38 protein-coding genes and 11 pseudogenes (1 of these 49 cut by a window edge) are annotated in these 57,671 nt (G+C 58.8%); 29 read left to right on the forward strand and 20 right to left on the reverse strand.

The features are described from left to right. The 6 genes from A4R29_RS04840 to A4R29_RS04865 all read right to left on the reverse strand — a co-directional run. Positions 1 to 1,008, reverse strand: the 5' portion of a protein-coding gene (locus A4R29_RS04840) for an aminomethyl transferase family protein (protein ID WP_063171319.1). Its footprint begins 219 nt before the window's first position; only the first 1,008 of its 1,227 coding nucleotides appear in the window; the start codon lies at positions 1,006 to 1,008; the stop codon falls past the left edge of the window. After that, a complete protein-coding gene (locus A4R29_RS04845; protein WP_063171320.1) occupies positions 1,008 to 2,579 on the reverse strand; it encodes a phytoene desaturase family protein in 1,572 nt (523 codons plus the stop codon). Before A4R29_RS04845 ends, A4R29_RS04840 begins: the two co-directional genes overlap by 1 nt. Next, positions 2,566 to 4,188 (reverse strand): phytoene desaturase family protein, encoded by a 1,623-nt coding sequence (locus A4R29_RS04850; protein WP_063171321.1) that lies wholly within the window; start codon positions 4,186 to 4,188, stop codon positions 2,566 to 2,568. Before A4R29_RS04850 ends, A4R29_RS04845 begins: the two co-directional genes overlap by 14 nt. Beyond that, positions 4,185 to 5,237 carry a histone deacetylase family protein gene (locus A4R29_RS04855; RefSeq protein ID WP_063171322.1) on the reverse strand — a complete coding sequence of 351 codons (1,053 nt, stop codon included), beginning with the start codon at positions 5,235 to 5,237 and terminating at the stop codon, positions 4,185 to 4,187. The genes A4R29_RS04850 and A4R29_RS04855 overlap by 4 nt, the downstream gene beginning before the upstream one ends. Then, positions 5,234 to 5,701, reverse strand: a complete 468-nt coding sequence (locus A4R29_RS04860; RefSeq protein ID WP_063171323.1) for a GNAT family N-acetyltransferase — start codon at positions 5,699 to 5,701, stop codon at positions 5,234 to 5,236. Before A4R29_RS04860 ends, A4R29_RS04855 begins: the two co-directional genes overlap by 4 nt. A 177-nt stretch (positions 5,702 to 5,878) precedes the next feature. Next, positions 5,879 to 7,510: a class I adenylate-forming enzyme family protein gene (locus A4R29_RS04865; protein ID WP_063171324.1), complete on the reverse strand. Its 1,632-nt coding sequence runs from the start codon at positions 7,508 to 7,510 to the stop codon at positions 5,879 to 5,881. A 123-nt stretch (positions 7,511 to 7,633) separates the two neighbouring features. Between A4R29_RS04865 and A4R29_RS04870 the strand changes: the two genes are divergently transcribed. The 5 genes from A4R29_RS04870 (at position 7,634) to A4R29_RS04890 (ending at position 12,637) form a co-directional block, all read left to right on the forward strand. Continuing rightward, the gene (locus tag A4R29_RS04870; RefSeq protein ID WP_161491070.1) at positions 7,634 to 8,395 is read left to right on the forward strand and encodes a TetR/AcrR family transcriptional regulator; all 762 of its coding nucleotides are present in this window, start codon (positions 7,634 to 7,636) and stop codon (positions 8,393 to 8,395) included. Beyond that, positions 8,392 to 8,871: a MaoC family dehydratase gene (locus A4R29_RS04875; protein WP_063171326.1), complete on the forward strand. Its 480-nt coding sequence runs from the start codon at positions 8,392 to 8,394 to the stop codon at positions 8,869 to 8,871. Before A4R29_RS04870 ends, A4R29_RS04875 begins: the two co-directional genes overlap by 4 nt. Beyond that, positions 8,871 to 10,940, forward strand: a complete 2,070-nt coding sequence (locus A4R29_RS04880) for a 3-hydroxyacyl-CoA dehydrogenase NAD-binding domain-containing protein (protein ID WP_063171327.1) — start codon at positions 8,871 to 8,873, stop codon at positions 10,938 to 10,940. Before A4R29_RS04875 ends, A4R29_RS04880 begins: the two co-directional genes overlap by 1 nt. Then, on the forward strand, positions 10,937 to 12,118 hold the full coding sequence (locus tag A4R29_RS04885) for an acetyl-CoA C-acyltransferase (protein WP_063171328.1): 1,182 nt from the start codon (positions 10,937 to 10,939) through the stop codon (positions 12,116 to 12,118). The genes A4R29_RS04880 and A4R29_RS04885 overlap by 4 nt, the downstream gene beginning before the upstream one ends. Positions 12,119 to 12,199: 81 nt before the next feature. Continuing rightward, positions 12,200 to 12,637 (forward strand): acyl-CoA thioesterase, encoded by a 438-nt coding sequence (locus A4R29_RS04890; RefSeq protein WP_082827314.1) that lies wholly within the window; start codon positions 12,200 to 12,202, stop codon positions 12,635 to 12,637. A gap of 554 nt (positions 12,638 to 13,191) precedes the next feature. Here the strand turns inward: A4R29_RS04890 and A4R29_RS04900 are convergent. The 3 genes and pseudogenes from A4R29_RS04900 to A4R29_RS04910 all read right to left on the reverse strand — a co-directional run bounded on the left by A4R29_RS04900 (position 13,192) and on the right by A4R29_RS04910 (position 18,259). Further along, positions 13,192 to 14,852, reverse strand: a pseudogene (locus A4R29_RS04900) (MFS transporter). A gap of 318 nt (positions 14,853 to 15,170) precedes the next feature. Then, positions 15,171 to 16,814, reverse strand: a complete 1,644-nt coding sequence (locus tag A4R29_RS04905) for an MFS transporter (RefSeq protein WP_063171330.1) — start codon at positions 16,812 to 16,814, stop codon at positions 15,171 to 15,173. Between the two features lie 89 nt (positions 16,815 to 16,903). Next, a complete protein-coding gene (locus A4R29_RS04910) occupies positions 16,904 to 18,259 on the reverse strand; it encodes a Glu/Leu/Phe/Val family dehydrogenase (protein ID WP_145923795.1) in 1,356 nt (451 codons plus the stop codon). A gap of 418 nt (positions 18,260 to 18,677) precedes the next feature. Between A4R29_RS04910 and A4R29_RS04915 the strand changes: the two genes are divergently transcribed. Continuing rightward, positions 18,678 to 19,595, forward strand: a complete 918-nt coding sequence (locus A4R29_RS04915; protein WP_063171332.1) for a MurR/RpiR family transcriptional regulator — start codon at positions 18,678 to 18,680, stop codon at positions 19,593 to 19,595. 1,193 nt (positions 19,596 to 20,788) lie between these two features. Next, positions 20,789 to 20,995, forward strand: a pseudogene (locus A4R29_RS33995) (transposase); the annotation flags it as partial. Here A4R29_RS33995 and A4R29_RS32695 read toward each other — a convergent pair. Beyond that, a pseudogene (locus A4R29_RS32695) lies at positions 20,990 to 21,950 on the reverse strand (IS630 family transposase). The pseudogenes A4R29_RS33995 and A4R29_RS32695 sit on opposite strands and share 6 nt — an antisense overlap. Positions 21,951 to 22,049: 99 nt before the next feature. Between A4R29_RS32695 and A4R29_RS32700 the strand changes: the two are divergent. Further along, positions 22,050 to 22,565, forward strand: a pseudogene (locus tag A4R29_RS32700) (IS5 family transposase); the annotation flags it as partial. Between the two features lie 45 nt (positions 22,566 to 22,610). Here A4R29_RS32700 and A4R29_RS04940 read toward each other — a convergent pair. Next, a pseudogene (locus tag A4R29_RS04940) lies at positions 22,611 to 23,964 on the reverse strand (IS701 family transposase). A gap of 275 nt (positions 23,965 to 24,239) precedes the next feature. On the opposite strand from A4R29_RS04940, the gene A4R29_RS04945 reads away from it, so the two are divergent. The 7 genes from A4R29_RS04945 to A4R29_RS04970 all read left to right on the forward strand — a co-directional run bounded on the left by A4R29_RS04945 (position 24,240) and on the right by A4R29_RS04970 (position 31,107). Further along, positions 24,240 to 25,844, forward strand: a complete 1,605-nt coding sequence (locus A4R29_RS04945) for an ABC transporter substrate-binding protein (RefSeq protein ID WP_063173578.1) — start codon at positions 24,240 to 24,242, stop codon at positions 25,842 to 25,844. Beyond that, on the forward strand, positions 25,844 to 26,785 hold the full coding sequence (locus A4R29_RS04950; protein ID WP_063171337.1) for an ABC transporter permease: 942 nt from the start codon (positions 25,844 to 25,846) through the stop codon (positions 26,783 to 26,785). The genes A4R29_RS04945 and A4R29_RS04950 overlap by 1 nt, the downstream gene beginning before the upstream one ends. 2 nt (positions 26,786 to 26,787) lie before the next feature. Further along, on the forward strand, positions 26,788 to 27,669 hold the full coding sequence (locus tag A4R29_RS04955) for an ABC transporter permease (RefSeq protein WP_063171338.1): 882 nt from the start codon (positions 26,788 to 26,790) through the stop codon (positions 27,667 to 27,669). 1 nt (position 27,670) lies between these two features. Continuing rightward, positions 27,671 to 28,678 carry an ABC transporter ATP-binding protein gene (locus A4R29_RS04960; RefSeq protein WP_063171339.1) on the forward strand — a complete coding sequence of 336 codons (1,008 nt, stop codon included), beginning with the start codon at positions 27,671 to 27,673 and terminating at the stop codon, positions 28,676 to 28,678. Further along, entirely contained in the window at positions 28,675 to 29,748 is a 1,074-nt protein-coding gene (locus A4R29_RS04965; RefSeq protein WP_063171340.1) for an ABC transporter ATP-binding protein, read from the forward strand. Before A4R29_RS04960 ends, A4R29_RS04965 begins: the two co-directional genes overlap by 4 nt. Positions 29,749 to 30,058: 310 nt before the next feature. Then, positions 30,059 to 30,370, forward strand: a complete 312-nt coding sequence (locus A4R29_RS34885; RefSeq protein WP_244506896.1) for a C45 family peptidase — start codon at positions 30,059 to 30,061, stop codon at positions 30,368 to 30,370. Continuing rightward, positions 30,367 to 31,107, forward strand: a complete 741-nt coding sequence (locus tag A4R29_RS04970; protein WP_244506897.1) for a C45 family autoproteolytic acyltransferase/hydrolase — start codon at positions 30,367 to 30,369, stop codon at positions 31,105 to 31,107. The genes A4R29_RS34885 and A4R29_RS04970 overlap by 4 nt, the downstream gene beginning before the upstream one ends. A gap of 1,049 nt (positions 31,108 to 32,156) precedes the next feature. Here the strand turns inward: A4R29_RS04970 and A4R29_RS32705 are convergent. From A4R29_RS32705 to A4R29_RS04980, 3 genes and pseudogenes are all read right to left on the reverse strand, one after another. Continuing rightward, complete coding sequence (locus A4R29_RS32705; RefSeq protein WP_082827316.1) at positions 32,157 to 33,155, reverse strand: GlxA family transcriptional regulator; 999 nt, start codon at positions 33,153 to 33,155, stop codon at positions 32,157 to 32,159. A gap of 89 nt (positions 33,156 to 33,244) precedes the next feature. Continuing rightward, positions 33,245 to 33,417 (reverse strand): annotated as a pseudogene (locus tag A4R29_RS35555) (branched-chain amino acid transferase); the annotation flags it as partial. A gap of 316 nt (positions 33,418 to 33,733) precedes the next feature. Then, positions 33,734 to 35,272 (reverse strand): gamma-glutamyltransferase, encoded by a 1,539-nt coding sequence (locus tag A4R29_RS04980; RefSeq protein ID WP_082827317.1) that lies wholly within the window; start codon positions 35,270 to 35,272, stop codon positions 33,734 to 33,736. 737 nt (positions 35,273 to 36,009) lie between these two features. Between A4R29_RS04980 and A4R29_RS04985 the strand changes: the two genes are divergently transcribed. From A4R29_RS04985 to A4R29_RS32710, 4 genes and pseudogenes are all read left to right on the forward strand, one after another. Continuing rightward, complete coding sequence (locus A4R29_RS04985; RefSeq protein ID WP_063171343.1) at positions 36,010 to 37,806, forward strand: CocE/NonD family hydrolase; 1,797 nt, start codon at positions 36,010 to 36,012, stop codon at positions 37,804 to 37,806. A 595-nt stretch (positions 37,807 to 38,401) separates the two neighbouring features. Further along, a complete protein-coding gene (locus A4R29_RS04995; protein ID WP_063171345.1) occupies positions 38,402 to 39,727 on the forward strand; it encodes an aspartate aminotransferase family protein in 1,326 nt (441 codons plus the stop codon). A gap of 12 nt (positions 39,728 to 39,739) precedes the next feature. Further along, positions 39,740 to 40,291, forward strand: a complete 552-nt coding sequence (locus A4R29_RS05000) for a carboxymuconolactone decarboxylase family protein (RefSeq protein ID WP_063171346.1) — start codon at positions 39,740 to 39,742, stop codon at positions 40,289 to 40,291. A 456-nt stretch (positions 40,292 to 40,747) separates the two neighbouring features. Next, positions 40,748 to 40,908: pseudogene (locus tag A4R29_RS32710) on the forward strand (IS6 family transposase); the annotation flags it as partial. Between the two features lie 114 nt (positions 40,909 to 41,022). Here A4R29_RS32710 and A4R29_RS35560 read toward each other — a convergent pair. Continuing rightward, positions 41,023 to 41,292, reverse strand: a complete 270-nt coding sequence (locus tag A4R29_RS35560) for an acyl-CoA carboxylase biotin carboxyl carrier protein subunit (RefSeq protein WP_063171347.1) — start codon at positions 41,290 to 41,292, stop codon at positions 41,023 to 41,025. 734 nt (positions 41,293 to 42,026) lie between these two features. On the opposite strand from A4R29_RS35560, the pseudogene A4R29_RS35565 reads away from it, so the two are divergent. Then, positions 42,027 to 42,203: pseudogene (locus tag A4R29_RS35565) on the forward strand (phosphotriesterase family protein); the annotation flags it as partial. Positions 42,204 to 42,538: 335 nt separating this feature from the next. Here A4R29_RS35565 and A4R29_RS05010 read toward each other — a convergent pair. Beyond that, positions 42,539 to 43,444, reverse strand: coding sequence for a MurR/RpiR family transcriptional regulator (locus tag A4R29_RS05010; protein WP_244506966.1), 906 nt, complete (start codon positions 43,442 to 43,444; stop codon positions 42,539 to 42,541). Positions 43,445 to 43,555: 111 nt separating this feature from the next. Here A4R29_RS05010 and A4R29_RS05015 point away from each other — a divergent pair, with 111 nt between their 5' ends. Beyond that, a complete protein-coding gene (locus tag A4R29_RS05015; RefSeq protein WP_063173580.1) occupies positions 43,556 to 45,949 on the forward strand; it encodes a GcvT family protein in 2,394 nt (797 codons plus the stop codon). 724 nt (positions 45,950 to 46,673) lie between these two features. On the opposite strand, the gene A4R29_RS32715 is transcribed toward A4R29_RS05015, so the two are convergent. Together A4R29_RS32715 and A4R29_RS34895 are read right to left on the reverse strand one after the other, a co-directional pair. Next, positions 46,674 to 47,102 (reverse strand): recombinase zinc beta ribbon domain-containing protein, encoded by a 429-nt coding sequence (locus A4R29_RS32715; protein ID WP_244506898.1) that lies wholly within the window; start codon positions 47,100 to 47,102, stop codon positions 46,674 to 46,676. Positions 47,103 to 47,123: 21 nt separating this feature from the next. Next, on the reverse strand, positions 47,124 to 47,270 hold the full coding sequence (locus tag A4R29_RS34895) for a hypothetical protein (protein WP_244506899.1): 147 nt from the start codon (positions 47,268 to 47,270) through the stop codon (positions 47,124 to 47,126). 307 nt (positions 47,271 to 47,577) lie between these two features. Here A4R29_RS34895 and A4R29_RS05030 point away from each other — a divergent pair, with 307 nt between their 5' ends. Continuing rightward, complete coding sequence (locus A4R29_RS05030; RefSeq protein WP_063171350.1) at positions 47,578 to 48,336, forward strand: class I SAM-dependent methyltransferase; 759 nt, start codon at positions 47,578 to 47,580, stop codon at positions 48,334 to 48,336. Between the two features lie 387 nt (positions 48,337 to 48,723). Continuing rightward, positions 48,724 to 48,966: pseudogene (locus tag A4R29_RS34025) on the forward strand (IS110 family transposase); the annotation flags it as partial. A gap of 514 nt (positions 48,967 to 49,480) precedes the next feature. On the opposite strand, the gene A4R29_RS05035 reads toward A4R29_RS34025, so the two are convergent. Continuing rightward, positions 49,481 to 50,665 carry an IS256 family transposase gene (locus A4R29_RS05035; protein WP_063171351.1) on the reverse strand — a complete coding sequence of 395 codons (1,185 nt, stop codon included), beginning with the start codon at positions 50,663 to 50,665 and terminating at the stop codon, positions 49,481 to 49,483. Positions 50,666 to 51,203: 538 nt separating this feature from the next. Between A4R29_RS05035 and A4R29_RS05040 the strand changes: the two genes are divergently transcribed. The 3 genes from A4R29_RS05040 (at position 51,204) to A4R29_RS05050 (ending at position 54,088) form a co-directional block, all read left to right on the forward strand. Continuing rightward, positions 51,204 to 51,842 carry a hypothetical protein gene (locus tag A4R29_RS05040; RefSeq protein ID WP_145923736.1) on the forward strand — a complete coding sequence of 213 codons (639 nt, stop codon included), beginning with the start codon at positions 51,204 to 51,206 and terminating at the stop codon, positions 51,840 to 51,842. Positions 51,843 to 51,989: 147 nt separating this feature from the next. After that, positions 51,990 to 53,042: a KamA family radical SAM protein gene (locus A4R29_RS05045; protein WP_063171353.1), complete on the forward strand. Its 1,053-nt coding sequence runs from the start codon at positions 51,990 to 51,992 to the stop codon at positions 53,040 to 53,042. 161 nt (positions 53,043 to 53,203) lie between these two features. Then, the gene (locus tag A4R29_RS05050; protein WP_063173581.1) at positions 53,204 to 54,088 is read left to right on the forward strand and encodes a MurR/RpiR family transcriptional regulator; all 885 of its coding nucleotides are present in this window, start codon (positions 53,204 to 53,206) and stop codon (positions 54,086 to 54,088) included. Positions 54,089 to 54,780: 692 nt separating this feature from the next. Here the strand turns inward: A4R29_RS05050 and A4R29_RS05055 are convergent. Then, entirely contained in the window at positions 54,781 to 55,998 is a 1,218-nt protein-coding gene (locus tag A4R29_RS05055; RefSeq protein WP_063173582.1) for an ATP-grasp domain-containing protein, read from the reverse strand. A gap of 76 nt (positions 55,999 to 56,074) precedes the next feature. Here A4R29_RS05055 and A4R29_RS05060 point away from each other — a divergent pair. From A4R29_RS05060 to A4R29_RS35570, 3 genes and pseudogenes are all read left to right on the forward strand, one after another. Beyond that, positions 56,075 to 56,617: pseudogene (locus A4R29_RS05060) on the forward strand (transposase); the annotation flags it as partial. A 320-nt stretch (positions 56,618 to 56,937) separates the two neighbouring features. Continuing rightward, on the forward strand, positions 56,938 to 57,294 hold the full coding sequence (locus A4R29_RS32720; RefSeq protein ID WP_161491072.1) for an acetate--CoA ligase family protein: 357 nt from the start codon (positions 56,938 to 56,940) through the stop codon (positions 57,292 to 57,294). 86 nt (positions 57,295 to 57,380) lie between these two features. Further along, positions 57,381 to 57,504 (forward strand): annotated as a pseudogene (locus A4R29_RS35570) (IS5/IS1182 family transposase); the annotation flags it as partial. Positions 57,505 to 57,671 lie beyond the last annotated feature (167 nt).

Consider the following 57,671-nt stretch of genomic DNA (forward strand, 5'->3'; position numbering starts at 1 on the left):
GCCGATCTCGTTGTTGCCGTTCAGATAGACGAGGGAATCGACTGCCGGAACGTTGCCTTCGGTATCGAGGCCGACGAGGGTGTAGCGCGACTTGCCGCTAAGCTGCTCGCGAAGAAGGGCCGTTCGTCCGGTGAAATGGGCGGACTTGTCGAAGGCGATCATCCAGCCGAGCCCGATCTCGAAGGGCGAGCGACGGCGTTCGGCCCGGATCGCTGCGGCGGCGCTGACGAAATCCGAATTCGTCACGATGAAACCGGCTTCGAGCCGCGCGAGATTGAGGGCTTTGCTGCCGATAGACGTGATGCCGTAGAGCGCGCCGGCATCGAACAGCCTGTCCCAGAGGCCAAGCGCATTTTCCGGCGACAGAACCAGCTCATAGCCGAGGTCACCAGTGAAGCCGGTGCGCGATATCATGATCCTTGCGCCATCGATCGCAGAATCACGGATCCCGAAGGGCCTCAATGTCTCGATGCCGGTAAAGCCGGCCTCCTTCAGGACAGTGCAGGACGTCGGTCCCTGGACAGAAAGGCCGGCAAAATCCTCGCTGACATCGTCGATCGAGACGTCGAAGCCGACCGCGCTGTCGCAAAGCCAAGCGAAATGCCGCTCCTGGCAGAACAGCATGAATTCGTCGGCGCTGCGACGGAAGATCGTTCCGTCATCGATGACCTTGCCGTCGTCGTTGCACCAAGCGGTATATTGCACACGTCCCGGTGCGAGTTTCGTGATGTCGCGCAGGGTCATCTTGTCGAGCAGGGCGGCCGAGTCGGGACCGGTGATCCGGTATTTCACCATCGGCGTGATGTCGAAGACCGACGTCGAATTGCGGATTGAGAAATACTCCGTTGACTCATTAGTGATCACGCCAGCGGCCAGATAGCCGGCCCAGCCGTGCCAATCATGTGTCGTCGAGAGCTCGGAGATGCGCGGGTAGAACGCGGTCTCCTTCAACGGCTTGCGGTAATGGTCGCGGGGAAAGGATTTGTGCATCTGATCGGAGCTTGTCATCACACGGCCCTCTGTTTGAGGATTCGCTTTGCTGCATTAAGGCCGGCGAGGCCCCTGATGCCGCCGCCGGGATGGCTGCCGGCGCCGCAGAGCCACAGGCCCTTGAGCGGAGTCTCGTATTGCGCCGTCTCGGGTACCGGCCGGAGCATGAACATCTGGTCCACCGCGAGTTCGCCGTGATGCCAGTGACCGCCCGGCAGGCAGTAGCGCGCCTCAAGATCCGCCGGGGTCAGGACCTCGGTGCCGACGATCTGCTGGCGCAGGCCCGCGGAAACGGTATCCAGCGTTGCGAGAACGCGTTCCAGGAAGCCAGCACGCTGCTCCTCATTGCATCCGCCGTTCAAGGCATAGGGCGCATAGATGGCGTTAATGGACAGGACGTGATGCCCCGCCGGAGCAAAGCTCTGATCGGCCACGGTCGGGACGACTATCTCCAGCGCCGGATTGGGCGAGAAGTGGCCGTATTTGGAGGCATCGAAAGCCTTTTCGAGCGCGTTGACGCTCGGAGCGACGAGAAACCGGCCGGCCATGTCCTTGCCCTCCACGCCGTTGAATCGCGGCATGCCATTCAGCGCGATGTGGATGCGCGCCACATTGCCCCTCGCGCGAAAATTCCGGACGCGGCGGACGAACTCGGTGTCGAGATGTCTCGGACCGACGAGTTCGAGCAGGGTCTGATGGGGATCGGTGCCTGATACTACTAGTTTGGCGGCGATCTTCTCGCCAGGCCCTGTCAGCACGCCGGCGACACTGTGGTCCTCGATCAGGATCTTCTCGACCTTGACATTGGTCTCGACCGTGACGCCTGAGGCTCTCGCCGCCGCATGGAAAGCCTTGGCGACGGCGCCCATTCCACCCTTGGGAAGCGCGACGGCGCCCTGGACGCCCGCTACTTGGCCGGCTAGCCGGTAGAGTAGCGTCAGGAGGGTGTTTGGCGAACGGGGTCCGAAATGGTTGCCCAGCACCGCGTCGAATGCGACCGCACCTTTCAAGAGATCGTCCTCGATCTCTTCTTCGAGCACGTCGGCGATATTCATCAGGATCATGCGCAGCAGTTCGCGCATGCTCTCGCGTCCGAGGCCGCGGACGGCAAGACCGAGTTTTCCGAGAGTCATCCAGTCCGCGAGTTCACCGTTCTTCAGGCGTGGCGGCGTTTCCGACAGCATGCGTCCGAGCCTGTCGGCCAGCTTGAGAAGCTTGGCGCGCAGCTCCCGCCATGCAGCGAGATCGGCCTTCGACAAGTCGCCGTCAATCGTCTCGCCGAAGCCGCCCCGCATCACCAGATTGCGGCCGTCCGGCGAGAGGAGTGTGGTCGGCAGTATGGCCGGGGAAAGCTCTAGGCCATAACGTCCGAGATCCAGCGCGGCGATGACCGCGGGGTCGATCTGGTTGACGATATGGGCGACCGGGGAGACCTTGTAGCCCGGCGCGAACTCCGCCGTTCGCGCCGCGCCGCCGATCTGGAGGCCGGCCTCGAGCATCAGGACCCGGCGCTTCGACTTGGCCAGCAGGGCGGCGCATGCAAGGCTGTTGTGGCCGGCGCCGATTACGATAATATCAAAGGATCGCATAGGCATCGCTCACCACAGTTGAGTTCCGCTTCAGGTCGCTGAGAATTTCTTTCGCCGCATTGCGGCCGGGGGCGCCCATGACGCCGCCGCCGGGATGGGTCGACGATCCGCACATATAAAGGCCAGGAATCGGCGCCCTGTACTGGGCATAGCCGGGGATCGGGCGATTGAAGAGAATCTGGTCGAAGGTCAGTTCGCCTTGGAAGATGTTGCCTTCGGTCAGGCCGACCTCGGCCTCGATCTCGCGCGGGGTGCGAACCTCCATATGCAGGATGTTCGAGCGGAAATCCTCGGAATAGTCGGCAATCTGGCTGACCACGGTCTCGGCGAAGGCGTCGCGATCGGCGTCGGTCCATTCCCGGCCCTCGACCTTGGGCGGGCAATATTGCACGAAGCAGCTCATGAAATGCTTTCCCGGCGGCGCCATTGTCGGATCGACGGTGGTGGGGATCATCAGGTCGATAAAGGGATCGGCCGACCATTTGCCGGCCTTCCAGTCGTCGTAGGCCCGCTCCATGCGTTCGACCGTATCGGTGAAATGCAGGCCGCCCTTGATGCAGGGCGATCCCTTGGGCAGGGCGCGGAATGTCGGCAACCCGTCGAGCGCGATGTTGAGCTTGCCGGACGAGCCGCGGATCTTGTAGTTGCGCACCTTCTTGAGGAACGTGTCCGGCAGTTCCTTCTCGTCGACATGTTTGAGGAAGGTCCGCTTGGCGTCCATGTTCGAGACGACGATCCGGGACCGGACCTCCTCGCCGTTTTCCAGAACCACGCCGACCGTGCGGCCGCCGCGCACCAGGAACTTGTCGAGGCCGGCGTTCAGCCGGATCTCGCCGCCATAGGACTGGAGCGATTGCGCCAACGCCTGCGTGATCGCGCCCATGCCGCCGCGGGCGTAGCCCCATGCACCGATCGTGCCGTCGACTTCGCCCATGTAGTGATGGAGCAGGACATAGGCCGTTCCGGGCGACATCGGCCCAAGCGCCGTGCCGATGATGCCTGAAATCGACAGCTTCGCTTTTAGAACCTCCGTCTCGAAATATTCGTCGAGGAAATCCGAGATCGACATGGTCCAGAATCGCATCATGTCGCACATTTCGCGTTCGGTCAGATCGTGCAGCTTCTTCCCGATATAGAGCAGTTCGGAAACGTCGCGTGGGCGGAACGAAGTCGGGTCTGGCGGCGTGCGCATCAGCATCGGCTGGATGAAACGGCACTGGCGGATCAAGTCGGCCGCATAGCGTTCGTAGGCCTCTGCGTCCTTCAGGGAAAAGCGTTCGAGTTCGCGCCGATGCGCGTCATGGTTCCGGTAGCTCGCGAGCGCGTCGCCGTCCTGGGTCAGGACCGCGCCGCCTTCGAAGGGAAGGATCTGGAGGCCGTGACGCGGCAGATCGAGGTCGCGAATGATTTCCGGGCGAAGCAGGCTGCACACATAGGAGCAGTTGGAATAGACGAAGCCCGGATAATGCGAACGGCTGGTAGCCGCGCCCCCGACCCAGTCGTTCTTCTCGATGACGAGAACCGATAACCCCGCCTTGGCGAGATAACACGCGTTGACGAGGCCGTTGTGACCGGCTCCCACGATGATTGCATCATAACTCTTGCTCATATTGCCCTCGCGCCCAGAGCGGCCTGTGTCTCTTCTACTCCGTGCAGCAGACGGACCAGATTTGCTCCTAGCGAGGGGTAGACATAGCCTCCCTCCTGGACGAGCACGGTGGGCAGGCCGGCCCTGCCGACCATCTCGCCGATCCGGGAAAATCCGCCGCCGGTAATCTTCAGCCCGCCGAATGGGTCTTCTTCCGACACATCGAGGCCCATGGCCAAAACCAGGGCGGATGCCGAGAAGCGATCGACTACGCCTACCGCGATCTCGAGCGCGCGCAGGAATGCCTCGTCGCCCGACCCGCGTTCGAGCGGAATATTGAAGTTCGCGCCTTCTCCCTCGCCATGGCCGACTTCGGACGCATAGCCCGAAAAGAACGGATAGAAGCGCTGCGGATCGGCATGGATGGAGATCGTCAGAACATCGCCGCGCTCATAGAAGATCTCCTGCGTACCGTCCCCGTGATGCAGGTCGATATCTAGGATGGCGACGCGATCGTAGCGGCTGCGAAGGATGGCGGCTGCAATCGCCGAATTGTTAAGGTAGCAGAATCCAGACGCGGTATTGCTCGATGCGTGGTGCCCCGGCGGCCGGCAAAGGGCATAGACATAGCGCTCGCCTTCGAGAACGAGATGCGCCGCAGTGGCTGCGACATTGGCGCTCTCGCAGGCCGCCTCGAACGTATGCGCCGAGATCGGGCAGGCGGCATTGGTCAGGTGAAATCCCGCTTGGCCTTCAACCGCCTGCGGATAGGCGCCGCGCCCGCGACCGACCGCATGCACATTCGGGATGATCTCGACCGCGTTGGGATCCACATATTGCCACCTGTCCCAACTGGTCTCGAGAAATTTTAGATAGTCGGCGTCGTGGACAGCATCCCGCGCGGCAGGACCGTAATTCTTCGGCGGGACGACTTCACAACCCGCAGCTCTGGCCGCCTTGAGTAGGATATCGGCGCGTTCGGGCACTTCCGGATTGGGAACGTCGAAGCGGCTGTTCAGAAAGTGGCGCGGCTGGTGCAGCCGGTGTTTGTCGGAATAGACGGTCTTCATGAAATTGCCTGTGAGGACTTGCGGTTGAGCGCGAGGTGATAAACGGCATCGCCGTCCTTGAAGTCTCCCGTCGCGACGAAACCGAGCGAATGATAGAGGCGTGTGGCCGTTTCGTTTCCCGGCGTGACCGCCAGCATGATCTCGCGGCAGGCGGTCGTCTCGACGAGGAGAGCGATCGCAGCTTCAACGGCGGCTCGTCCATAACCGTGGCCCTGATGGTCCGCCCCGATGATGACACGGTGGATCCAGCTCGATTTGTCGTCCGGCTTGAGGACGATATGGCCGACTACGCGTTCGTCGACCTCGACGGCGAAGGGCAGGAGCTCCGGCACATAGGCACATTGGGCGAGCGAGAAGGCGGCCGTGAACACGAAAGCCGTCTGGCGCTCCTTAACCTTAAGCCAGGCACAGGCTTCCCAGTTGTGGGCGTCGACCTTGACCACGGCCAGAATCGGTGAAGTCATGGGGCTATTCCTCCGGCGAGACAACATGCACGCAATCCAAAGCGGGGATTTCGGGCCGGCGCTGGGCCTGATCCAGAACGAATAGGCTAGTATGAAGGCCAGTAGGCAAACGAGCAGCGCGACCACTACGGCAAGGGCTGGGGACGGCAGTGCGGGTATTGCCGTCGATGGCGCGTTTCATGACCATTGCGACGTCTCGCGATCGAAGGTGGCCGGATTCGTCGACAGGATGACCTGCTGCAAGCGGGGCTTGTCGACCTTATCGCCATTCGCTGTCATCGGAAGCGCTGGGAGGTAGGTGATGAAGCGCGGCACCTTGAAGGGGGCCAGCGCGGTGGCGCAGTGCGCGGTGATCGTCGCGGGCGGCAGCGTGTCGGGGGCGGCTTCGTCGCCGAGGACGATGCAGGCCCTGACTTCTTCTCCGCGCCGGTCGTCGGCAACGCTGACGACTGCGACCTGGCGTACCGCTTCAAGCTTCGAAATCACATGCTCGACCTCATAGGCCGAAATGAACTCGCTGCTTCGGCGAATGACGTCATTGAGACGCCCCTCAAACCTGTACCAGCCCTCCTCGTCCATGGTGAAGAGGTCGCCGGTACGGAACCAGCCATCGACATGCGCGCGTTCGGTTGCGTCCGGCCGGTTGTTGTAGCCGAGCGAGATGCCAGGTCCGCGAACCCAGAGCTCGCCGAGTTCGCCGGCGGCAGCCGGCTGGCTGTCGGAACGCAGGATCTTCACTTCGCGAAACGGAGCGGGAATGCCGCAGGTGGCACTCTTCGCCTTTTCGGTAGCGGCACGCGGCACATAAAGCACGGCGCCCACCTCCGTCGTGCCATAGGCCTCCCGCGCGATGGTGCCGAACCGGTCCTCGATCTCTTGGCGGCGGGCGGGATTGATGCCGAAGCCGTGGACGAATCTAAGCTCGTTTTCGCGATCGTCGGCCTTTTGCGGCTGCCGTAGCACGAGTTCCGGGAAATTGCAGTAGTTGATGCCGAGGGTTTTGATCCAGTCGAGCAGCCGCGTCGAGCTGATGCGCCGGGCGCAGCAGAAGGTTGCACGGTTGAACATGGACATGATTAGGACGTACAAAGGCTCCATATAGAAAAGCGGTTGTGGAACCAGGAGCTTGTCGAGCGGGGTCTCGATTTCCTCGGCGACCACCCAGCCGAGCTTCAGCCAATATTCATGCGTCAGCAGGCAGCCCTTCGGAAAGCCTGTCGTCCCCGACGTGTACTGGATATTGGCGAGATCGCCCGTCTGCACGGGCTCGTCATCAATTCTGGTACCGATGTCCGATACCAGGAGTTCGGACCAACTCACTCCGCCGGGCAGGGCGCTTGCGCCGATCGTCACTGTCGCCCGGAGCTTCGGCATGGATTCGCACGCCAGCAGCTTCTCGTGCAGGTCCTCGACCGTGATCAGGATATCGGCACCTGAATCCCCCAGCACGAAATCGATTTCGCGCATAGAGCAGTTGGGATTGATCGGCACGCTGACGGCACCGAGCTTGAGCAAGGCGAACCAGGCGACGAGGTTTTCGAGGATATTGGGCGTCATCAGTGCGACCCTACTGGCCTTGCGGACTCCCAGCCCCTTTAGTCCCTGCGCCGCCTTACTCGCATCTGCCGCAAAGTCGCCATACGTGATCTGCCGACCGTCTTCGAAGAAATCCATCGCGATCCTGTCGGCGGAATCCGACGCGCAGGTCTCGAGCAGCTCAAAGAGGTTGTTCGGCAATAGAGCCGTTTCTACGCGGCGGCGCAGAGCCTCCGGCCCGGCATTCGGCTGTGGGATGGTTACTCGAAACATGCGTTAAGATCGTCCTTAGGAATTGACGTTGAATTCAATTTCAATTATTCGTCTTTGCCAGCAGCTGTCAAGGGCCCCGCGTCGAAGCAACGGTCCCTGCGGCCCAACCACAAGAGGTGCCTTTTGCGTTTTCGAGATCATGTCGCCAAACTCGTCGAGGAGGCAGCCAGTGCTCCCAAAGGCGACAGGACACGCCTCCGGCTAAAGCTCGGTGCGATCGACGTCCTGGAGCAGATCGGTTATTTGGACGCCCGCATTCCCGACATCGCGTGCGGCGCGGATGTGGCGGTCGGGACCTTCTACACCTACTTCCTGGACAAGAAGGCCATCACGGTCGAACTAATGACCGAGCTGGTCACGTTCCTTGACGACCAGAACCGGCTGGCCATCGGCGGTTCCGATCCGTTTTCCACGGTGCTAGCGAAGATCACGCAATATGTGCGGGTCTACAGCTCCAATGCAGGACTGCTCCGCTGCCTGCAGCAGCTCTGCGACATCGACAGCGACTTCCAGGCGCTGTGGAACGACACCAACCACCGGTTCTCCCGAATATTCGCCGACGGCATGACGCGTCGTCAGTACAAGAAGATCGAACGCGAGCTTCTGCAACTGGTCGGGTACGGGCTGGCCGCCATGGTCGACGAACTCTTACGGTTGATCTACGTGGTCAAGGATCCGCGGCTTGTGGCCCTGGTCGCCTCGAACGATCACGCAGCCGAAGTCCTGTCGGTGCTCTGGTATCGCGCCGTCTACGCACAGGATCCGCCAGCGGAACGGCTTCGTTTTGCAAACAATCTCCTCGCCGCCAACCACATGTTCAATGTTGAGGAACTCGCGGGGATCGAAGAAAACAGGGGACATCAAAAACGCGGAGAACAGATATGACCGTTCACCAGGAGACCGTGCCTTTCTCATTCGAGAGCGCCGATTCTTTCATCGGCAAGAGCATCGGCGCATCGAAATGGCTCGAGATCGACCAGAAGCAGGTCGATACATTCGCGAAGGCCACCCTCGATGACGACTGGATGCACATCGATCCCAAGCGCGCGAGCGAGACGGTCTACAAGGGCACGATCGTCCAGGGTTTCCTCGTCCTGTCGCTGCTCACTCAGTTCTGGCACAAGATGGGTGTCGCCGATCCGACCCTCGACCTAGCCCTGAATTACGGTCTGGACCGGGTGCGGTTCACCCAGCCGGTGCCCGTCGGCTCGCGCATTCGCCTGCTGACCAGCCTGTTGTCGGTCGAGCTGCGAGGGGACGGCAGCAAACTGCTCACCACGCGTAATACTGTGCAACTCGAAGGCTCGGAAAAGCCGGCGATGGTCTGCGACTGGAGGACGCTGTGGTTCAAGAAGATCTGATGCCGCCACGCGCCAAGGAAGTTCGCGCTGCATCCGTCATGCCGGGCGTCGGCTTGCTGCTGATCGAAGCTCCTCCGTTGAATGTCCTCGCCACGCCCATCATAGCACGCCTGGCGGCCGAACTCGACCGGTTGGAACGAGATCCAAAGGTGCATTCTATTGTTATAGTCGGTGTCGGCAAGCACTTCAGCGCCGGCGCGGATATCGAGATGCTCGATGTGGATAAGGTGCCGCCGGGGCTTTCCGTCCGTGCCTTTGTCGAACGGCTTGGCCGGTGCGGTAAATTCGTCATCGCAGCCATCGAGGGGATATGTTTGGGCGGCGGCCTGGAGATCGCCATGGCCTGCGACCTTCGGGTCGTGGCGCAACCGGCTACGCTGGGATTGCCGGAGATCAAGCTCGGCCTGATCCCGGGCGCCGGAGGCACCCAGCGTCTTCCCCGATTGATCGGCATCGACAATGCATGCGCCCTGATAACCTCGGGCGAATCCATCACCGGCCTGCAGGCTGCGCAACTCGGGCTCGCCGATATAGTCGATGAGTCCCCCCTGGAGCGGGCACTGTTTATCGCCGGGGAAACTACGGCTCGGCCCAAAGCGCGCACGAGCGATAGAAGCGTGGCGACTCCTGTCGGCAATTTCGTTCCATCCAAACGGGTCCAGCCCGGCTTCGCGGTGAAGAAAGCGACTGAGGCGATAGAGGCCGCCCGATCCCTCGATTTCGATCGGGGCCTCCAGCGGGAGGCGCATAATTTTTCGCTTTGCCTGCAGTCACCGGCGGCGCAAGGCCTCATCTACCTGTTTAAGGCTGAGCGGCAGGGAAGGTCCGCGGAGGCGGCCAAGCCTACTATTCCGTCCCAGGTCGCCGTCATTGGCGGCGGCGCCATGGGCCGGGGCATAACCCTTGCATTCCTGGGTGCAGGCCTGAGCGTCACTGTCGTCGAGCAGGATGCGGAGCGTTTGGCACATTCCAAGCAGCTCTTTGACGAGCATTTTGAGACATCCGTCCGACGGGGCCGCCTCAGTGCGCAGGCTCGTCAACAATTCGACGAGCGGCTGGCCTTCTCCCACCAGCTGGAAGCCGCGGCGGCCGCCGATTTCGTCGTCGAAGCCATCGTTGAGAACATGGCCGCCAAATGCGCGCTGTTTGCAAACCTCGTCAGGATCTGCAGCAGCGACGTTATCCTCGCCAGCAACACGTCGAGCCTCGACATCGACCTGATCGCCGACAACGTTCCCAATCCCGAGCGGGTTGTCGGTTTGCACTTCTTCAGCCCGGCGAATGTGATGCGATTGGTCGAAATCGTCGTCGGCCGACGCACCGACGATGCGGTTGTTGCCACCTGCATGGAGATCGCCAAGCGTCTGCGCAAGGTGGCCGTTACGGTCAAGGTCGGTCCAGGGTTCGCCGCCAACCGCATGCTCGCCGCCTACCTGCGCCAAGCGACGCTGCTTTTGGAGGAGGGCGCCGAGCCTCAAGATGTCGACGCTGCGCTGCATCAATTCGGTTTCGCGATGGGGCCTTTCGCCGTCTACGACCTATCGGGAAACGATGTGGCGCTGAACATGGCGCAGGAAAATCCTACCCTGGCGCGGGAGGCGGGCCGTCCCACGCCGTTGCTGGCGCGCGTCGTCGCGCTGGGCCGGCTGGGACAGAAATCCGGCCTTGGCTGGTATCGGTACGAAAACGGCAGCCGCGAACCACTTCCCGATACGGAGATCTCGGAACTGCTCGCGCAGCGGGCTGACGAAATGGGAATCGCAAGGCGGGCGATTTCGAAGAGGGAGATCCGCGCTCGATGCCTCCATGCCATTGTCAACGAAGCCTGCCGCATCATGGAAGAGGGGTTGGTCGAGCGTGGCAGTGACATCGACGTCATCTGGACGTCGGGCTTCGGTTTCCCGAAGGAGCTTGGCGGCCCCCTTTTCTGGGCCGACCGGTTCGGGCTCGCCGGCCTGGTCTCCGAGATGGAGTACCTTTTCGACAAGTCCGGCGTCGTGCCGGCCACATTGCTTCTCAGGGCGATGAACGAGCGCATCGCGCTCAGCACATGGACACGTCGGAAATGAGGGAAGCGGTCATCGTTGCTACAGCGCGCACGCCGATCGGCAAGGCGTTTCGCGGTGCATTCAACGCTACGCATGGCGCAACCCTTGCTGGGCACGCGATCCGCGCCAGCGTCGAACGCGCCGGTGTGGCACCCCAGGACATCGACGACGTGATCCTTGGTTGCGGCATGCCGGAGGGCGCGACGGGCCGCAATATCGCGCGGCTTGCAGCGATACGTGCCGGCCTCCCTGTTAGCGTTTCAGGCGCGACAGTCAACCGGCTCTGCAGCTCGGGCCTGCAGGCAATCGCCTTCGCGTCGCACCGGGTCATGCTGGGCGAGGCGGATATCATGGTTGCCGGCGGTGTCGAATCGATCAGCCTGGTCGAACCGTTTATGAATGCCGTAAGCGAACGGGAGGAATGGCTTGCCGTCCATAAGCCCGATGTCTGGATGCGGATGATCGACACGGCGGAGAATGTCGCAGTCCGCTACGGCGTTTCGCGCGAAGCCCAGGACCTCTATGCATTAGAGAGCCAGAAGCGCACTGCAGATGCGCAGGCTGCCGGACGCTTCTCTGAGGAAATCGTGCCAATCGGAGTCACCATGAAGACCAGGGACAAGTCCGGCGCCGAGACCGCAGAGGTCAACATCACGCTGGATAGAGACGAGGGCAACAGGCCCACGACCACCCTCGACCAACTGGCCGCATTGAAATCCGTCTCGAACCCGAACGGCAGCATAACCGCCGGCAATGCCAGCCAGCTGTCGGACGGCGCGTCGGCCTGCGTGGTGATGGACGGCAGGGAAGCGGAACGAAGGGGACTTGAGCCGCTCGGGTTCTTCCGGGGCATGGCCGTTGCCGGCTGCGAACCCGACGAAATGGGGATCGGGCCAGTTTTCGCGGTGCCGAAGCTATTGAGCCGTCACGGGCTCACGGTCAATGACATTGATCTCTGGGAGCTCAATGAGGCCTTTGCAGTGCAGACGGTCTATTGCCGAGACAGGCTCGGCCTCCCGTCGGAGCGGCTCAACGTCAACGGAGGCGCGATCTCGATCGGTCACCCCTATGGAATGTCCGGCGCACGCATGGCAGGACATGGCTTGCTCGAGGCGAAGCGCAGGAAGTTCAAAAATGTGGTGGTTACCATGTGCGTGGGCGGCGGCATGGGTGCGGCGGCGCTGTTTGAGGCTTCGTAGTGCCCTCGAGAACATCGGCCCAACGGTGATCTCGTTAACTCACCCCGTTGCCTCACCTAACCTCGCAATAGGAGTGTGTCGATGCGAATGTACACAGGTGTTGTCTATCCTTTCCAATGTGACGCAATGGGCCACATGAATGTTCAGCATTATATGGCCGCGTTCGACCAAGCGATGTGGCATCTGGTTCGGTCGCTGGGTTATTCCGTCGAAGCACGAGTAACCAGGAACGAGGGCTGGGCGGATGTCCGTCACGACGTAAACTTTCTTCGGGAGCTCAGGTCGGGGGACCTTTTCTGCATTGTGAGTAGCGTTGTCGAATGCGGCACCAAGTCTTTGGCCACGTGCCATAGGATGCTGGACTCGTACGACAATCTGGCAGCGACGGACGAGATAAAATCCGTCTATTTCGATCTGGCAGAGCGCAAGGCGATTTTGCTGCCAGATCACATCAGAATTGCGGCGCGCGAGGCGTTGGCCAAAAGAGTGTTCGACCGGTCGCTTACATCATTCGCCTGACAACCCCATGCGTCGAGCGCAGTCCCCGTATTTTTTCGGTGTCAGGCGGGGCGCTCAGCCGGCCTGGCATTCCTTGGAAGGGCTCCTGGGCCGACAGCAATACCAGTCACGCTCGCCAAGGCGCTCACGAAATCGAGCATATCAGCCTGAACCGCCCAACGGGTCAGTCCGCTCTTGTTCTACTTCGCCGTCATCCTAGTGTGGTCGCCACATGCCAAGAATGACGAGCGCCAATATTCGTTGACAATGCCAACCACGAATTCCTTGATCAGCAGCCGAAGGGCCTTTTTGCATCGTACTGTGACATGCCTTTTCTCTGTCTCTATTAATCCGACATCGAAAATGCCTTTAGCGGATCCGATCGCAGCGACCTTCAGCGAGACCATAGCGCTGGCATGCTTTCTTCGATCGCTCACGCGCTTTGCCTCAAGCCGAGGGAAGTGCCTGATGCTCCGCCGACAGCCTGTGCAGGCATGTTTTTTCAAGGGTGAGGCATATCGTGTCCTTTCTTCTCGGCGCGAGAAACCATCAATTTTGCTCGGATGCATACGCGGCTATTTCTGGGAGAAATAGGGCACCAGGGGATTGGATTTGGGCGCTCCGCCGGTCGGCCTTTCGACCAGAATGCTCCGTTGAGGTGGCTTGCTCTCCTCGCTCAGCTTCAGAATTTGGTGGTCCAACTCCTTATCCGCCGCGGTCAGGCGGTGATGCAGACGGTGATAGTCCGTCCAGGTCGGCGTTCGGAATGTTTCCAACCAGCGTGAGGGTTCCTGAACATCCCGAGTAAGCGTCCATTGCCGTGCCCCGACACGGCTTTGGGCGTATCGCCGCTTCTGCATTCTCCAGAAACCGATCTACGTGAGCGCCAGGGATCACATACTCCGTCGTGATGAGAATCGGGCCGCTTCTCGGTTTCAAATCGAGTGCGATCGCAAGGTGCGTTGAAGCTACCTGAGGGTTCGATTTCTGATTCAGAACGATTGCTGATCGGCAGTTTGAGCCCAAGCACCGCGACCAGAAGGGTTGCAACACCGGACCAGCCAAGCGCCAAGGCAAGCGAGTGGTTTTGGACGATGAGGCCCCCAAAACCAGCTTCCGGCAGCGATGCCGCCATAGGTAAAGGCGCTGTAGATCGATATCGTTCGCCCAACGATCCAACGGGGGCTTGCCAGTTGCACGTTCACGCCGAGCCCGGACCACGCCGTCACCCAGCCGGCGCCTCCAAGAACAAGGGGGATCGTTGCAACGACGAGCGAAGAAGTCAGCGCAAGCCATACCTGGCAAATGGCGCAAGCGATGCAGGCAAGCACCACTAGCCATTCCTGCGTGAGCACCCGCCGGAGGGTCGGATTCGTCAGTCCGGCCAGAAGTGCGCCGGCACCGAAACCACCCATCATGATGCCGTAGCCGATTAGTCCGCTCTTGACGACATCGCGTGCAACCAGTGGCAATAGTGCCAACGTTGAGGTGCCTGCGAACCCGAACAGCGTTCCGCGGACGATCGTTGACTTGATTTCCGAGGATATGGCGGGGAAGTGCAGACCATCGTAGAAGTGCAGACCATCGTAAATGGCGGTCATCAGCGCCTCGCGCGGAAGGGACGATGTTTCAACCTTCCAGTTATTGCGCCACAACGCGGTAAGAGGGGCAATAAACCCGAGGGTAGTCAGCGCGAATGTGACGAGTGGTCCAAAGTGGCAACGATGATCCCGCCAAGCGCCGGACCGACGCTGCGAACCGTATTGAACCCGACATTGAGGAGCGTGACGGCAGCCGGCAGATGGCGGCGTTCCAATACGTCGCCGAGCGAGGCGCGCCAGGCGGGATCGCTGAGCGCGATACCGCAGCCGTCCAGAAAGCTGAACGCGAGGATCAGCCAAGGATCGGTAATGCCAAATGCCATGAGGATCGTTAGCATCGCGGCTGCGGCCATCATCAGGCTTCGACCGACGATCATGACCATGCGACGGCTATAGTTATCGGCAATCGCGCCGACGAAGACCGCCAGAAAGAAAGCTGGCAAGGTCGACGAGGCTTGGACGAGCGCAACCATCACGTCCGAAGTTGAAACCGTGGCCATTAGCCAGCTGAGCGCCACCGTCTGCATTAGCCAGCCGAGACTTGAGAGCTGAGACGCGAGAAAGATCGAGCGAAAGATCGGGTTCTTCAGCGGCGCCAGCAAGCCTGTGGACGCGATTTCTGCGTTTGACGACATGTCGTTTAGTCTCTTTCCGCCCGCCGTCCACAGACAGCTTCCGGCTACTGAGGAAAGGATCTATTTCGGGGTCGATATGTCGGCAGTGACGAACCCGCGGTGTTCCGAAAAATGTGGCTGCCGCCGAAACATGTCCGGCGACAGCCACGCGCCCTGGGAGGCAAGGAAACTTGTCAGAGACCGTCTCGCTGTGCCGCATAGCCAAGGTCGCATCGTCATCGCCGAACAACGAAGGAAAATCGCACCAACGGTTTCCTCGAAGTATGTGCGGGCAGCATGCTGCGGCTGATTGGCTGCTTTCCTCATCGTAGTTTCACCTCAAGGCCGCGAAATGCGCGTTATGGGCTGGCTGCGGCTGCGAGCCGGGCCGGTTCCGCGCTCTATGGACAGCGCTGGGTCAGGCGGAAGATCGCCGTCATGCAGAGCGGCCAGACGCACGCCGATTTCTTTGTCGCCGACGGTCAGCCGCTGGTTCAGGCGCAGGTAATCCATCCACGTCGGCGTCCAGTAGGTCTCGGTCCAAAGCGAGGGCGTGTGCAAGCTTCGCTGCAGCGACCAGTTCCGCGCACCGGCCCGGCTCTGAACACGTCGCCGCTCGCGCATGCAGTCCAGGAAGGCATCCAGGTTGTGCTCGGATATCAGGTAGTCTGCCTTGACGATAATCGGCCCGCTTCTGGGCTTCAGATCCAGGGCTAGCGACGGTGCGACGAATTCAGACGATCCCGGTTCGGATTCCTCCCAAAGCTCGATCGGCAACGCGAAAGCAGCGGCCGCAACGAGCAACAGGACCGCAACGGCGCCTTCGAAGGCAATGGTTAGGGAGTAGTTCTGGGCAATGGCACCCCAGATCCAACTGCCCGCCGCCATGCCGCCGTACGACAAGGCATAGTAGATAGATAGTGTGCGGCCAACGACCCATCGCGGGCTCGACAATTGAATCGCGACGTCAATTCCAGTCCAGGTAAGAAGCCAGCCTGCACCCCCAAGTGCCAAAGCCACGGCCACCAAAGGCAGCGACGATGTGAGAGCCAGCGCCAGACAGCAAACGGCACAGGCGGTGGACGCGGCTGCGAGCAGTTGATCTCGAGACATTGTCCGCCTTAGGTAGCTGCTACAAAGGCCAGCGGAAAATGCGCCAATGCCGAATGCGGCCAGCAGTGCGCCATAAATAATAGGCCCGCTCGCCAAGCGATCACGTACGATGAGTGGCAGCAGCGCCAGGATGGATATGCTCGCCAGTCCGAACAAGGTTCCGCGGAGAATGGCCGCTCGGATCTCAGAAGATATCGCGGTGAAGCGTAGGCCATCATGGATGGCCGTGGTGATGCGCTCTCGCGGCAGCGGAGAAGCGCGAACATGCCATTTTGAACGGGCCACCGCGGTTAGCGGCACCAGATCGCTTAGCGCAGCCAGGACGAAGGCGGCAAGTGGTCCGAGAAAAGCGAGAATAAGGCCGCCGAGAGCCGGACCAATGCTGCGGATGCTATTGTACCCGACTGACATCAGCGTCACCGCTGCCGGGATATCGCGCTTTTCAAGGATGTCTCCAACGGAGGCGTGCCAGGCCGGATCGTTCAGCGCAAATCCGCATCCCGCCAGAAAGCCGAGGCCGAGGATCAACCAGGGGCTGGAAAAGCCCAGTGCCACAGAGATTGCCAGCGTTGCGGATGCCAGCGCAATCAGGCAATGGCCGGCGAGCATCACGCCGCGTCGGCTGAAACTGTCTGCGATGGCGCCTGCCAAGATGGACAGAAAGAATGCCGGCAGCGTCGACGAAGCCTGCACGAGCGCGACCATCACATCGGACGCTGAAATCGTCGCCATGAGCCAACTGATCGCAGTGGTCTGCACCAGCCAGCCGAGGCTAGAAACTTGCGTAGCCGACCAGATCGCGCGGAACGCACGATTCTGAAGGGGGGCTAGTGCCGCCGAGACGGCCGAATAGGACTCCTCACGCTGCATGATGTATGTCTCTCACAACTCGGTTGTCACCCAGAGGGCTTAGTGGCCGCCTCTTTCCGAGCGCCGTCGTTCCCTTTGAATCACATAAGTCAGATCCCAATGGCCTCATATGCGTCTGCAATCTGCCGGATGGAGGAGACATAAGCTGCGGTGCGATAGTCACCGAGTTCCGGTTGCTTCTCCAGTAAATCCCCGATCCGCGCCCAAGTGCTGCGCATAACGTCTTCGAGACCTGAGCGGACGAGATCGATCTCGGCGCCGCCTTCGAGAAACTCGTCTCGAATGTCGGCCGGGAACTCCTTGCCGGTCATCCTTTCGAGTGCAGCAGCAATCGTCTGGTTGCGCCGCTCGCGCCGGCGCCGCTCCATCAGCCCGAACGGAATATGGGTCAGGTTTTTGACCCACTCGAAGTAGCTGACAACGACGCCCCCGGCGTTGACATAGAGGTCGGGAAGTACGGTCACACCCCGCGAGCGGAGGATCTTGTCCGCATCGAAGGTAACTGGCCCATTGGCGGCCTCTACGACGAGGTGCGCGTTGATGCGCTCCGCGTTCTCGGCATGGATGGCGTTCTCCATCGCCGCCGGAATGAGAACGTCGCAAGGTTGTTCGATGCCAGTTATACTCCCGGCGAAGGACTTGGCGCCTTCGAAGCCCACAATACTCCCGGTGCGGATTTGATGCTGCTTGAGCCCCTCAACGGACAAGCCCTCGGGATTGGCCACACAGCCATCGCGTTCAGCAACGACGGTGACGCGTGCACCGTCCTCTTCCGACAAGAACTTGGCAGCGTGGAAGCCCACATTGCCGAAGCCTTGGACGACGACGGAGGCTCCTTTGAGATCTCGCCGGCCGTCGAGACCGGGCGTGCGAGTGTCGCGCAGGAAGCTCTGAATGGCGAATTGCACGCCCCTACCGGTTGCCTCCGTCCGCCCGGCAATGCCGCCCTTGGACAACGGCTTGCCGGTTACGCAGGCACGCGCATTAACGACATCAGTCGAATTCGCGCGGCGGAACTCGTCCATCATCCAGGCCATCTCACGCTCGCCCGTACCGATGTCGGGAGCCGGAACGTTGACGCCGGGACCGATCAACCCACGCTTGTTTAGTTCCTGGGTAAAGCGACGGGTTATGCGCTCGAGTTCCTGCGGTGTCCACTCGCGCGGATCGATCTTGAGCGCACCCTTGGAACCGCCGAAGGGAACGTCGACGAGCGAGCACTTCAGCGTCATCAAAGCAGCAAGCGCCTCGACCTCCTCGGCGTCGGCATTGGAGGCGTAGCGGATGCCGCCCTTGACCGGTTCGCAGTGCTCACTGTGGACCGAACGCCAGCCAATGAAGCTGTACATGCGGCCGCGCAGCCGAACACCAAACCGGACCGTATAGGTCGAATTGCACTGGATGATCCGTTCCGCGAGACCCTCCGGCAGATCCATGAATGACATTGCATGGCGGAAGTTCTGGTCGACGCTTTCCAGAAAGCCTGCGGACCCATCTTGCATCACGCGCCCCTCACAGCTTGAGAAGGAGTGTGTCGAGACTGGCTTTCGCCGATCCGCATCGATAGCTGCGACTTGCATACAATTCACGTTTCCTCATTGGAATATTGATCGGGAGCCGACATCCGACCGTCCAATGAGGTCCAGAACTGGCTTGCTGAAATTCAAAATAGCGAAGTTTGACCGCAATGCAACGTATGTTTCACATAACTCATTCATGAACCGATCGACGCACGATGGAGCCGGTCTAGGCGCCCGGGATATTTCTCGACTGAAAGCGGAGGAGGCGAGGGATGACGAGGACGAATAGATCCGTGACGCAACATCTGTTGCATGATCCAGCTTGGTAAGCTATCACCGATATATGGCTCACGGACCCTTATCCGACCGACTGATCAAAGACTTCGATACAATGTCGGAGCAATTCAAGCTGGCAGCACGATACATTATCGACCAGCCTCATGACGTTGCACTTCTGTCCATGCGCGATCAAGCTAGAATGGCTGGCGTACAGCCGTCGACAATGACCCGGCTGGCAAAGCATCTTGGGCTCGCAGGCTATGATGAATTTCGCGCGCTCTATGCTGACGCCCTGCGCGGCGGGGAATCCGGGTTTGCCGGCAAGGCCAGCGCTCAAGCTATCACACAGCGACGGAAGGGTGACCATGGGCTTGCTCGCGAAATCCTCCGAGCCCAAGCCGCTGAGATTGTTCAATTGGCCGATTCCACGCAGCTTGATGCGATTGTATCAACCGCAAGGCGCATTGCGGCTTCGCGCCTGACCTTTTGCATCGGGTTAAGGTCGAGTCATTCGATTGCGTGGCATTTCAGCTATATACTATCGATGATAGGGGACAAATCGGTTTTACTCGACGCTGTAGGAGGAACAGGATCTGATGCCTTATCCCGCGCCACTGAACAAGATGTCCTTTTGGCGGTAAGTGTTGCTCCATACACTCGCGTTACTTTAGAAATTGCAGAATACGCGCGCCGCCACTATATCCAAGTTGTTGCTGTCACCGATAGTGAAGTGTCTCCACTTGCGCGCATTGCAGACGATGTAGTTATCGTACAAACTAAGAGTCCCTCATTTTTCCATACGATGACTCCGGCATTCGCTGTAGCCGAGGTTCTCGGCTCCCTTATTGCTGGGCGGAATTCGAATGCCGCGCGTGAGGCGCTCCTACAATTTGACGCTCACCTTTCAGACATCAATGCCCACGCACGATCGGCCCCTTCGTCTCGGAACATCCGATTGCCTCTTCAAGGAAATGAAAAGTAGGTGACTCGAGGGGCGGGCAATCAATACTAATGCGCGATCCAGTGCCTGTGACCAATTAGCTTCTGATTATTGGCCAGCGAGGATGGTGCGGGATCCTTACCACAACATGAAAATCGGAACTCGACAACTTGAGCCGTCTTATGCGCATTGCGCCGTATGGCGCTGCGCTTCACCAATTCGCGAGCGCCAGTTGCGGCACCATCTGGCACAAACTGCTCAAGATCGCGCCCCCTTGGTCCCACTGCGTCTGCGGCCGATACCCATAGGCATTATCCTCGAAGTTGAGCTCGAATGTCGTTTTCAGGACCGATTGGCGGCTTGGCGGCCGTAGGACCACCCGATCCCGAATAGTCGGAATGCCGAGCGGGCGTTCACCTCCCCGCGCACCGGCTGCGGCCGGTAGGTCTTCGAGAGAAGTTCCTGGCGCAGACCCTCCACGCCCTCGACCTGAATCCGGGCAAAGGTTACACCTTTCACGCCGGCGAACCCGCATTGGCCTGGGCTGGATATAGGCATGGCGCAGAATATCCTCGCGGCAGATATTCTCGTAGTGCGTGTAGCGGTATTATGAGTTCCGCTTTCCCGCTGGCACCGCCGTCCAAAGCTGCGTTGAGACCACGACCCATACCTGAAGGTCTCCCCCCATTTACCAGCATTGCCCTTGCGGCGTTCCGTGCCCACTGCCGCGGCGAACCGGAACGGGTGCGTGCCCATTTCGATTCCTTCCCGCCCACTTGGCCTTTCCCCGACTCTCAGACTGGTCGGCATCCGCATCATCACTTTCGAAGCGTGCCCAGCCTTCCTTCGGCGCATTGGATTGCTCAACCTCCTGAAGCAGCCTTTGGGTGGATCCCCTCCTCCCTTGGCAATGCGCGCCATATGGGCATGCTGAGATATGCGGCCTAGTGCTCAGCGAGCAACCCGTCCAAACTTTGATTCAAGTGTGTTTCAGCGCCCGAAATCCTTCGGCGCAAACGAGATCAACTCGTGAGTGACAACAAACCGTAGGCAAACTTCCTCAGCGCCTTCGTATGATGTAGCCCAACGCAAGAACCCGAGTCGTTGGCGCGGAGCCGGCTGCCGACTCTGGGAAATCGTCTTGGCTGAAACGTGGCCAGGATCAGGCGGCAAACTCATGAGCTGAGTTTCGTTGTGTGACGAGTTCTGATTCAAGGCTTCTTTTGGAGGCTTGAATGCGTCGTTACGAACTGAGCGACTTTGAATGGGGCGTGATCCGGTGCGGCGCGTGTTGATGACCGCAAGGTTCTCAACGGCATCCTGTGGCGCTTCCGAACGGGCTCGCCATGGGCGGATGTGCCGGATCGCTATGGTCCCTATACGACATGCTACAACCGGTTCGTGCGATGGCGCAAAGCCGGGTCTGGGATCGGCTGCTAGAGCGGGATGAATTTAGGTTGGGCATATCCGGCCTCAGTGAAGTAATTTCGGCATTCGGTTGAGGTGACCGTGCCGAGGATTTGGCCGATGGCGTCACAGACGGTTTCGACTGTTCGCCTGGCAGCCTTGCGCAGCCAATGCTTGAGCTTGGCGAAGAACTTCTCGATGGGGTTCAGGTCGGGCGAGTATTTGGCAGCAAGAACAGCCTGGCGCCGGCCGAGCGGATGGCGCGGCGCACGGCCTTGCCCTTGTGCGAGCCGAGATTGTCCATGATGACGATGTCGCCGGACTTGAGGGTTGGGACAAGAACCTCATCGACATAGAGCTGGAAGCGCTCGCCATTGATCGGTCCGTCGATCAGCCATGGTGCTTCGACACGGTCGTGGCGCAGCGCCGCCAGGAAGGTCATGGTCTTCCAATGGCCGTGCGGCACTTTGGCTTTGATCCTCTCGCCGCGCGGCGCCCATCCCCTGAGCGGGGCCATGTTGGTTTTGGTCCAGGTCTCGTCGATGAACACCAGGCGGGAAGGATCGATGCGATCTTGATACTTTGCCTACTGTGCCCGCCGCCGCGCCACATCCGGGCGATCCTGCTCGGCCGCGATCAGCGTCATTTTTTGTGACTGAGTTTCTCGGCGTGGACGAACTCCCACACCGAGCGGTAATCGACCTTCAGGCCGCGATCGCCAAGTTCGGCTACAAGACCGCGCAGCGTGAAATCAGCGGCCCGGCAGCGCACCAACAGCCACTCCCGATGCTCTCCGGCAATGTTCTTCGGTCTGTGCCCACCCATCTTGCCGGGCGCAAGACTGCTCGTCTCGCGCAAGCGGCTTACCCGTCGGATGACGGTACTGATCCCAACCCCAAAGCGCACTGCCGCCTGCCGCCGCGACAGCCCCTCCTGCTCAACCGACGCGACCACCCGTGTGCGAAGATCCATCGAGTAAGGCTTGCCCATCCATGCTGGCCTCCTTGCCCAGCCAGCATGTTGAATCAGATTTGCAAGCCTTAGGGAATCCCACCCGATTCAGCCTCATTTCATTCCGCTCTAGCGGCGGTTTCCAAGGCTTTTGACGGCGAGATCATCATGATCGACTCCTCCTGTGTCCGCGTTCACCAGCACGCGTCCACGGCAAAAAGGGAGCAAAAAGGGGGCGATGACGATGGTTGCATGGGACGTTCCCGCGGCGGGCTCACCACCAAGATCCATGCGCTTGTCGATGCCGAAGGGCCGCCAATCGATCTCGTCCTGACGGCCGGACAGGCGCATGACGGTAAGCCCGCTCTCGCCATGCTCGACGCCCTCCAGCCCGATGCGATCCTGCTCGCCGACCGTGCTTACGATAGTGACGCCATTCGCGGCCTCGCCGCAGAGAAAGGAGCCTGGGCCAACATCCCGCCGAAGAAAAACCGAACCGGCAGCTTCTCCTTCAGCGCATGGGTCTACAAACAGCGCAACCTCGTCGAACGATACTTCAACAAGCTCAAACACTTCAGAGGCATAGCAACCCGATACGACCGCGATCCGCGAAACTTTCTCGCTGCGATCAAACTCGCTTCAGTTCGCATATGGTTGCGGGCTTATGAGTCTGCGGCCAAGCACTACTTTGGCAGATTTTTAGCGGAGAGGGTTCTGCGGCAGTGGGGACAACGGATTGGGGGCGGCTGCGCGAGCGCGGTGAGGATGGCTTGCCTGACGGCGGGTAGGCTCGGTTGGGGCGGCGGGCCGAGGATTCTTTTTTCCCCCTCCCGCTTGTTTGAGGCGGCGAGATTGCAGGAAGGCGTAGGCGATCATCGTCATCAGCGCGTGCCGGTGCAGGCCCGTCCATGAGCGCCCCTCGAAGTGGTCGAGGCCAAGTTCCTCCTTGAGCTGCTGATGCGCCTGTTCGCAGACCCAGCGCGCCTTGATAGCGCCTGCGATCTGCTTGAGCGGGGTGTCGGCGGGCAAGTTGGAGAGGTAGTATTTGCGCTCGCCGGTCGAGCGGTGCTCGCCGATCACCCAGACCTCCTCGCCGGGCAGATGCTGAGCGCCCATGTCGCGGATGCGCTGGGGTGGGCCATCTGCAACCCGGACACGGACAGCGGCGAAGCGCGCCGAGAGGCGGCCTTTGGTGCCACGCCGCCAACTGACCGTCCGCCATTGGGCTTTTTCCAGCATCGCCTGCGCGGTCATCGACTTCACATCGGGGATATGCCGGCGGCGCGGGCGGCCGCGTCCGGCAACGGGGAAGATCATCGCCACGTCGGCGGCATAGACCTTCTGCTTGAACGGGATGCCGACGGCCCAGATCAGGCCGCGCTCGGTGAGCGCCTGCCGGAAGGGGGCGCTTAAGCCATATCCGGCATCGGCGAGCACGCAGCCAAAGCGTAAGCCGGCTGCGCGAGCCCGGTCGATCTCGGCCAGCGCGATTTCGGGCTTGGTCCTGTAGGCACGATGGTCGTCGGGCACACCGGCACGGTCGAGCCGGACGGGGTCGGAAGTCCAGCTCTCAGGCAGGAACAGCCGCAGCCCCACCATGACCGGCACTTCGCCAGAGGCCAGCGGCAGCGACACCAGCGTCTGGCAGTTGGCGTTCTTGCCAAGCGCCGAGGCATATTGCGGCGCGACGCCGACCGAGTGGCGCCCCTTCTTGGGGAGCGCGGTGTCGTCCACGATCAGCCACGCATCGTTCCCGCCAACTTGTCTGTCGGCCTCCGCGAGCAGCACCTTCTCCAGCGGCGCAGCATCCCACACGCCGCACGCGATGAAGTGGTGCAGCTGGTCATAGTTGACGCCTGCGTCCCGCGCCGCCATCGGTTGGACGCTCTTGCGATCCCCAAGGCCAATCAGCCCAGCAATATAGGCCGGACACATCCGCGCACGCGTCTTGTGCCTCAACGCCGAGACGAACGGCTCAAGCCACCGCTCCAGATCGAGTTGCCAATCTCTGTTCATGGCCGGCCCCTCCAACAGCCGACCTCTCATGAATCACGCAAAACCGCTCTTGGGACTCCTCAAAACGCTCCCAGAACTAAAAATCTGCCAAAGTAGTGCTAGGCAAAAAATAGTTCCTCAACGACCCTTTCACGGCCAGGCCCCCGCGAAACGCACGGATCAAATCAACCATAGACAAAACACTTGTTGCATGTTTCCTGACCTGGTGTTATTGCTCTCTTTTCGGTCCTGAGCCTTGCAACTTGGTGAGCCAGCGCTGACCACGTGATCGTTCAAACAAAGATGTCAAAGCTAAAAAAGGGGAGTAGGAACATGACAGTATCTAGACGCGACGTTATCAAGGCTGGGATAGCGGCCAGTACCGCTTTGTCTTTCCCCACGATCCTTCGGGCGCAGACGTCATCCGCCGACGCTCGGACTGTCCGCATGGTCACGGAGGCCCTTCGTGGCTATGATCCCATCGTATCGACGCTGGACATCGTCTATAGTCATGGTCTGGCAGTCTACGACACCTTGTTCTCGTTCGATTCCAAACTCGTGCCGCAGCCGCAAATGGTTGGAAAGTGGGGCACTTCCGACGACAAGAGGACTTACACATTTGAGCTCCGGGATGGCCTAAGTTTCCACGACGGCACTCCTGTCACCGCGGCCGATTGTGTCGCCTCGATCCGCCGCTGGGGTCAGGCCGACGCAGGTGGACAATTAATGATGGAGAGGGCCAAGAATGTCTCGAAGATCGACGAGAAGACCTTCAGGATCGCTTTAAAGGAGCCGCTGGGGTTACTGCGCGAATTTATGGCAGGCGGACTTTTTCTCGCTGTCATGCGTGAGAAGGACGCGGATCGTCCGGCGACCGAGCAGGTGACCTCAAACATCGGCTCTGGGCCGTTTAAGTTCAACGAGGCTCTTGCGAAGCCCGGCGCGAGCATCACCTACGACCGCAATGATAAATACGTACCGCGCAACGAGCCGGCCGACGGACTGGCCGGCGGCAAGATTGTCAATGTCGATCGGGTTGTTTGGGAGCATCTTAATGATAGTCAGACGGCTCTCGCCGCCTTGCAGGCAGGAGAAGTAGATCTCCTGACCCCGCCCCAAGATTTCTACAGCGTAATCGAGGCCGATCCCAAGCTTGCTCTCGACGTCATCTTGAAGTCTGGCCAGCTATTTTTCATGCGCATGAATTTCCTGCAGCCTCCGTTCGACAACGTGAAGGCACGTCAAGCAATGCTTCACCTGGTCGACCAGGAGGCCTTTTTGCATGTCATAAACTCGGATCCAAAATACGGCCACACCGCCACTTCGATATTTGGAAATACAAGCCCATACACAAATGAGGAAAATACTGGATGGTATAAAAAGAGGGGCAATCCGGAAATGGCCAAGCAACTTTTCAATGAGGCTGGGTATGCGGGCGAGAAGGTCGTGATACTGCAACCCACGGATTGGGGTGACGGCAACAATACCTCCTTGCTGCTATCGGACTCATTGCGGAAGATTGGGATCAATGCTGAGCTTCAGTCGATGGCCTTTGCAGAACTTGCCTCCCGACGAACGAACAAAGGCCCAGTCGAGAATGGCGGCTGGAATATCTTCATTACGACCTATCCCGATTTCAGCCTCGGTAACCCAATCAGCACAGCTCCCTTGCTTGCGAACGGCGACAAGGCCTGGTTTGGCTGGCCGAAGAACGATGAATACGAGGCTCTCAGGGCCAAATGGCCGGATGTCGAAACGTTCGAAGAGCGCAAAGCGTTAGCCCACAAGATGCAACATATATGGTGGGACTTCGTCGGCCACGTTCAGTTGGGTCAAAGTGTCTCGCCAATTGCGCGTCGCAAGGTTCTAACCGGGCTTCTCGACGTCACCAGCGGATACGGTATACCGATGTGGAGCATGCAGAAGGCCGGAGCGTAATGGCTGCCTATATCCTTCGCAGGATGTTCTCGACCATCGCCGTCATGGCGATGGTCGGGATCTTTGTCTTCTTGTTGCTGAGGCTAGCACCCGGCGACCCGGCGGCCATGATCGCCGGCAGGTCTGCCACGGCCGATCAGATTGCTGGCATCCGCGAGCAGTTGGGACTCAATGATCCGCTGCCAGTTCAGTTCGTGAATTGGGCTCTCAGCGTCCTCGGCGGGGACTTCGGGCACTCTATTTTCACGGGAGGACCCGTTCTCGGGTTGATTTCGCAGCGGCTGGAACCGACGATTTCGATTTCGATCCTGACGATGCTCCTTTCGGTGACGATTGGGGTCTCCTTCGGCATCCTTGCCGCGTGGCGAGTGAGCGGTCTTGTTGATCGCATCCTGACAGCATTCGCGACACTTGGTTTTTCTGTCCCGGTGTTTGTCGTCGGCTTCTTTCTCATATATGTGTTCTCTATCAGAGCACATTGGCTGCCCGTCCAGGGATACCAGCCTATCGACCATGGCTTAGGGCCATGGCTTGTGCATCTGATTCTGCCGACTGTGACTTTGAGCGTTCCCTACATTGCTTTCATTGCGAGGATCGTGCGGGCCAGCATGCTCGAAGTGCTGTCGGAAGACTATATGCGAACAGCCGCTGCCAAGGGCGCGTCGTCCTATTCCATGCTTTTCCACCACGCATTGAAAAATGCAGGTGTTCCGATCCTCACTGTGATCGGCATAAGCTTCGCAGGTCTGATTGGCGGTGTCGTCATCACGGAAACGGTTTTCAACATCCCTGGTGTCGGACGTTTGGTGGTCGATGCGATCAACAACCGCGATTATCCCATCATCCAAGGCGTGCTCATCCTCGTTTCGGGGCTGTACGTTATTATCAATCTTGCGATCGATCTCTCTTATACGCTCGTGGACCCTCGGATCCGGTACTAAATATGACGATAATCTTCGCGCCAGTTGAAACAGTTCCGACGGGACGCTTGCAACTATCTGACCTTCCCCGTCTGGCAAGGCGAAATCCGCTGATCCTGATAGGTGGCGGCCTGTTAGCTCTGTTGATCGTTGTAGCAATCGCTGCCCCGCTTTACGCCGGGGATCCATTGAACTTGGATCCATTCAAACGGCTTCAGTCGCCTTCCTCAGAGGCGTGGTTTGGCACTGACAATCTCGGGCGTGACGTATTTGCACGAACAGTTTTCGGCGCCAGGATCTCACTTTTGGTGGGATTGACATCGGCGATGGGTGCCGCTCTAGGCGGGCTTCTTATTGGAGTCATTGCCGGCTATGTCCGCAGCTTCGACAATGTCGTGATGCGGGTCATGGACGGCCTGATGTCGATCCCGACGATTCTGCTGGCCATCGCCCTTATTTCTCTGACGGGACCTGGGATCGGCATCCTTATTGTAGCCATTACCATTCCTCAGATGCCGAGCGTCACGCGGCTGATTCGTTCGGCAGTTCTGAGTGTCCGGGAGCGTCCTTATGTGGAGGCCGCGCTCTGCGGCGGTGCGCGCCTGCCGAAGGTGCTGTGGCGGCATATCCTGCCGAGCACCATTCCCGCGCTCATGGTGCAGAGCGCCATTGTCTGCGCAGACGCGATTTTGACAGAGGCCGGGCTGAGCTTCTTGGGGGTGGGCGTACCGCCCGAGACACCGAGCTGGGGCAACATGATCGCCAGTTCGCGCCTTTATCTCGCCATCGCCCCATCGACGATTTTCGCCCCAGGTATCTGCCTTGCCGTGACTGTTCTTGCCGTCAATCTTCTCGGCGACGGCCTGCGCGACCTGTTCGATCCCCGCTCAAAGCGGAGGCGCTGACATGCTGATGCGAGGATCTGCAGAGGACGATGTGCTTCTCGACGTTCGCGACCTTGAGACACACTTTTACGGTGAGGAGAGCGTCACCCGCGCCTTGGGCGGCATCAGCTTCCAGGTGAAGAAAGGCGAAACGCTCGGCGTCGTCGGCGAATCCGGATGTGGCAAGAGCGTCACCGCTCTCTCTATCCTTCGCCTGCTGCCGAAGCTGACCGCCAGAGCTGTTGGTGGCGAGGTCCGCTTTCACGGTCGCGACATACTTGAACTGTCCGATCGGGAGATGCGAAAAATCCGCGGCGATCAGATTGCTATGATCTTCCAGGAGCCGATGACGAGCCTCAACCCGGTCTACACGGTCGGCCACCAGATCGCCGAGGCGGTGCAGATCCACACCAGGGCTTCCCGCCCGGCGGCCATGAAGAAAGCCGAAGAGATGCTCCGTCTCGTCCGCATCGCGGATCCCGAGCGTCGCGTCAACAACTACCCCCATGAAATGTCGGGGGGTATGCGCCAGCGCGCCATGATCGCTATGGCTCTGGCCTGCTCGCCAGAACTGTTGATTGCCGACGAGCCCACGACCGCGCTCGACGTCACGATCCAGGCGCAGATCCTGCGGCTCATCGTCGACCTGAAAGAGCGCACGGGAACGGCCGTCATGTTCATCACACATGATCTGGGCGTCGTGGCCGAGACATGCCAACGAGTAATCGTGATGTATGCCGGCCGTATAGTAGAACAAGCGAGTGTAATTGATCTGTTCGCGCGCCCGGCGCATCCCTACACCCAGGGGCTCATGAGATCGGTGCCTGATCGACGGCGTGGCCGACAGCGCCGGCTTCCAGAAATTGCCGGGATCGTGCCAAGCCTGCGCGAGCCCATCGTCGGCTGCAGCTTTGCGCCACGCTGCCCGTTCGCGATCGACATTTGCCGCGACAAGACGCCCGCCCTGCTTGATGTCGGCTCAGACCACGCCGCAGCCTGTTGGCGCGCCGAAGAGGTGATGGGCGCATGAATGATCCTCTGCTGAAAGTCGAGAAGCTGACCAAGCACTATCCGCTTGGCTCGGGCCTCTTCAAGAAAGTCATTCCGGTGATCCGGGCAGTGGAGGAGGTATCCTTCACTGTCAACGCCGGCGAGACGCTCTGTATCGTCGGGGAATCCGGCTGCGGCAAGTCGACTATCGCGCGGCTCCTGATGCGGCTCGTCGAGCCGACGGCTGGTCGCGTGCTGATCGGCGGAACCGACATTGCAGGCCTCAAGAAGGACGCGCTTCACGCGTGGCGCCGTCGCATGCAGATGGTCTTTCAGGACCCTTACTCCTCCCTCAACCCGCGTCTTACCGCCGGCCAGATCATCACCGAACCGGTCGAGAATTTTGAACGTCTCAGCCGGAAGCAGTGCGACGCGCTCGCCGTGGATCTCCTCAGAAAAGTCGGAATGTCGCCTGAGATGGTGCACAGGCTGCCGTCCGAATTGTCGGGTGGTCAGCGGCAGCGGCTCGGCATTGCACGCGCCCTGTCACTCAACCCCTCACTGATCATCGCCGATGAAGCGGTGTCAGCCCTTGACGTCTCCGTGCAGGCGCAGATTCTGAATCTGCTGCTGGATTTGCAGCAAGAGATGGGCATCGCCTTCGTGTTCATCTCACATGACCTTGGTGTCGTCGAGCATATCGGTCATCGCGTGGCGGTCATGTATCTGGGGCGAATCGTTGAACTCGCCGCGTGCGAGGCGCTCTTCGCCAAGCCCGTCCATCCCTACACCGAGGCGCTGATAGCGGCAGCCCCGGTACCGGATCCTACAAGGGTCCGGCTGGAGGTGCCCGTCGAGGGCGAGGTGCCGAGCCCCATCAATCCGCCGAGTGGGTGTGCGTTTCACCCGCGCTGCCCGCTCGCCGTCGAGCGTTGTCGGATCGAAGTCCCACCTTTGGTGCCAACAGAGGACGGGCGAGTTGTGGCCTGTCATGTGCGCGCCCCAGCCACAGACATCACTGCGCAGCCCGCTGCGACAGTTCATTCTGCTCAGTCCTGTAGCGCCCCACAGACGCCTTCATCCGATTCGACATCTCCAGCGTATGGCTGACGCGACATGGTGTCAAAGGTAGGCAGGAAGAACAGATAAAAGGAGAAGTCTGTGGGAAAACATGCCCAGGAGGAAGGTTGCAGCCGGCCCAGCGGGGGTGGCGGCTGTGAGACGACCAGTTCGTTTAACCTGGATAGCTCTGCCATCCGCCGGCAATCGCAATATACCAGAAGGCCGGCTTCCAGGTCGTCGCAGATGTTCCGGACACAATACGGCTTTGATGCGGCGATCCTTCTTCGCTGATCAGTCGGACCCCAGCGGATCGCACGGCCCGGTGCAATCACAACTAATAAGCAAGGAGATGTAAAAAATGTCCAAGAATCCCATCGAACGCGTCCGCGCTAAGGGAGACGCCTTCTCGATCGGCGTAGCGATCGGTCAGGCTACCGCCCCCACCTCATTCGAGCGCGGCTTTCGAACTGAGTACTACCAGGCCCTGGACGCTTACTGGCGCGGATCGGACTATGTCAAGAATCTTGAAGCGGCGGCCCGCGCGACCTATCCCCAATATGTCCGCGAGATCGAGGGAATTGCCGCAGGCTCCGGGCAGGACTTTGAAACGATCTTTCTCAAGATCTGCGACGCTGACCTCCCCCTTCCCGAAAACGTTCCCCGGAGATGAGAAACGCCGCGATCACAGGTTGCACTTCGCTCCTGATCCCATCCGACGGCGATGGCCCGGCGATCATTGCCCATAATGAAGACGGCCCGGCGGTATTTCTCGGCACCTGTCTCTGGGTCGAGGTCGAACCCGACGAGGGCCCGGCGTGGAGCGGTTTCATGACGCCCGGCGTGCTGCCGACATACTTCGGATTGAACGAAGCCGGGCTCGTCCAAGCTAACAACAACGTCACACCCGACGATTTCAAACCTGGCGTGCCGCGGGAAATCATCTGCCGCGCGATCCTAAGCGCGAGAGGGTTGGACGACGCGATCAAAATTCTAAAACGCACGGACCGCGCCAGCGGCTATCATCACAATCTTGGTGAGGCGAAGACGGGCCGGCTCGTCTCTGTCGAGGCGCCGGCCTCAGGTTGCGTGGTTCGGGAAGCTATCTCGCCGCTTGCCCACGCAAACCATTTACTTTCGCGGGAATTCGACGGCCTGGGGCAGACGATCTCCCCTTCGTCGCGCGATCGACAGGAAGCGGCCGACCGGATGATTGCGGAACGCGCGCACACTCCGGGCGCAGAGGTGGTGCTGTTTGACGAGACCGTCCCGATCTATAAGAACGGTTCAGGTACTTCCCAGACTCTTGCCACCGGCATCTTTTCGCTTTTCCCCGATCGCGTTGAATGGCGCGTTCATGCCGGTCCTGACGAGCGCGATGCGCTAAGCGGGACAATGCCCGTCGTCTAACTTGCGGACGCTGAGCTGACGAAAACGCGACAGGTGTTTCGGCTTTGTTCCGCGTCTTATTGTCGTGGATGAGTCAGCCGCCGTCGCGCGAAAGCCCGACGAAGACGTGCCGAAAAAGCTGAAAGCGGTCTTGGCTACGCTCCTGCCGCACGTACTATCGTTCGTCTGATGACCCTCGAACGGAACAACTTGACCAAGGCTCAAAGATGATGTCGCCTCCATCGACGAGAGGCTACCTGACCTTGTCGAGGCCTCCTGCTTAATCATAGCCAGCTTCTGCATCGCCGCCTAAGGATCCCTCATCCTGCTTGCCAACAACGACGAGTTCTTCTGGGTTCGGCCTTCAGGATCTTGGCCGCCGCCAGAGGCACCGGCACATCGTAGCGTTGGTTCGTGACTGTTTTGAGCTACTGGATGATTACCGGCGCGCGGTGAGCGCGGCCAAGAGGTCACCCAGCGCTACATGGTAAGCGACGACGCCGAAGCTGATCCTGGGACGTCGAGACCTTTTGGCGCCTTCGTCGAGACGAAGCTTACACCGACCCGATGATTGCCCCCCTTCTTGATCGTCCGCTCTATCGCCGCAGGACTATCCTCGACCTCGCCGACACCCGACCTCGCCAGTGCGACCGCCCAACCGCGTGCTTCTTCTTGGCTACGTCAAACGCAACAAATGCTTCGCTATACTCTCCCGTGGCTCGTCCTCCGTGCGTGAGGATCGGCTCGGTCCATCCGAGATGGGGTATTCCGCTTGAGCCTTTATCTTCGGGCGACAATGCATAGTGTAGGTTGAAGGTGCTGCGCTTCGAACTGATGGTTAAGCGTGGTCTGCATGCCCGCAGCAGCAAGCATCAGAAAGCATGAAACATTATGTCGATTGGACGTCGTGGTAAAAGAGAAAGAGGCAGCGCCCAACGAAACAAGGTCATGCGGCTCCGACCCCCGGGTGAGCGACGTTGTCAGCAATCATGAGAGTGGTCAGGCATTCTTTCGTCACTGAGCCTCCGATCGATTGATCGATTTGCCGGGTTCTATTTTCCTCCGGTCGGTCAGACCGCTTTTTTTCGTTGGTAAACTGGTAATCGTGATTGATGCGGCGCGCACCCGTAGGCCTCGCGATACGCTTTTGAGAAATGCGATGCAGAGACAAAGCCGCAAGCCATTGCGATTTCAACGACCGGCAGTCGTGAGCTGATGAGTAGCAGGTGCGCACGTTCAAGCCGAAGATTCAAATAATAGCGGCTTGGAGAACATCCCAGTTCCCGCCTAAACAGCCGCTCGATTTGACGGCGGGAAAGGCCGGCTGACTCCACAAGTTCGTCCAATAGCAATGGCTCCGTGAGGTTTGCCTCCATCTGCTCGATTACCTTGATGACGGCCTGATGGTTTAGTTGCACTCGAGAATGAAGAGGTAGACGTTGGCGGTCACCCTCTGAACGGTTCCTGCACGCGATTGCTTTTTCGCAAATACGATTGACAACTATCGTCCCATGATGGCGGTCAACCAAGTCCAGAAACATGTCGAAGGGGGCGTCCCCCCCGGCGCAAGTGTAAAGGTCCCCATCCCGCTCGAAGGCGGTTTGAGTAGCTACCACACCGAGGAACCGCTCAGAGAATATAGGAAATTGCTCCCAGTGAACCGCGCAACGCCGCCCTTCTGCAAGCCCCGCCCGAGCAAGCACGATCGTACCGCTACCTATCCCTACGAGGCTGCTGCGGCGGTTGCGACATTCTCGTAACCAAGCATCAAGCTGTTTGTGCGGAGCAGGAGCATTGCGGCCGCCGACGACCACGATAGCCGGTGTTGAGATCGATCGACGCATTCTTTCACGTGCGAATGACAACGAAGAATCCGCGCAAACCAACAATCCGCAAGTCGAGGTCGCAGGTTGCCCGTCGTCCGAAATGACTTGCCAGCTATACACGTCCCGCCCCAACACCTCGTTGGCGAGCCTCAGCGCTTCTACCGCCGACGAGAAGGCCTGGAGCGAAAAGGCCGGCAGGAGGTAAAAGCAAAAAGTTCGGCATGTGGACTGTGAGTCTCGCATCCCTGGGTTGCCTCTCTCCTACCCGATCTCTCGTGCGTCCAGCGGCCATGCCAAAACTGCGCGACCGCCGTCATGGGAGACCAGCGCAGCTCCGGATTTGCGACGAAACCGAACGGGACGGCAAAAGCGATGAATCGGTTTACGGAATTGCGCGGGTCGTGGCTGAACGTCGGACGTTCCGCGCGTGCAAGTCATCTGGACATAGGCATAGGGACGACCGGTCGCCTGACAGGGCAACGCATTTTTCCAGGATAATCTGCACCTCCTTGCAACGCGGCGCACTCGGCGAACACCCCTCGAGACCGGGTCGCCTTCGTCGCTCGCCAGCCTGAGAGTGTCCACAATTGTCGCCAAGGGCCACGATTTCAATTGTGCCCCAAGCTGCCGGCCGAAGGGCGCCTGACAGGCCTGCAGGGCCGTCGTTCTGTCGTTTCCAAAGCCCCGGATGCTGTCATTCTCCATGAACTCGCGGTCGGAAGGACGAGCTAAGTTTCCTTCGGAGATGGCTGTGTGGTGGGTACCGGGTCATTTCACCCTAACTCAGCGCATTAGCGGATACTTTTCGCCGTGACACGTGATCAAAGCGCACTTCCTGAGGTCGACGGGTCGGCTCCGCTCTTATATAAGCGGCCGTCGAGACGCTCCACCAGATTCACCAGCCCCAAGCTGGAGTCGGATTCGTATTCAGTCGGCGCGATCTCAAAGCCTCTGGTCTGAAGGTGTGCGCGCGCATCGGGCCAGAAGTCTGTATGCATGCGGAGCTTGCCGTCCTTCGGAAAGACACGAGGCTTTGCAAGCAAATCCGCCATATCTTCGCCCATGGCCAGGCCGAACCTTAGGAAAAGCAGGTATGTGAGCGAACCCAGAATGCGTTCGCTTCCTGCGGAACCGACGGCAAGCATAGGCCTGCCGGCAACCTCCAAAATGAGTGGCGACATCTCTGTGACATCGTGCGTTTGGCCTTCGAAGAACGAGCCTGATTTCATTGCGTAGCTGTAGCAGAGCGGTGCGCCCCACCAGGAGACCTTCGAAGCCCACCAGGAACCGAGCGAAGTTGTGAAAGATAAGAAATCGTCGCCTGAAGCCATTGAGAAGTGATTAGTGTTGCTGTGAGGGACGCAATTGACCGGTCCGAGGAAGTAGGTCGAAATCAAGTCCTTCCACAGCGCCTCGTTGGATGCATTCAGCAATCGGATTACGCGTTCAGCGATTGCGATGGCCTCTGACGAAATATCGATGTCGACTGAAGGGTGACCAACTTTGGGAACGAGCGTGTCGACTGCAAAAGGTATCCGATCAAGGAGGAGGATAGAGGACAAGACGTAGGCCTCCATGGCGCGCGGGAAATCGCTCAGCACGCCGCTTCGACGCAGTTCGACGGCCACCGCTGCGCCTACCAAGGTCCACGTCCCCCACGTCTCAATTGCTGCGGTCGTAAGGAGGCGCTGATGCTGCCCACCGAGGTTGAGATCGAGGGTGCGCAGAGCCGGCTGGCGGACGGGATTGTCAAGAGTTTCTTCTGGAAACCAATGGCCGGGGTCTGCGCCCCGTAGCTTGCGCCAGAAATCACACTCGCTTTCGGAATTGGACAGGGCATGAAGGAGCTTTGCAAGCTCCGGATTTCTAACGTGTTTGCGAGGCGCACCAGCTTCATCCAGATAAATTGCCTTAAGCTGTTCACTCAAGGCAGCGGAGTGTTCGCTTCGGAGAGCGATTTTCAAGTCCACGCTAGGCGCAAAACCCTCTTTTGCGAGCGCAATGGCGGGCGCAAGCAGAGTACTGGCTGGAAGCCGCAAGCAGCCGCTACGCCGGAAGTAAAACCAAGCCGCTATGTTACCCGGGACAGGCACAGTCGATCCGGGTACGCGTCGGATCGCAGTCGCGGCATTTAGACAACCCACCTCTCCAGCCACGGAAAAGACGCCCTGCATGCGGCCGAAAGGGCCGCAGTTGGCAGGATCTGTGACCCAAGCGCAGGCGAGGGCGGTGAGATACATGTCGAAGACGCTGCCGCCCTGCTTCCTAATAGCATTTGCCGCGGCGGTGGCGGACGGCACGGGGGTTGCTATCCCGAAGCCCATGCTGCTGTGGACATGAATTGGCGCTTCACAGCCCATGTAATTCTCCTATGTCGGTTCCCACGTGGCAGTCCTGGCAATGCGCCAGGCACCAAGGCAAAACATAACCTGACGTTTGGTCCTTATCGGCGGCGTAACTATTCTTGTTTCCCTCACTTATCCTCATTCATTGGAGCCGAGGATGGCTGGCGGACGGCTGTGCCCGAATTCTGGCGGGGTCGATAAAGCCGCTCAGACGCGCATGTCTGCCTTCCCGTGCCGCTAGAATTCGGTTCCCGCTCGTCCCTGGTGTCGATTCAATCGTTGCGCAATGGGAAATATGATTCACACGTTGCACGAGGTGAGATGTGAGTCAACTGTTCCTTGGCCGCCGGAGAGATGCCACGGACCCGGATGCCGCAATGCGGGTCGCCGCGATACGTAATTGATCGCCTCGCGCCGTATGTGCTAGCGGAACGGGTCGCTGTCACCAGGACCCTCAGGCTCGGCGAAAATCTTGCCGAAGGCGTCGTCGCGACGGTAATGGTGGGCATGAATTTGCCGTCGCCTTGGCCGCGGCGTCCATCCGCTCCAGCATTTCGCCGCAGGCTCACCCGAGGTCGAACATTGCACCTTAGCGCAGGGGCTGCACTTAGCTGCACTTACAAGCGCATCTAATGAATCCATGGTTTCGGCGAATACGGCGCTATGAATTAAATGTTGCATTATTCAGGAAATAATCTAAGTGTTTCTCTTGATCGGATACCGATGCTCACTTGCCATTCTGGAGATTTCGCATGAGCCTCGCTCGTCGGGAGACATTACACTCAATGTTTGGCCTTAATCTCAATGGCGCTGCGACAACACGACACAAGCTTGGCCAGGTGGAATCGACGTACGTGCCCGCGCGCGACGGCACCAGAGTCGCCTTGGATGTCATCCGCCCGATCGGTGACAGCGCCGACACCAAGCGCAACACTATTCTGGTGATGACCCGCTACTGGCGGGGCGTTAAAGGACAATTGTCCAATAGGTGGGCGGACCTATTTGTGCCGTATGGCTACAGCGTTGTTGTCGGAGATGTTCGTGGCACAGGCGCTTCGTTCGGCGTGTGGCCCCATCCACGTACACGCTGTGAAACCCTAGATTTCAACGAAGTGCTAGATTGGATCGTGGCGCAGCCCTGGTCCACGGGCCAGGTGGTCGGCTGTGGCGTGTCCTACACCGCCAATACGTCGGACTGGATGGCGGAGCGAAATCATCCGGCCCTCAAGGGCATCATCCCGCGGTATGCCGACTACGATCCGTATGAAGATGAATTCTTCCCCGGCGGTGTTCCAAACGCGTCTTTCGGGCAAGGATGGAGCGACGCCAACAAAGCTCTCGACCAAAACATACGGAGCATGGATTCCACGTACGTGACCATGGGCTTTGTCTACGATCCCGAGCGCGCACCGGGCGTGCGTCCGGTCGGTCTGGACGGCGAAGCGGACCTTGACGCGGCCGTCCGTCAACACGAAACAGTGCCGTCCCTGTGGGACGGTTTCAAGCACGTGACATTCAAGGACGATCGTCCCGAAAGTTGGGCGGGAGACTCCATGCTCGACTGGAGCATCATGGAGGTAGCCGACCGAGTCTCTCGTTCGGGCACGCCAATCCAAAACTGGGCGAGCTGGTTCGACGGCGGTACGGCGCAGGGGGCCATTCGCCGGTTCATGCTACAGTCCAATCCGATGAACGTGATCATCGGCCCTTGGAGCCATGGTTCAGCCATGGCCCGGGACCCTCTACGGGAAGTGGATGCGGCGATCGTTCCGGCGCCGCCGACGCTGGAGGCAATTGACGTTCAGTTCGCGGAATTGTGCTTCAACGGCGAAACTGCCCGCGAGCATGGGAAGCTCCTCCACTATTACACCCTCGGCGAGGGCGTTTGGAAATCGACGCGCTCTTGGCCGCTCCCCGCAGCCCGTCATCGCTGGTATTTGGGGAGTGGGTCCCAGCTGAGCTCATCACCCGACGAGATCGGGTTCGACTCGCTTCAGGTAGACCCCGAAGCGGGGGACCCAACCCCAACGCGGTGGGATTTCGCACCGACCGTAAATCTGGCGCGAGACCATCGAGGGTTGGACGCCGCTAGCCTCGCCTACACCAGCGAGCCGCTGACACGCGACCTCGAGATCACCGGCCATCCCGTCGTCCACCTGAACATTACCTCAACTCGCGAGGACGGTAGCTTTTTTGTCTACCTGGAAGCCATAAGGCCGGACGGAGTGTCTTGTTATCTCACGGAAGGCCAACTGCGCGCCCTGCATCGGAAGGTGTGGACCGCGTCACCATTCAGCGAGCTTGGGCCGCAGCATAGCTACCTGAAGCGCGACGCCGAACCGCTCACGCCGGGCAAGGCCACGGTCCTGGCGTTCACATTGCATCCGATCTCCGCACGTCTCCCGGCAGGTCACCGCCTAAGGGTGGTTCTCTCCGGCAGCGACCACCCCACATTCACCAATGTGCCCATGGACGCGCCGCCGCCCTTTCTCAAATTTCATCGCGGTCCGACCGGCTGCTATATCGACCTGCCGATCATCGGCTCGTGAGCATAGGATCCCATGCTTCGGCGGTTTCGAAATGCTGCGCATCGAGTTGATGATAGAATGCGGCTGGCGTCATGGCCCCACTAACGCTTCATCCTTCGCAAGCCGAAGAACAGCCGCATCTTCAGAATCTTGATCGACACTCACCGCCGACAATTTGCGACAGGCGAGAATCCCTTTCCCGCAGTCCGTCGGCATCTCTTCTCGCTTGCCGCCGCCCTGCGTACGAATTCTGATCAGATCCTGCACGCATGCAAGGAAACCCATCCTGAAGCCAAGCCGAGCGCTCAACGCCCCGCGGAAACGTTCGGCTGCGAACGCTGCGGGTGCGAGCAAAGACCACTCACCTTGAGCGGCTTGAGCAGCGCCACGGCGCGCCACCGATCACCTGGGACCGTACCAAGAGGCTCGTCCGGCTTAATTGCCGAAAGCGGGCAGGCCAAAGCGTATTCGGCGCCTCGCATTTATCGGTCGCTCCCTTGTGGGACAAATGTAGCATCAACTAACCACAGAAACATATGTTGCAATAGGCCTCAAAATCTGTAAATAATCGCGAGAGGATGCCAAACGCAGGTGTCATAAGATAGCCGAGATCAAAATGACGAAAATTCTCCACCGTTCGATCGGTGCAAAATTACCCTGCGCCGTGGCCGGAGATGGTATCTACATTACCGACAGCCAAGGCCGCCGATATATCGATGGATCGGGTGGGGCAGCTGTCAGTTGTCTTGGCCACAATCACCCAGACGTGCTGGATGCGATGAGGGCGCAGATGGGACGTATCAGTTATGCTCATACATCGTTCTTCACGACCGATGTTGCTGAGCAGCTTGCCGATCAACTCATCAAGCTAGCACCTGCTGGCCTCGATTACGTTTACTTAGTTTCGGGCGGCTCTGAAGCCGTCGAAGCTGCTCTCAAAATGGCCCGTCAGTATTTCGTGGAGATAGGTGAACCTCAACGGCGCCATATCATCGCACGCCGACAGAGTTATCACGGAAACACAATTGGTGCGCTAGCGACTGGGGGTAACGAATGGCGTCGCGCGCAGTTCAAGCCAATACTGCCTGAAACCCATCATGTTTCGCCTTGCTATGCTTATCGTGGCCTGCAACTGGACGAAACACCGGAGTGTTATGCTGAGCGGCTCGCTAAAGAACTTGAGGCGAAAGTTCTCGATCTGGGGGCTGATACGGTCATGGCGTTCGTAGCTGAGCCTTTGGTGGGCGCCACGCTGGGAGCTGTACCGCCCGTGGCAGATTACTTCAAGCGAGTGCGTCATGTTTGCGACAAATACGGAATTTTGCTTATACTCGACGAGGTGATGTGCGGCATGGGCCGCACTGGTACGGTATTCGCAGCGGACCAGGAAGGAATCGTTCCCGATCTGCTGACGGTCGCCAAAGGGTTAGGTGGCGGTTTCCAGCCAATAGGGGCGGTTCTCCTTTCCGAAAAAATCTACCGAGCCTTCGCCGAAGGTTCAGGTCTATTCCAGCACGGTCACACCTACATTGGTCATCCAATTGCTGCGGCGGCCGCCAGCAAGGTGGTCGAAATTCTGACTCGCCCCGAGATGATGGACAACGTCATGGAGATGGGTGATCGCCTCCAGGCCGGACTAGATGCGGCACTTGGGCATTCCGCGTACATCGGCGATGTTCGGGGTCGCGGCTTGTTTCGCGGGGTGGAAATTGTGGCGAACAAAGACACCAAACAGCCTTTCAATCCAGCTTTAAAAATTCACTCCAAGATCAAGAAGGAAGCCATGCAACGTGGGCTGTTATGCTATCCGATGGGAGGCACCATTGATGGCGTGCACGGTGACCACGTCTTGCTAGCTCCCCCTTACATCATTCAGCCTGAACAGATCGACATGATTGTCGAACGGCTCGCGGCGGCGATTAAGGCCGCTGTCCTCAGCTGAAGGAGCGTAGGAATGAGTGTCGCATCAAATCCGACCTCTCCATGCCCGCCCATAAATGACGAGGACTGGCCCGCGGAGATTGCGGATCTCAGGACCGGCTTCGCCGGTGCGCTAAACGTCTATCGCACGATGGCGCACCATCCGTCACTGCTAAGGGCATGGGTTCCTTTACGCCAGCATGTGGTCAATTGCAGCGCTCTAGGCGCCGTCCGGTCGGAACTCGTAATTCTGCGGGCGGCCCATCGAATGGATTCCGCCTACGAATGGACCCATCATGTGAGCCGAGCCCGTGGCCTCGGAATTTCCGAGGCGCGCATTCAGGCCATGAGAAACCTGCCGGCTGGGGAAGATGCGCTAATCGCGCGAGCAGTGGATGAGCTTTTCGACGAGAAATGCCTCAGTCTTGAGATCGAAAGCGCCCTATCCTCCGAAATGGGGACGCAGGCAATCTTCGATCTGATGACAACAGTTGGGTTCTACTCAGTGCTGGGCTTTATCCTAAAGACCTATGACACGCCTATCGACGAAGCAGTCGCGCAAGAATTGTCAGCGCGGCCAATCTAACAACTCTCTCTAGGTTGATGCTTCGCGGTAGCCGGCAGATGACCCTGGCGCAGCATGGGTTTCAGAGATGTGAGCCGGCAGTTGAGTGGCGAAGTACGATCCGCCTGCCAAGGACCGTTCAATGTACGGCCGAACGGCCCACGGTACTCCCGTTGCTTCCGAGTTGCTGTCGCATTGCAGATGCTTCCTTGTTTCGGCACACCGCTTTAAAAGTAGCGCGCAAAAGTGCTCTCCTATGCCAACTTGCTTCCTCTCACCCAAAAGAGGGATGGCGCTTCCCGAAGTGCTGCCGATCAAATAGAGATGCTTTCGGGCTACCACCATCGGCCCATTCCGAAGCGTGTGGCTACTGCGCTGATTTGCCTAACGCTTAGGCGCAGGTCGCAGCTGGCAGCGTCGCCGAAGTGAGTGCACACAGACATCACTGCTGCCAAACAGGTTATTCCAACGTAGTGAGTGAGGAAGAACATGCCAAAGATTGGCGACTTTCAATCGTTCAAGACGGCGCGCCGAACCATCGCAGGCTTCGAGGATGGTTCGGGTTCACTGGTGAGTGGACCGCCAGGGACCAGAACGTTCTACTCGCGCGCCTTTTCGAACTTCAAAAAGTAAACAAGCGTCAAAATGCCGCCTCTCCCGGGCGAATGCGACCCGCCGAAGTGTCCGCCGTGCGGCGTTTGAATTTTTTGTCAGTGAATCCTCGCCAGTGCGGTGTCGAGTGCAATCGTGGCTCAGGGCTCCACAATGATATGGACCCGGCCCGGTCTCGGACCAGACACACGCGTCTCCATCTTCATCGCTTCAATCACCGCCACCGCCTCGCCATCCGCGACCTGAGTTCCATCCTCGATCAGCCACTTCTGCAATGTGCCCGGGATTGGCGCCCTGATCCCGTTGGTGTTTACGCGGCCAATGATAGCCGCTGTTGTCTGCAGCTCTGCAGCTGAGGGATTCCACAAAAAAGAGCGCCGCTGGCAGCCCGGTAGAGGGACGTTTGCCATCAATCTCGATGAAGCTCTTGAAAAGCTGATTCGACCGGGTCAACGCGAGGCGCGGGCTGCGGGAATGGGCGGTTCCGATGGGCTTTTGTCTTCTAATGTATTGCCATGCCGCTTGGGCAGACACAGCGGAGCAGCTGATTGGCAAAGTTACAGAACGCCTTGCTCGGCTGCCGGGCTTGCCCGAGCGCAATGCGGAGTTGACAACTCATCGTGTGCCATCAGCACTGCAAACTCATTAAGCGCGGCATCAGCCTCCTGCATACAGCACGCCTCGAGGTTTAACACGTCATGATCCAGACAGTAACAGGACCAATATCTGTGGAAGGGTTTGAGCCGTACGCTGATGCATGAGCATCGTTTCATCGCCTTTCCCGGGCCTGGTTCGATCCATTTGCCACGTTCGACCGCCCCGCATTGGTCGATGAGGCGGTTCGTCGATTGGTGAAGCTGCGCGTAGATTATGGGGTACGCACATTCGCTGAACCCTGTCCTATCGAGCTCGGTCGCGACATCCTCCTAATGAAGGAGGTCTCTGAAAATCCGGCATGCAGATAATTTTCACGACTGGAAAAGAGGGCTTCCGGCCTACTGGCGAGCCCGTACCGCGGAGGAGATTGCGGAGCTGTACATTCGGGAGATCAATCACGGGACCGGCACCACCGGCGTGAAGCCGGCGCGATCATGGTCTCAACAGGCGCTCCGGATATTACTGAGCAGGAGAAGAAGTTTGTCGCCGCGGCTCCATCGCCCAGAAAATGACAGGGGTACCGATAGTAACGCACACTACAGGAGGTTGTGCGGGGCCAGAGCAGCAGGAGCTGTTTGCGGCCGGTGGTGTTTTCGCCCACCGCTGCTTGATTGGCTCTTGCTGTGCCAACCCAGATCGCTCTTACCATCGGCGCATTGTATAAGGAGGATCCGACATAGGATTCGAACAAGGGGACGTCCGTGCCGACAACGTGGCAAAGCTAGTGCCGGATGGCTTTAGTGCACAGATCATGATCAGTATGGACTGCGCCTATCGCGTCCTTGGCAGGCCAACAACGCGTCGCCCTGCTCCAGAGGAGAAAATCGAGGTTGATCGCTTGAGTTCACAAGGGCTTTGGCAGCCCCATACCTACATTTTCTCGGACTTTTATCCCGATGCTGTACGCCCGGGGTAGGTCTAACCAAGGCAGACCTCGGAGTGATTTTGGAAGGACAATCCCCGACGTTTCATTGGCGGCGAGCTTCTGCCGAAAGGGTCTTAATAAAAACTATCGTTTTTTTGCGCAACCCAGTAGACCTGATTTTCTCGGCGGAGATCTTCGTACGACTTGATCCGCGCTTTGGCCGTTTCCCCACCCTGAGCAACGAGCAAAGCAATGAGAATGTCGAGCACCGCTGTTGCGCCAGCGTAGCAGCCGAAATGGTGGGTCGATAAAACAGAAATTATGATTGTCTCGTCTGCTTTGAAGTCTGGGGACACCAGTTCGCTGTCAGAAAGCAGAATTAATTTCACGCCCTTCCGTCTCGCAAATTTGCAAGCGTCGATTGTTTCGCGAGAGTAGGGGTTAAAGGTGATCGCGATCATAACATCGCCTGGACTAGCCGAATGTAATTCATCGATCGCGCTATTAATATGACGCGGCACCAATTGCAAAGTAGGCAAAGCCATGCGGCCAACGTAGTGGAAGTAGTAGGCCATGGCGTAGCTCGCCCTGACGGCAGTTAAGTAGACCACCCTCGCATCCAGAAGCATTGTGACCACTCGTTGCAATTGGTCGGATGCCTGAAGTTCGAGGGACCGCTGAACAATTGCAAGGACGTTTGTCGAGGCGTCGGCTTGAACCTGTCCCAGTTCCCCGCCATCTCTCAAACGTTTAATCCACTCAGGATAATCGAGCACGGCGGAGGCTGAGACTAGCGCGTGCCTAAATGGCTCGCGCAACTCGTCATATCCCTCGAACCCGAGCCGTTGAGCCAATCGCACGAGTGTATACGTGCTGACGCCAACTTTTCGTGCGGTTTCCCGAATCGGATCGAGGCCAAAATCCGACGGATGATCGACGATATACTTCGCAGCAGTTCGTAACCTACCTGGAAAGCTCCCAAGCCTCTCCTTGAGATCGGCTAAGACACGGTTTTTTTGGGTCGGATCCAAATGCACCACCGTCGTCAAAACATTTGTTATTTCTTTTGCATGTTTACTAGATCCGTTTTTTTATGCAAGGTCATGCCACCAAAGTTTGCGCTCAACTGCATTCAGCATCAGGATAAGACATTGGCCGATCCGCTGCCTTCTCACGCTTCTGTCATCGTCATTGGTGGTGGGATCATGGGCTGCTCAACTCTGTATCACCTTGCAAAGATGGGCGTCACAGACGCAGTCCTGCTCGAGCGCAACGCGTTGACATCTGGCACGACGTGGCATTCTGCAGCACAAGTCAGGGCTTTGCGGCACTCTCGGAATTTGACACGAATGATTCAATATTCGGTCGAACTCTATTCGCTGCTCGAGAAGGAGACGGGCCAGTCCGTAGGTTGGATACAGAAAGGATCTTTGTCCATCGCGACAAGCCCAGACCGACTAACGCATATTCGTCGGCAAGAAGCACTCGCACATGCTTATGGAATCAATGCGCGATCAATCTCTGCAGAGGAGGCGAAGGAGCGCTGGCCGCTCATGAATGGTAACGATGTTCTTGGTGCCGTTTGGTCGCCTGACGATGGGCGCGTGTCTCCGTCGGATGTATGTGCCGCTTTGGCTAAGGCAGCGAAGCATCTTGGTGCCAAGCTATTCGAACGTACCGGCGTCATCGGTATCCTCACCGAAAATGGTCGCGTGCGTGGTGTCGAAACCGCCCAAGGTACGATCATGTGTGACGCGATCGCCCTTTGTACTGGTCTCTGGTCCCGTGAAGTGGCGGCTATGGCAGGCGCCGAGGTGCCCGCTCTTGCTTGCGAACATTTCTACTTACTGACCAAGCCAATCGACGGGATTGTAGGAAACACGCCGACACTCTCGGATCACGACAGTCACCTGTACATCCGTGATGATTCGGGTGGGCTATTGGTCGGATGCTTCGAGCCCCTGGGCAAGCCAATTGCGCCGGGCATACTGAATGAAAGCTTTGAATTCGGACTCTTGCCTGAGGACTGGGATCACTTCGAGCCGATGATGATAAACGCTCTGCACCGCTTACCTGCGCTAGAAAGCGCAGAGGTAAAGATGCTGTTGAATGGACCGGAGAGTTTCACTCCAGACGGCACTTTTATGCTCGGCGAAACGGCGGAGACCCGAGGGCTCTTTCTTGGATGCGGCATGAACTCCGTGGGTATAGCTTCCGGCGGCGGCGCAGGAATGAACCTTGCTCACTGCATTGTCCATGGGCAAACGGCATATGATCTAACCGAAGCCGACGCTAAGCGCTTCGCACCGGTTTTCAACAACATTGAACACCTGATGGCACGGGCGCCAGAAATCCTCGGAACGCATTACGACATTGCCTATCCTGGAAAGCAGTTGAGAACGGCTCGGGACTTGCGAACGCTCCCTCTCGACAGGGAATACCGCGAGTCCAGGGCGCATATGGGCCAATTCTTTGGCTGGGAGCGGCCCCTTTATTTTGGCAAGCTAGTAGAACCCGTTCTGCGTTTCGATCGGCCGGACTGGTTCCAAAACGTCCGTGCAGAAGTCATGGCTGCACATGAGCGAGCTGCGGTTTTTGACGCTTCGCCATTCGGCAAAATTGACGTCCAGGGTCCGGATGCCGAGAGTTTCCTTTTGCACGTCTGTGCGGGTCACGTCGCGCGCGCTCCAGGGTCGGTGATCTATACGGCCATGCTTAACGAGCGCGGTACGTTTGAGTCAGACCTTACCGCCCAGCGCCTTGCTGATGATCATTATCGATTATTCGTCGGCACTGCCGCGATCAAACGCGACCTCGCATGGCTTCACCGACACTCTCATGGCTATGATGTCACATTGCAAGATGTGACCGAGGACTATGCCGTGCTTGGACTGATGGGACCGGACTCGGCCAGGATTGTCAGCGAATGCGGGGCCCGAGCACTCAACGAAGTCGCTTATTTCAAGCATGGCACTGCGCAACTAGTTGGAAGGCCCGTGCGAGGCGCCCGCATCTCTTATGTAGGAGAGTCGGGATGGGAGATGACGTGCCGACGGGAAGATGCGCCTGAAGTCTATGCGGCGTTGGTGGCGGCAGGTGCTCAACCAGCTGGAACGTTTGCCCAAACGTCGATGCGTATAGAGAAGGGTTTCTGTGCGATGGGTCATGAATTGGATGGCGACGTTAGCCCGATCGCTGCTGGTCTGGACTTCGCGGTCAGGAAAAGCGGTGGGTTCATCGGGGCAGAAGCATTGGAAGCTGGGCGCGCGCGTGGGGACGTTTCGCACATCATCTCCCTTTCGCTTGATGACGAAAGTGCTGTTCCATTGGGGCATGAGCCGATCTACTTCAAAGGCCGTATCTTAGGACAAACCTCCTCTTGCGCCTTCGGTTTCCGCGTTGGCAAACCCGTAGGTCTTGGACACACTCGTGAGCAGCTAAGGAATGGCGAACGCGTTCAAATTGATATAGCCCGGCAAATGCACGATGCCACGGTTACGATCGGCCCTCTCTTTGATCCACAGAGTTTGCGGATGAAACACTGACGTCTGTTTTGGGCACGGACAACAGCAAACTTGGCTGCAACGTTCGACCCCAGCTGCACATCATTCGTCGCCGAGGCGATCCGCTACACTCTCTCGCGCTGGCAAGGCCTCTCGCGCTTCGTTGACGACGGTCGTATCATCGCGCAGATGGTTTGCAGCGCTCACCCCAGAGATGGTCATCGGTTAGTCGAGCGACGTGCTCTCGATGGCTCCGCCGACAGCAGCAAGGCGAGTGCGGGATTTTGCGCCCTTTCCCCTTTCCTGCGCTGTTTGCATCCGAAGGGCTTCGTTTGGTGGCCTTGAGCCTTTGTGTGCCGTCAATCCGTCGCTGGCGGCTTGCTAGCCAAGATTCAGGTGGTTCTCGATGCATGCGGTCGGACCACTGCAATGGGGCTGCGCGACTACCGGTTTTGATGCGCTGGCCAAGCTGGGCTTGCGCGCCAGCGAGGTCCCGGGCTCAGTCTTGACGATGTCGATTGGCAGCCGGGCAGTGCCCTCGCTCACGGCAAGGGACGGTGGCCAGCGGTGATGCCGCTACGCCACGAAGTCGGTGCAGCTATTGTCGCCTACCCCCCCTCCGGCATGGGCGACCGGCTTCACCGTGTCGCTTGCTATCGTGCGGGGGCAGATGTCGAGCGGGAACTGCCGGTCCTCTGGACCTTTCTTGGCACGCCAATGTTCGCGACACCTACTGGTATCTATCCGCCGCGCCGGAGCTAACGACCTATGACTTCGCGCCAACGGCCCCGGCCCCCGGCGAGCCGAACGAGATGCACGGGTCGGTGCCGTGGTTCAACTGCGCGCCGCGGCAGTGATAGCGCCCAGTGTTGCCGTTCCTGCCGCTATAGGCGACATGGAGTTTGCGCCCGCAATGACTGCAACGCAGCAGACCGCCGAGTAGTTCGCCTCGCCGCAACGCGCCGCGAGCGATCATCATGCCCTTACCGTTCGCGTTGTCCGCGATCAGGCGCTGCTTCCTTCCGTATTCCGCCCAACTGAGGTAACCCTCGTGATGGTTGACGAGCAAGACCTCCCATTCGGATTGGTGTTTGCGAAAGCCGCGCACGCAGCTATTTGCGATTGTCACGCGACTGCCGGTCCGCCCGAAGACGTAGCCGCCCGCATAGATCGAATTAGTCAGGATGTGGTCCACCGTGTTGTAGACGGGCAGCCTCTACACCATAGTGCGGCCGCCCTCTCGCGAGTAGCTGACGCAACGCAGCACGATGCCGTCGCTGCGCAAAGAGAGGTGGACCTGGCGGATGCTTTGTATCTCAGCGAAGCGGGAGAACACCAAGGCGATCGCGTCGCGCACGCGCAAATTGGCGTCCTTTTCGATCTTGTCGCGGCCCGCGGGGCGCCGGTTCTGACCGAAAAAGTTCAGAGTTTAGACATTCGGGCATCTTCTTGACAGGCCACGGCGTCTTGCAGAGACGAAGGTTGAGGAAGCAAGCCTGACAGCGCGCCAAGTTGAAATGTATTTCGAAGTTTATTAAAAGTTCAACAAAACATTAACAAATATTGACTTTCACCACGTCTGGTTACATGCCAAACAATGCAGGCGTCAAGATATCCTCTTGCAGATCGAATAATCCAAACGAAGCACAACGCCAACAAGGAATACTCAAATGGACGATGCCGCAGCGCTACATGCCCCATCTGAACTTGAAACGTACTTCAGTGAAGATTATTTGCATTTCGCCGACCTCGTCAATCCGCCTGAGAAAAGCGACCGGGAAGCAGGAGCGATCTGGAAGCTTCTTTCACTTGGACATGGCAGCCCAGTTCTTGAACTCGGATGCGGATATGGGCGGATTACCAATCGGTTGGCGGAAAAAGGCGCGCGAGTAACGGGCTTGGATACCTCGCCGATTTTGCTGAAAAAAGCGGAAGCGGATGCGGCTGAACGGAACGTGGATGTTGAGTATGTTCTTGGCGACATGCGCTCACTCCCCTGGCGGGATCGGTTTGACGCCGCCTTTCTGTGGTATACGACGTTTGGCTATTTCGATGAAGCTGACAATGAGAGAGTCCTCCATGAAGCCGCTGCTTCACTTCGAAAGGGCGGTCGTCTGCTGATCGATCAGATCAATCGCTACTCTTTGCTGCGCGAGCAATCGCCTAGCTATGACCTCGTGCAGCGCGACGATGATCTGAGAATTGACACAATGAACAACGACCCGCTGACCGATCGTCTAAACTGCGAAAGGATCGTCGTCCGTGGTGGTTCCGTGAGACGTATGCGTCTTTCTGTCAGACAATATGGGTATTCCGAATGCGTTCGCATGTTGCAAAGTGCGGGGTTCGATTCTGTTGAAGTCTATGGACAGGAAGGCGCAAAGTTTACACCCTATGGCCCGCGTCTTGTCGTAATCGCGTATAAGTAGATGGCTACCAGGCCGATTTGAAGTTTGATCGCACTTAGCTTCGAACGGTGCCGACGTTCCCGGTGAGGCCGGGTTGCTGCACCATCCTGATTCGAAGAACCACCAATGACGGACGACGTGATGATTGCGCGCGCTGGTGGAGAGGGTCCCCGACGCCATTATCTGGCGCGAGTTGATCGGCTTTGCCGCCGAGCGGCTGATGGAGCTGAAGGTAGGCCGCTCAAACCCTGGACTTTCAGGAATTGCGTGTGCGGCCGGCATATGGGTAAAGTCCTCTATCGATGGGGTGCGCCATAACTCGACCTGCCGGAGCGATACGGCCCGCGCACCACCTGCTAACAATCGCTTGAACGCCTGCGAGCTCCTATTGCGGGCGGAGAAACCTAGCGGCGAACACGCCGGGGTCGATGGGCGAACCAGACAGACCGATGGGAAGCTCTGGTGCGCGCGCTGCTGGCTTATAAGCGAGGCGAGCCGCGGGTGTGCGCAATGGTTCGAGCAACGACCCCACAAGGGGAGGATCGCCGCCGGATCTGCCGCGAGCGCAAGACGCTGACAGCGGAGCGGGTCGAGCACGCCAATCGGAACAAGGGGCTGCCCGAAGCTCATCGCCCCGGTCGGTATGGCCCGAGCCCGAATTGCTGTTGTCCGCAAGCTCGCCTTCATCATGCATCACATGTGGAGGTGACGACCAAGTTGCTCTATCTGATCTCTCATCGATATGAGAAAGAGTGAAAGTGCCGCCACGTGAGTGGACCAAGGCCCATTCGCCGCATCTGTTGCCGAGCGCTTCATTAGGGCGATGGCGGCATATGTTCAACTGCCCGCCCGCAAACCGTTCCTGACACTCCACGGGCGCCGGCTATGGTGTGAAGAGCGCGGCGGACTGCGTCTCACCTCACGCGGCGGTCTCGAAGATGCTCTCAACACCTGGGAGCGCCGCTACCTGGGCCCGTTAAAGAACTCCTTTCGGCGGTCTGCCTTAACGGAGACGTGGTCCGCCGTCCGCGATGAGCTGGCATGACCGTCAGCTTGCGTCTGCTGTTGCCGACCGCTGAACTGGGGTAGCCTTCGACGGATTGTGCAAATACGCGGTTGGGTTGTGTGCGTCAAGTTCTGCAAATTGGGGCGGGCATAATGCTGGTCATGCGGCTTGGCGTAGAGCGAGTTTCTTGTGCTCGCGCAGGTCGCCCATGTTGATGTAGCGGTTGGCCTCCATCCAGTTTTCGTTGGTCTCGACAGCCAAGGCCCTGACGAGGCGAAGGCAGCTTTCGGCGTTGGGGAAGATGCGTACGACGTAGGTGCGCCGGCGGATTTCCTCGTTGAGCCGTTCGAGCATCTTGGTGGACTTGAGATGCTTGTGATGCTGTCTCGGCAGGCAAAAGAAGGTCAGGGTCTGTTCGATGGCATCCTCGGCCCAGCCTGTCAGGCGCGGATAGCGAGGCGACCATTTGGCGAGCCATGCGGCGAGATCGGCCCTGGCCTCAGCGAGATCGCGTCGGTCGTAGAGCCAGCGCAACTCCTGCAGGCAGTCGTCGCCGTGCTTGCGCGGCAGATGATCGAGGGCGTTCCTGAGGAAGTGCACGTAGCAGCGCTGCCAGGCTGCTTCCAGGATCACCTCGCCGATCGCCGCGACCAGGCCGGCATGATCGTCGGACACGACCAACTCGACGCCCTTGAGGCCGCGTGCCTTCAGTGAGACGAGAAAATCCCTCCAGGCCGAGCGGCTCTCGCGATTGGCCATCTCGACGGCCAGGATCTGGCGCTGCCCATCCCAGTCGATGCCGACCGCGATCAGCACCGCCTGGCTCATGACAACGCCGGCTTCGCGCACCTTCTCGTAGCGGGCATCGAGGATGAGGTAAGGAAACGGCTCTTGAAGGGAGGCAGCAAGGCTCTCGTCCAGCCGCTTGTTGATGGCCGAGATCGACGAGGCCGAGAAGGCATGGCCGCACGGCTCTTCGGTGATCGCCTTGACCTTGCGGGTCGACACGCCCTGCACATACATCTCCGCGAGCGTCGCCACCAACGCCCGCTCCGAACGCTGGTAGCGCTCGAAAAGCTCGGTGGAGAAGCGGCCGGCCCTGTCCTGTGGAACCCGCAGCTCAAGCTTGCCGACCCGCGTGACAAGGGTGCGGCCGTAATAGCCCGAGCGATAGCCGAGCCGCTCCGATGTGCGCTCGCTCTTCGAAGCGCCCAACGCCTCGTCCATCTCGGCCTCGAGCACCTCCTGCATCACCGCTCGGATCACTTCGTGAAGTCCGTCTGGGTTCGAAAGCAGAATGTCTTTGACGGCAGCGCTGGTGGTCTTACTTTCAATATTGGTCATGGTGGCGTTCCTTCGCGGGAATCAGGTGACGTGAACAACCGCCCTCTCTCAGCGAATTTGCAGAACTCTCAGCACACTACCCGCGGTTGCCAAGCACTTGAAGTGACAATCGCGGCCTTGAGATGGGCCTGGATCTTCATGTTGGCGAGGCCGTGCCGGAGTGGTGCGAGCAGCGCCCACCAGACTGGCAAAGCGAGGCAAGACCGCAGCCGGCACATTCCCTTGAACGCTAATCGAAGAAGCGGCCGTGCATTGCCGGGTGGTCGGGCGTCAGGAGTTGCCTCGTGGGCACTTCAGGATGTTGTGCTCGGCATGCCGAGTGACGACCATTTGGCGACCGTCTGGACGTCCGCGTGTTGACAGTGTCGATGTTCGGAACCCTACATGCTGAGGCCCAAGTATTCCGGGGAGCGCTGAACGTAGGGTTTTGCTCCTTTCGCGTGGACAACCTCTCGAGTGGCATGCCGTTTGCACAGTACGCGCCGAGCATTGCGTTACCGACGAGAACGGTTTCGCAGGCTCCGCCAAGGAGGCCTTCATGAAAACTGACCGAACGATCCAAATCAATGCCACAGACACTGCATTCCTGAGTGCGATCTCGCCATTTGTTGCTTTAGCGCGTCCGTTCCGGGTGCTGCTGTCATTTCCTCAGCGGGTGTGGTCATTGTGGCGTCTAGCGTTGGGTAGCGAGGCCTGTCCCGTCCAGATAGAGCTACCGCTTCCCAGCGACCTCGGTGCGACGGAGGTCTTTGGCGTTTTGGTGACACGTGATGAGGTGCTTGGTGCCACCTGCGGGGCGGAGGGCGGTCGGACGGCGGCAGCGGATGCGATACTCGCGGACCTGAATCACCATGGAGCGCTGACGGCAAACCATCACGTGCTGCCGATCTCTATAGACCAGATGGTTGTGGACGACTGGTCACAAAAGATCCTGGCCGGAGAGCTTAGCGAGTTAGCCGCCGCGGCCTCGGACCGGCACCGACTGCCGTATGCGGGCCACATGATTTGGATAGCGGGGAAGAGCGTTGGGCGTCAGACGGGATACAAGCTTCGGATGACTTCGGGCACATCAAAGTTGCTACAGCTGCCGACGAATCGCCCGCCTCCGGTGCGGCAGGACTACAGGAGTTGCCAGTTCGCGCTCCACGGAGACCTGGCCGCTCAGCTGAAGACTTAGCCGGCGTTGCGAGGGCGAGGCCGTCAGTGAATCTGCCGGCGGGTAGGGCGTTGACGCTGACGTCGTTGTCGCCGACGACTTCCGCGGCGCCTCACGCTTACCCGCCTCAATCGTCTTTCCTTAACTATTGCCCGGGCCCGGACTGTCATGAATTTCATCGAGCAAACGAGGGTCGTTACCGAAGGTGAGTTGCGAGATAACGGCATCACGCGTTATCAAGTGACAAAATTTTATCATGAACAGATCACTGACAGCCGTTACTACGACCAGCTCAAATACATTGTGGAGCCCTCACTCAGGGAGTTTGACAGCCCCGGCAATCTGGATACGAGCGGCGAACATGAAAACACGGTCGTGCGCGGACTTCAGCACAAGTACGCCCGGACCGGATTGATACTGGTGACCGCCCGTTGCGCCTCATACTGCCGTTATTGTTTTCGCAAACGCATTGTCGGTAACGACTCGGACGAAATTGCACCTGATTTCGCACGGATTGCGCAATATATTAGCGGCCATCCTGAGATGACTAACGTCCTGCTCTCGGGTGGCGACCCGTTTGTGCTCAGCACCGGAAAACTGAACGACATCCTCGATCACCTGCTGCCGATCCCACATTTGGATTCGATTCGATTTGGCACAAAAATGCTAGCATATGAGCCGAAACGGTTCGAAGATCGCGCTCTACCGGCGTTGTTTCAACGGATCCATGAAGCAGGTAAAGCCGCGATCGTCGTCACACATTTCGACCACATCGGCGAAATCTCGGTCGATGCGGAGCGTAACATTCGCGCTTTGCGAGCAGAAGGTGTACAATTTCTCAACCAGGCCGTGCTTCTAGCGAAAGTCAACGACGATCCAGAAATCTTGGCGGCGACCTTCGCCAAGTGTCACCAAATAGGCGTCCAGCCTTATTATCTTTTCCAGGGCAGGCCGGTGAAAGGGGCATCCCATTTTCAGGTCTCACTGCGGCGCGGACTAGAAATTACGCACGGCATAAACCAACGTCTCAGCGGCATCCAAAAGACATTCAAATACATCATGTCCCATTACACCGGAAAAATCGAGATCCTTGATCTCGAACCCAATGGCCGCGTGTACATGCGGTATCATCAAAACAAGAGCCTAGAAAAGATTGGAAAAATTTTTTCCAGGCCGAACCGCGAGGGCGCCTGCTGGTTGGACGATTTGCCCGAAGGATGAATCGAAAGGCGCATAATGCTGATTGCCTCGCGAAGCGAGAGCAGCACAAACGCCGGCGTTTCATGTAATTCCGCAGTGAAGCGGCCTGGAGGATTTGCCCGTGCTACCAGATTGCAGCGTGGCAATTCCAGAAGACGCAACAAGACTAGGTAAGCATGGCTATTAAAGAGGGACCGCTCGGGGAGACACTCCTCAAGGCTTTCGATGGTATGTCGGCGCAACTGCAGAACGCCGCCCGCTTTATTCTCGATCGGCCATGTGACGTGGCTCTTCTTTCGATGCGTGAACAGGCCCGGCAAGCAGGCGTACAACCTGCAACGATGACGCGCCTTGCTAAGCATCTTGGGCTGGGGGGGTTCGACGAGATCCGCAACATGTACGCTGAAGCGGTGCGGGATGCTGGTGCTCGATTGCCAGGAATGGCAGGAAAACAGGTTGCGAACCGAAAGCAAAAGGACGATCACGCGCTTGCTGCGGAGATGCTCAAGTCGGTCACATGGCACATTGCACAGCTTGCGAAGGCGCCCTCCCTTGATCGGGTAGTGTCTGCGGCAGCATCTTTGGCTAAGGCCCGCAAAATATACTGTCTTGGACTGCGCTCAAGTCATACAGTAGCTTGGCATTTCCAATACTTAATAAGTATGGTCTGCGATAAATCAGTATCTCTGGACTGCGCGGCAGGAATAGGAGGGGACGGCCTAAAAAACTCTTGTGAAGAAGATGTTTTACTCGTTGTAAGTGTACACCCGTATACTAGAGCAACGTTTGAACTAGCATATTACGCTAAGTCGATTGGAGTCGCAGTTATTGCTATTACGGATAGTGAGGTCTCGCCATTGGCGCGAATTGCAAAAACGGCCGTGGTGGTTCCGACGAATAGTCCATCGTTATTTCATACGATGACCCCTGCTTTCGCAATTGCTGAGGTTCTTGGATTTCTGGTTGCGGCCGGTGGGGGTGACAAGGTACTGGAACCCATCGAGCGCTTCAATAAACAACTCGCAGCGCTTAACACGCATCTAAAACGAATCAGACGTAACCAGTAGGCCTCGGCCAATCGCAGGCAAGTGATAGGGCCCGCGGCTCGATCGCGGAATGCGGGGCCGCAGTTCGTCCAAGAGACAGGAGATATTCCTGGTAGGTGGTCAACAGGGGTTCGATGCCTTCGCCGACACGCGTGAGGTAGCGTTCGGCTTCTTCGTCGGCTCGCTCAGGCCGCATCAAGGCTACGGTCAGGCTTGGTGGCGGCCGAGAAGACTGCGGTTGTGGCGGCTTCAGTGAGGTCGAAAAAATCACGCGGCTGCATAGCGTGAGGTTCGCCACCAATGGCAGGGATTAGTTTTCCCGAGGAGCCCTTTTAATAACCGGGTGCCACTGCGATCCAAGATCCGCAACCCGCGGCCGGGTGACGCCCCCAATGAGCAGATTCTGTGCACGCCATCTTTGCGGTTGGATCCGGCTACAACGATGCCAACGATCTCGATCGGCAAGCTCCACTGCGGCGGCGGTGGTCCGCGAGCCTTCCAGATGCTCCGCGCGGACTAATACTGGGCGGCTTCGAAATTCGGCCGTCCAAAGCGTCGTCTCCCAAGTAGAATTCGATTCGCCCGCGCCATCAAGCCCGGCTACCTGCTGCCCGAGTGAAGGAATTCGCGACGGCCGTACATTTTCGCGCAAGAGCCCGTTCGGACGATTAGCGGGTTCACCTCGGCGGCGGCGGTACGAGGGCGGCACATCATTACTGTTCGCCAATGGTTGGAAATGGTGTGATCGACCAGTCAATCAAGTCGACCGCACGCTGAAGTATCGCCTTGGTCTGGGCGAGATGAGGCGAAACTGCAATAACAGTTCCCATAGAGTCTCGGTAATCGCCTTTCCTGACGATCGGCATCTTGGGTCTGACATACAACCTCACCTGGGCGACACCTGAAATAGCCGCAGCCTGACTGTCACCGTCTATCCAATCGAGAGTGCCATCGCGATCAGGAAGTAGACCCCGCCAAGCCGCAATGTGCGAATTTCTTCTGGGCAAATCCCATTCGTCGCCGACTACAAGCTTGATGTGTTCAGTGATGAGATCGATTCCATAAGCCAATTGAACCACTAGGGGACCGGCGCCAAGACGCGGATTAACCTCAATGACGACTGGGCCACGCTTCGTCCACCGGAATTCAACGTGTGTTGGCCCCCAGCCAAGGCCGAGAGCGCGTAAACAGCTCAGCGAAACATCGGCCATGCGCTCATGCTGGTCATTGGCGAGCGGTGCTGGAAAGATGCCTCCACGATAGACGAAATGCGGTAGGGGGCCGAACTCAGAGGCTTCAATCCCAATCACCTCATCTCCCATCATAGTAGCCCAGTAAAGCGGGCCTTGTGCGAATTCTTCGACTAGTATCCTCCGCGAAGACGCCCATAAATGCTGTCCACCCAAAAGATAGGTGCTATGCTCAACCAATTCATCTACGTCGCGGCACAATCGGACACCGCTACTGCCGCTGCCTACGGCCGGCTTGAGAACAACCGGGAGCCCGATCTCCGCGGCAGCGCCTTTTACGTCCGCCACATCCGTTACTAAGCGATAATCAGGGATTGGAACGCCGGCTTGGGCGAGGATCTGATGTTGACTCAACTTGTCGCAGCATTGTTCAATTGATGCGGGGTTTGGTCCCGGCAGACCGAAACGGCGGCAGAGCTTGCCGACTGTCGCGCAGAAGGACTCGTAGGAGGTTGTAATGCCAGTAATGTCACAGGTCGCAGCTACTAGGGAGCATTCGCGGATTAGCGCTTCGAGATTGTCAGTATCCACACGGATTGCCTCAACGCTTTCCGCTACAAGATAGTCGTACTGAGCTGGATCAGCCGACAGGGTAATTGGACGAAGACCGAGACGCTGGGCTGCTTGAACGTATAGCAAGCCATTTGACCTCGTGCCTTCAAGCAGGTCTCTTCTTGCCATTCGCTGTGCTCAACGTTGCGTTCTGGCCGCGGTCCCACCGTTTTCTTGGCCGCTTGACGGCGAAGATACCATTGTCAGCGAGCGGCGGGTGTTGGCCGGCGAGCCGGTGCCCGCCGGCGAGAAGTTGGTCAGCCTGTTCGAAGAGCATGCCGATATCATCATCAAAGGCAGCTGCGATACCGAATACGGCCACAAGCTCAACCTCACCACCGGCAGGAGCGGCATGATCCTCGATCTGATGATCGAAGCAGGCAACCCAGCCGACAGCGACCGCCTGCTGCCGATGCTTTTGCGCCACATCGCCCTCTATGGTCAGGCACCACGGCAGGCGACCGCCGACAGTGGCTTCGCCACTCGCGCCGCGAAAGCGTAGGGCGTTTGCGACATGGCCATCCACAAGAAATCTGACCTGAGGATCAAGGACCTGGTTAGAAGCAAGTGGGTCTATCGCAAGCTGCGCAACTTCCGCGCCGGCATCGAGGCCGGCATTCCATGCCTCAAGCGTGCTTACGGTTTGGCGCGTTGCACTTGGCGCGGCCTCAATCACTTCAAGACCTACGTCTGGTCCTCGGTCGTGGCCTACAACCTCGTCATCTTCACCCGCCTCCAGCGGACCTGAACTGCCCCTGGGGATCGCAGGTTGTCCCGCGCCGACCCATGCCGGCCGCCACCGCACGCGCCGGTGACACTATTTTGGCGACAGACAGCACTCTTCGACCCGTCCGCGCCCGTCAAGGCGCCTTCAATCGCGCGCAACTTATTGTAAATGCACTGAAATACGCACGTTTATGGACGGAAACTAGACTAGGGGTAACGCGGGAGACGGGGCGCGAGGCTGTGGAGGCATCGGGAGGCCTATGACACGCCACACGCGTCCGCTGCAAAAGTACGGTTTCATCATCACGCCGCTGGTGAATCGCGATGCGGAATTGTTCGTGGATGCTATCCACGATCCCGTCTTCGGTCCGGTGGTGTCTGTTCGGCTCAGGGGGTGTGCTTGTTGGAGCGGCCAAAGACGTGACTTTCCGCGCGGCGCCGATTTCTCCCGAGGAAGCTTTGAACATGATTGAGGAAGCGCGAATTGCGAAGATGTTCGACGGGTTTCAGGCGCTTTCCGAATTCGACAAGCTATCTATCGCCAACTTCATCTCGTCCTTGTCTATGGCGGTCTTGAGAATGGAAAATCTTGCGGAGCTCGACATCAATCCGATTATCGCCAACGAAAGCGGTATCAATGAAAGCGGTATCAATCCGATCGATGAGGTTGGTCGGAAAATGACAGCCGCCATGCACTAATTGCCGTCAAATACTTTAACTCCAGCGAGGCCTTGGCGATGGGCGAATTCGTTCGCATTTCGAGGCGGCGGCACGTGACGGCTCAAAGGGGGAAGCCCAGGGTTGATGATCGCACGGTGATTTCGGGCACGCATGTCCTCAAGACCGGCTGCCGCTGCCGCGATGTGCCTGCAGCCTGGTCCGCCAACCACAATCCAAAATCGTGTGGTCGCAACGCCGCATCTGGTAGCGCATCTTCGACAAGATGGCTGCTGCCGGACCTGTTCCGGAGCTACCCATCGAAGCAATCACGTCAAGGCGCATCGCTCCGCGCAGGCCCCTACCAATAGACCTTGGGCACCCTGTTCCGCAAGGCTGCTGATGCGAGACGAAGGCTC

Source organism: Mesorhizobium ciceri biovar biserrulae (assembly GCF_001618845.1).
In the GTDB taxonomy this organism is placed as follows: domain Bacteria; phylum Pseudomonadota; class Alphaproteobacteria; order Rhizobiales; family Rhizobiaceae; genus Mesorhizobium; species Mesorhizobium ciceri.

What these genes read in the sequence shown, in the direction of transcription:
- A4R29_RS04915 (WP_063171332.1), top strand. Translation starts at nt 18,678, where the DNA reads ATGGCTCACGGACCCTTATCCGACCGACTGATCAAAGACTTCGATACA.
- A4R29_RS04980 (WP_082827317.1), bottom strand. Translation starts at nt 35,272, where the DNA reads ATGGGCTGTGAAGCGCCAATTCATGTCCACAGCAGCATGGGCTTCGGG.
- A4R29_RS32720 (WP_161491072.1), top strand. Translation starts at nt 56,938, where the DNA reads ATGCTATCCACGATCCCGTCTTCGGTCCGGTGGTGTCTGTTCGGCTCA.
- A4R29_RS04890 (WP_082827314.1), top strand. Translation starts at nt 12,200, where the DNA reads ATGCGAATGTACACAGGTGTTGTCTATCCTTTCCAATGTGACGCAATG.
- A4R29_RS05055 (WP_063173582.1), bottom strand. Translation starts at nt 55,998, where the DNA reads ATGGCAAGAAGAGACCTGCTTGAAGGCACGAGGTCAAATGGCTTGCTA.
- A4R29_RS04960 (WP_063171339.1), top strand. Translation starts at nt 27,671, where the DNA reads ATGCTGATGCGAGGATCTGCAGAGGACGATGTGCTTCTCGACGTTCGC.
- A4R29_RS05035 (WP_063171351.1), bottom strand. Translation starts at nt 50,665, where the DNA reads ATGACCAATATTGAAAGTAAGACCACCAGCGCTGCCGTCAAAGACATT.
- A4R29_RS04860 (WP_063171323.1), bottom strand. Translation starts at nt 5,701, where the DNA reads ATGACTTCACCGATTCTGGCCGTGGTCAAGGTCGACGCCCACAACTGG.
- A4R29_RS04865 (WP_063171324.1), bottom strand. Translation starts at nt 7,510, where the DNA reads ATGTTTCGAGTAACCATCCCACAGCCGAATGCCGGGCCGGAGGCTCTG.
- A4R29_RS04885 (WP_063171328.1), top strand. Translation starts at nt 10,937, where the DNA reads ATGAGGGAAGCGGTCATCGTTGCTACAGCGCGCACGCCGATCGGCAAG.
- A4R29_RS04850 (WP_063171321.1), bottom strand. Translation starts at nt 4,188, where the DNA reads ATGAGCAAGAGTTATGATGCAATCATCGTGGGAGCCGGTCACAACGGC.
- A4R29_RS04970 (WP_244506897.1), top strand. Translation starts at nt 30,367, where the DNA reads ATGAGAAACGCCGCGATCACAGGTTGCACTTCGCTCCTGATCCCATCC.
- A4R29_RS05040 (WP_145923736.1), top strand. Translation starts at nt 51,204, where the DNA reads ATGAAAACTGACCGAACGATCCAAATCAATGCCACAGACACTGCATTC.
- A4R29_RS04945 (WP_063173578.1), top strand. Translation starts at nt 24,240, where the DNA reads ATGACAGTATCTAGACGCGACGTTATCAAGGCTGGGATAGCGGCCAGT.
- A4R29_RS04845 (WP_063171320.1), bottom strand. Translation starts at nt 2,579, where the DNA reads ATGCGATCCTTTGATATTATCGTAATCGGCGCCGGCCACAACAGCCTT.
- A4R29_RS35560 (WP_063171347.1), bottom strand. Translation starts at nt 41,292, where the DNA reads ATGGCAAACGTCCCTCTACCGGGCTGCCAGCGGCGCTCTTTTTTGTGG.
- A4R29_RS04875 (WP_063171326.1), top strand. Translation starts at nt 8,392, where the DNA reads ATGACCGTTCACCAGGAGACCGTGCCTTTCTCATTCGAGAGCGCCGAT.
- A4R29_RS04955 (WP_063171338.1), top strand. Translation starts at nt 26,788, where the DNA reads ATGACGATAATCTTCGCGCCAGTTGAAACAGTTCCGACGGGACGCTTG.
- A4R29_RS05000 (WP_063171346.1), top strand. Translation starts at nt 39,740, where the DNA reads ATGAGTGTCGCATCAAATCCGACCTCTCCATGCCCGCCCATAAATGAC.
- A4R29_RS04905 (WP_063171330.1), bottom strand. Translation starts at nt 16,814, where the DNA reads ATGCAGCGTGAGGAGTCCTATTCGGCCGTCTCGGCGGCACTAGCCCCC.
- A4R29_RS32705 (WP_082827316.1), bottom strand. Translation starts at nt 33,155, where the DNA reads ATGCGAGACTCACAGTCCACATGCCGAACTTTTTGCTTTTACCTCCTG.
- A4R29_RS04985 (WP_063171343.1), top strand. Translation starts at nt 36,010, where the DNA reads ATGAGCCTCGCTCGTCGGGAGACATTACACTCAATGTTTGGCCTTAAT.
- A4R29_RS04950 (WP_063171337.1), top strand. Translation starts at nt 25,844, where the DNA reads ATGGCTGCCTATATCCTTCGCAGGATGTTCTCGACCATCGCCGTCATG.
- A4R29_RS04995 (WP_063171345.1), top strand. Translation starts at nt 38,402, where the DNA reads ATGACGAAAATTCTCCACCGTTCGATCGGTGCAAAATTACCCTGCGCC.
- A4R29_RS04855 (WP_063171322.1), bottom strand. Translation starts at nt 5,237, where the DNA reads ATGAAGACCGTCTATTCCGACAAACACCGGCTGCACCAGCCGCGCCAC.
- A4R29_RS04965 (WP_063171340.1), top strand. Translation starts at nt 28,675, where the DNA reads ATGAATGATCCTCTGCTGAAAGTCGAGAAGCTGACCAAGCACTATCCG.
- A4R29_RS05045 (WP_063171353.1), top strand. Translation starts at nt 51,990, where the DNA reads ATGAATTTCATCGAGCAAACGAGGGTCGTTACCGAAGGTGAGTTGCGA.
- A4R29_RS34885 (WP_244506896.1), top strand. Translation starts at nt 30,059, where the DNA reads ATGTCCAAGAATCCCATCGAACGCGTCCGCGCTAAGGGAGACGCCTTC.
- A4R29_RS05030 (WP_063171350.1), top strand. Translation starts at nt 47,578, where the DNA reads ATGGACGATGCCGCAGCGCTACATGCCCCATCTGAACTTGAAACGTAC.
- A4R29_RS04910 (WP_145923795.1), bottom strand. Translation starts at nt 18,259, where the DNA reads ATGTCATTCATGGATCTGCCGGAGGGTCTCGCGGAACGGATCATCCAG.
- A4R29_RS04880 (WP_063171327.1), top strand. Translation starts at nt 8,871, where the DNA reads ATGCCGCCACGCGCCAAGGAAGTTCGCGCTGCATCCGTCATGCCGGGC.